The following is a 47863-nucleotide window of genomic DNA, read 5'->3' on the forward strand; positions in this document are numbered from 1 at the left end:
GGCGGCCACTTGCGACAAAAGCTGGTCGCCCATGTCGTGGCCCAGGGTGTCGTTCAGATCCTTGAAGTTGTCGAGGTCGATGAACAGCAGGGCGCCGAGGTTTCTGGTGCGCTGGCAGGCGGCGATGGAGCGTTGCAGGCGATCGAGCAGCAGGCGGCGGTTGGGCAGGCCCGTGAGGGCGTCGTAGAAGGCCAGGCGCTCGATTTCTTGTTCGGCACGTTTGCGGTCGGTGATGTCGCGGCACACGCCCAGCACGCCGGTCACGCGGCCGTGCAGGTCGCGGATGGGTGTCTTGATGGTCTCGAACTGGCCCTGGTAGCCGTCTTCGGCAAAGGTGAGCGTTTCTTCGTACACCAGTGGCTGCCAGGCCTGCATGGCGCGCTGGTCGTACTTGCGAAAGCGCTCGGCCTCGGCCGGGTTGGTCAGGTCGTAGTCGTTGCGGCCCACCACATCGCGCTCGGGCCGGCCCGAAAAACGCTCGAACACGGGGTTGACCGACAGGTACACGCCCTCGGCATCCTTGAGGAACACCATGTCCGGCATGGCGTTGACCACGCGCGCCAGGTGCGCCTTTTGGTGCGCCAGTTCCTGCTCGATGCGTTTGAGCGCCGTGAGGTCGTAGGCGAAAACCACCACGGCCGATGCACCTTGCTCGGTAACGGCCTCGGGCGCGAGGGTGGTGTGGCGGTACTGCATGCCGTCGGGGCCTTCGATGCGGTTTTCAAACACCACGGTCTCGCCCGCAAAAGCCTTGTCGAGGTGGGGCTGCATGCGCACAAACACCTCGGCCGGGATCACGTCCTGCAGCAGTCGGCCCTGCAGGTCCTGCGGGGTCTTGTAGAGCCAGCGCGCCTGCTGCTCGTTGACATACAGCACGCGCAGGTCGCGGTCGAGCCGGGCCACCCCGCCCGGAACCAGGCGCAGCATGTTGGCCATGAGCGCATCCTTGGCGCGCGCAGCCTCTTCGGCCAGGTGGTGCGCCGTGATGTCGGTCTGCACCCCGTCCCACAACACGCGGCCATCATCCAGCCGCCGAGGCGAGGAATTCAGGTGCATCCAGCGCACCTGCCCATCGGTGCGGCGCAAACGAAAAACCGCCTCCAGGCTGGTCATGGACAAAAAGGAATGCCGCTCTGCCTCGCGCAGGCGACCGATGTCCTCCTCCAGGATCTGGCGGTACAGCACGCCGGGGTCGGCCAGCACCTCTTGCACGCGCACCCCATTGAGCCGTTCGATGGCGTCTCCCATGTGCACAAAGTGCACGCGGCCGTCGAGTTCGCGCACCACCTGGAACAACACGCTGTGGGGCAGGTTGCGCCCCAGCAGCGACAGGCGGCTTTCGCTCTCGCGCAAGCGGCTCTCGGCCGTCTGGATGCGGGCAAAGGGCTGGCGGATGCCGGCGTCGAACACCGCCTGGTACAGCAGCGCGTAGGCCATCACCCGCAAGCCATGGGCCAGCGGCCCCCCGATGGGCGAGTGCCCGCCCAGGGCCCCCACCGTGAGTTCGCCGCACACAAATGCCATGGCCGCCCAGGCAAACAGGCGATCACGCGGCTGGCTGTCCGCATCGCGGCTGGCGCGGCGGTACAGCACCACGGCAATCACCACCAGCGCCAATGCCAGCACGGCCGCCAGCACCTGCCGCAGCACGCCACCCGCAGCCTGCGCAAACCAGCCCGGCAGGGGACCCATGGCCGATCCCACCACCACCAGCGTGACGCCGCCCGAAACCGCCAGCCAGACCCTGGGGGGCCCCGGCGCTGCCAGCCGCGTGGCCGTGAGCCCCAGGGTGGCCACCTCGGCAATGCGCGCCCAGCTGCTGAGCCACAGGGAGATGTAGGCACTGCCCACGGGCATGTGCACCGGGCCGGAATGGACCAGCACGCCATGCAGAAAGTTACAGGCTGCAGCCACCCCCACGCCCACCACCAGCACATTGGCCCGCGCCTGTTCGTGCGCTTCGAGCGCGTGCAGCGACACCGATACCACCAGCAGCCCCAGCAGCACAGCCGCCATCTCCAGCAGCGGCTCCAGCCCATGCTGAGCCCCCGCGCCGTCCCCCAGCAATTGCACCAGCGGCAATATCACCAGGGCCAGCACGACCACCACCAGCACCACCGTGACAGCGGGCGCGTCCGACAGGTACGCGCGCGTGGTCAAGGGGCGGTTGGGGGGGGGCATGGGCGTGAAGGATGGACGGGTGGCAGAGGGGCGGTACGTGTTTTCGGGGGGACGGCTCAAGTGTATCTATGCGTAAGGAAATAACCAGACCGCTCCACCGGTTGCGCCCCCTGCGAACCTTGGAGCGGCTCACAAAACTCAGCGAAGCGGTTCTGGGTTCTGGCTAGGCGCCGCGTCGCAGGCAGTACGAGCAGTACGAGCAGTACGAGCAGTACGACAAGATATGGCAACGACGCCAGAGGAGTTTTGTTAGCCGCTCTTAGGACGCCGCCCAATAAAAACGGGGCCGAGGCCCCGTAGTTGCAACGCCCCTGTCAGGTGCCCAGCAACTGCCGCAGCACAAAGGGCAGGATGCCCCCGGCGCGGTAGTAGTCCACCTCGATGGGGGTGTCGATGCGCAGCGTGACCACCACCTCCCGCAGGCTGCCATCGGCACGGCGGATGACCAGCCGGGCGTCGCTCTGGGGGGTGAGCGCGGCGTCGGGCACCACGTCGATGACTTCGTTGCCCACCAGGCCCAGCGTCTCCCACGAGTCGCCCGCCTTGAACTGCAGCGGCAGCACCCCCATGCCCACCAGGTTGGAACGGTGGATGCGCTCGAAGCTGCGCGCCACCACGGCCTTGATACCCAAGAGCTGCGTGCCCTTGGCCGCCCAGTCGCGGCTGGAGCCGGTGCCGTACTCCTCACCCGCAAAAATCACGGTGGGCGTGCCCTGGGCCATGTACTGCATAGCAGCGTCGAAGATGAACATCTTCTCGCCCTGCAACGCGCCCTCGTTCTGAAACACCGTGACCCCGCCCTCTTCGCGCGAGCCGTCGGCGGTGGGCGGAATCATCAGGTTCTTGATGCGCACGTTGGCAAAGGTGCCACGCACCATCACGTCGTGGTTGCCGCGCCGCGCGCCGTAGCTGTTGAAGTCGGCCTTTTGCACAGCGTGCTGCAGCAGCCACTGGCCTGCGGGCGAACTCTCCTTGATGGAGCCGGCGGGCGAGATGTGGTCGGTGGTGATGGAGTCGCCAAACAGCGCCATGATGCGGGCACCCAGTACTGACGGAAGTTGGGCATCTTTTTGGCCTTCTCCGCCCGTCCCGCCTTCCTTGTTAGCTCCTCTTTCGAGAGCAAATTGGGCAAAAAACGGTGGCTCGGCAATATAGGTGCTGGCGGGCCAGGTGTAGGCCGTGCCACTCACACCCTTGATCTTCTCCCACAGCTTGCCGGGGTCGGCGGCCACCTTGGCGTAGTTCTCGCGGAAGGCCTTGCCCTTCATGGCGAACTTCAGCAGCGCATGCACCTCGTCGCTGCTGGGCCAGATGTCGCCCAGGTAGATGTCTTTGCCCCCCTTGCCCTGGCCCACGGGTTCGGTCATCAGGTCCTTGAGCACCGTGCCCGCAATCGCGTAGGCCACCACCAGCGGCGGGCTGGCCAGAAAGTTGGCTTTGAGGTTGGGGTGGATGCGCGCCTCGAAGTTGCGGTTGCCCGACAGCACGGCCGCGCACACCAGGTCGTTGCCAGTGATGGCCTCATTCAGCTCAGGAGTGAGGTCGCCCGCATTGCCGATGCAGGTGGTGCAGCCATAGCCCGCAATCGAAAAGCCCAGCTTTTCCAGGTAGGGCAGCAGGCCGGTTTCGCTGAGGTACTCGGTCACGATGCGCGAGCCGGGGGCCAGCGAGGTCTTGATGTGCGGCTGCACCTTGAGCCCCGCCTCCACCGCCTTCTTGGCCAACAGGCCCGCCGCCAGCAGCACGCTGGGGTTGCTGGTGTTGGTGCAGCTGGTGATGGCGGCAATCAGCACGTCACCATTGCCCACGGTGGGGTCGGCGCCCTTGGCGGGCAAAGTGGCGCTGCGGGCCTCGGTATGGGCCGTGGCTAGGGCTGGTTTATTGGCCTCCATCTCCACCACCGAGCGCGGCGCACCGGCGGGCGTGGGCTTGCCGTCGGGTGCCACATCGGCGACCACTTCTTCAGCGCGGTGGATGTGGAACCGCGTGTGCAGCAGTTCGGCCGGACGGTTGAAGCCGTTTTGCGCATTGGGTAGGCTGAACAGGTCGGCAAACTGGCGGCTGACCTGGCCCAGCTCGATGCGGTCCTGCGGGCGCTTGGGGCCCGCCAGGCTGGGGGTGACGCTGCCCAGGTCGAGCGTCACGACCTGCGAGTAGTCCACCTCGCCCGCCAGCGGCACGCCAAACAGGCCCTGGGCCTTGAAGTAGGCCTCGAAGGCTTCGATCTCGGCCTTGGTGCGGCCCGTGCCCTGGAAGTAGTCAATGGTCTTTTCATCGACCGGGAAGAAGCCCATGGTCGCGCCGTATTCGGGCGCCATGTTGCCGATGGTGGCGCGGTCGGGCAGCGCCAGGGTGCGCGTGCCTTCGCCAAAAAATTCGACGAACTTGCCCACCACCTTGTGCTTGCGCAGCAGCTCGGTCACCGTGAGCACCAGGTCGGTGGCCGTGACGCCCTCGCGCAGCCGCCCGGTCATCTCGAAGCCCACCACATCGGGGGTGAGGAAGTACACCGGCTGGCCCAGCATGGCGGCCTCGGCCTCGATGCCGCCCACGCCCCAGCCCACCACGCCGATGCCATTGATCATGGTGGTGTGGCTGTCGGTGCCCACCAGGGTGTCGGGGTAGTAGACGTTGTCCTTGCGCTTGTGCACGCCGCGCGCCAGGTATTCGAGGTTGACTTGGTGCACGATGCCAAAGCCCGGGGGCACCACGCCAAAGGTGTCAAAGGCCTGCATGCCCCATTTCATGAACTCGTAGCGCTCGCGGTTGCGCTGGAATTCAAGCTTCATGTTCAGGTCGAGCGAATTCTTCTTGCCGTAGTGGTCGATCATGATGGAGTGGTCCACCACCAAATCCACGGGCACCAGGGGTTCGATCTTCTTGGGGTTCTTGCCCAGCTTGGCGGCCACGCTGCGCATGGCGGCCAGGTCGGCCAGCAGCGGCACGCCGGTAAAGTCCTGCAGCACCACGCGCGAGACTACGAAGGGGATCTCGTCCTTGCGCTCGGCATTCGGCGCCCAGCGGGCCAGTTGCTCCACATGCTCAGGCGTCACCTTGCGGCCATCGCAATTGCGCAGCACCGATTCGAGCACGATGCGGATCGACACGGGCAGGCGCTTGATGTCGGGAAACTTCCTGGCCAGCGCGGGCAGGGAGTAGAACTGTCCCTCCTTGCCAGACGCTGTCTTGAAGCTCTTGAGGGTGTTGGCAAACGCGTGGCGGGTGGGCTGGGGCGACGACTTGCGCGAGACGGCCATGGCGGACTCCTGTGAAAGGCAACACGACCTATTCTGGCAGTCCTGTATGGCGGTGCAATCGTGGGGCCTTACCGCCCCACGGGGCTGAGCGGCTGGCCCCCGCCCCTGGGCGGGCGGTATCTATCAAACAAAAATAGCCGCTTGCGCCTGATAGGAAAGCAAAGTTAGCTATGTTTTGTATAGCAAGAACAGCATCATGCGACGGCCCACACACGCAGGCGGCGCACGCCCCACCACTGCAGCTCGGCCAGCAACGCCACCGACACCACATGCACCAGCAGATACGCCTGGCCCAGCAGGGTGGGCGTGAGCGTGGAACCCAGCAGCAGCACCAGGCTGGCCGCCGCCCAGGCCAGGTTGCCCGCAATCAGCACCCACAACCAGCCCCGGGGCATGGGCTCGGACCGGGCAATCGCTATCGCTATCGCCAGTGCGGCGTACCCTAGCAGCATCACGCCGGTCACCTGCAACAGCCCCGCAGGCAGGCCGAGCCATTCGGCCAGCGGCGCCGTGAGCAGCAGGTGCAGGGCACCCAGCAAGACCCCCGTGGAGGCATCGAACCAGACCACGGCACGCAGGAATCGGGGGGAAGGCATCAGATTGAACATGAAAGGCTCCTAGGCGGGTTGAAGAAAACGAAGAACAGGCCAGCATCGTTCCCGGCATCGCGCACACCGTCGATGACATGGCAGGTAATGGCCAGTGGACTGTTTGAACCTAGGATGTGGCCCATGACCTCCGCATCCGCCCCCTCGCACCGCAATCCGCGCCCCGCCCTGCCCCACCGCCCGGCACCGGCCGGGCCCGCGTCGTTCGGAGACCACCTGCGCACCTGGCGCCAGCAGCGCCACCTGAGCCAGCTGGAGCTGGCGGACGAGGCCGACATCTCCACCCGCCATGTGAGCTTTATGGAAACCGGCCGCACCAACCCCAGCCGCGACATGGTCCTGCGCCTGTGCGAGCGCCTGGCCATCCCGCTGCGCGAACGCAACGCCTTGCTGGTGGCGGCGGGCTATGCGCCCATGTACCGCGAACGCGCGCTGGACGACCCGGCTTTGGCCGCCGCCCGCCAGGCGGTGGAGCTGGTGCTCAAGGGCCACGAGCCCTGCCCCGCCATTGCGCTGGACCGCTGCTGGAACGTGGTGGCCACCAACCGCGCCGCGCTGGCCCTGCTGTCTGCGCATGTCAGCCCCGAGCTGCTGGCACCGCCCATCAATGTGTTCCGCCTGAGCCTGCACCCCCAGGGCCTGGCGCCCCGCATTGCCAACCTGGCGCAATGGCGCGCGCATTTGTTCGAGCGCCTGCGCCAGCAAATCCAGGCCACGGCCGACCCCACCCTGATCGCCTTGCAGGCCGAGTTGCAGGAATACCCCGCCCCCGAAGAAACCACGCCGCTGGTTTTGGCCGGTGAAATGCTGGGCGTGGTCATGCCGTTTTGTTTCGAGAGTGTGCACGGCATGCTGTCGCTTATCAGCACCACCACGATATTCGGCACACCGGTGGATGTGACATTGCAGGAGTTGGCCGTGGAGTCGTTCTTTCCAGCCGATGAATTCACCGCCCAGGCATTGCGTGAACTGGCGCAGCAGCAAAATGCCCAAGGTTGAGCCCCACAAACCCACCGGGCTCACACTGGCCCACCACGGCAGATGGCAAAGGGGCCTACCGAAGCCCCGTTAGTCCTTTAATCCTTTACGCCCCATTCTTCGCGCAGCCAATAAAAAAGCCCGCTTCAGCGGGCTTTTCGGTTGTGGCGGCGGTCCACCATCAAATGGCGAACTTCTCGCGGTTCTCGTTTTGAATCCAGCGGGGTGCCTTGCCACGGCCGGTCCAGGTCTGGCCGGTAGCGGGGTCACGGTACTTGGGGGCCACCTTGGAGCCAGCTGTCGAACTGCGGCCGGTCTTGCCTGCGGCCTTGCCAGCAGGGAACACGTCCTGAGCGGTCAAACCATATTCAGCGACCAGTGCACGAACCTGGGACACAGCATCCGACAACTCGCGGCGCCGTGCTTCGCTGATTTGTTGCTCAAGGGCTTCACGCTGCTTCAAAAGTTCTTTGTAGCTGGTCATGGTGTCTGGATAAAAGGTGTGAGGTTGGTGACGACTCGATTATAGGAATAATCCCGGTTGCGGAAGCCCGGCCGGCAAATTTTCTCCGAGAAAACCACAAATAACACAGGCCTATATTCATTCAGGGCCAATACCAAGGCTCCGCATTGGGCCTATCTGCGCAATTTTCAAGGCCCAAGAGGTACTTCTGTCGCCATTCGTGAGTCAATATCTCCCCGCGCAAACCACTGGCCCGCGGCGGCCAGGCAAGGGTGGCTGGAGTGCAAGAATAGCTGGTTTAACTCTGCGTCGCCGCCCCGGTGTAATCCCCTGCGGCCTTGGCAGAAAATCCACGCTCCTTCCCTCCCACCACACACCATGGCCATTTATTGCATCGGCGATGTCCAGGGCTGCGACAGCGCCCTGGGCCGCCTGCTGGACACCATCGGCTTTTCTGCCAGCCGCGACACCGTTTACCTGCTGGGCGACCTGGTCAACCGGGGCCCTGAATCGGGCGCCGTGCTGCGCCGCTGCATGCGCCATGGCGACGCCATCCGCTGCCTGCTGGGCAACCACGACCTGCACCTGCTGGCCGCCGCCGCAGGAGCCCGCAAACCCTCGCGGCGCGACACGCTGAGCGCGGTGCTGAACGCACCCGACCGCGAGGCCCTGCTGGCCTGGGTGCGCCAGCAGCCCCTGGCCCGTGCGCACACGCACGCAGGGCAGACCCTGCTGATGGTGCATGCCGGTGTGTTGCCCACCTGGTCGGCAACCGACACGCTGGCCTATGCCGACGAGGTGCAGGCCGTCTTGCGCAGCCCCGAGCTGCCCGCTTTCTTGCAGGCCATGTATGGAAACACACCCGACCGCTGGAGCGACCACCTCACCGGCACAGAACGGCTGCGCGTGATCGTGAATGCCCTCACCCGGCTGCGCTTTTGCTCGGCCGACGGGGTGATGGATTTTGAAAGCACCGAAAGCGCCAGCGCCGCGCCGCCCGGGCTCATGCCCTGGTTCGATGTGCCAGGGCGCCGCACGGCGGGCACCGTGATGGCCTTTGGGCACTGGTCCACACTGGGCTGGCTGAACCGCAGCGATCTACTGGGGCTGGACACCGGCTGCGTATGGGGCGGCTGCCTGAGCGCCGTGCGTTTTGGCGCCACGCTGGCCGACCGCGAACTGCTGCAGGTGCACTGCGAACAGGCCCAGGCGCCAGGCTGAGCCCCCAAGCGTCAGGACGCCACCGGCTCCAGCAGCGCCGCCATGGCGGGAGACTGCCAGACACTGCCGTCCTGCCCTGCCACCAGCACCGCCAACCCTGGTGCACGCTGCACCAGCGCCCGGCCCGCCTGCGCGCCCTGCACCATCAGCGCCGCGCCCAGGCCGTTGACGGCGGCCACATCGCGCGCCACCAGGCTCACGCCATGGACCCCCGATGTGGGGCGGCCCGTGCGCGGGTTGAGCACATGGTGCTGGCGCTGGCCTGCATGGAAGAAGAAACGCTCATAGTCGCCCGATGACGCCACCACGCCGCTGCCCGCCACCGCCACCACACCCAGCAAACGCTCGGGGGAGCGCGGGTCACGCAGGCCCACACGCCAGGGCCTGCCTTGCCACAGCCCCTGGGTCAGCACATCACCACCGCCATTGACCATGGCGTTCTCGACCCCCTCCGAGCGCAGCACCTTCATGCCTGCTTCGAGGATCGGGAGCTTGGCAATCCCGCCCAGGTCCAGCGCCATGCCCTGGCGCACCAGAAAGGCGGTGCCCGCCTGGCTATCAAGCACCAGGCCCTGCGCACCCACCAGCGGCCGCTGCCGCGCCAGCTCGGCGGCCTCCGGCACCACCTTCGCGCCCGGACCGAAGTTCCACGATGTGAAGGCGCCCACGGTCACATCAAAAGCGCCCCCGCTCTGGGCCCACACGCGCTGCGCACTCTGCAGCACGGCCATGACTTCGGGCGGCACGGCCACGGGCGTGATGCCTGCCGCCAGCTGGATGCGGCGGACCACGCTCTGTGGCTGGTAGCGGCTCATCAAGGCCTCCAGCCGCTGCATCTCTGCATAGGCGCGGTCCATGGCGTGGCGCAGCAGCGGGCCGTCAGGGCCCTCGGCCACCATGTCCACCTGCGTGCCCATCAGGGCCCGCGTGGTGCGGCAGGACTCTGCCCGCCCGGCCACCGCTGCCGCCCCGGTGTGCCAAAGTGCGCTGCCCAGCAAGGGCAACGCCATGGCCACGCGGCGGCGTGACAGGCCACGGGGGCGCAAAGAAGCTTGCAGCATGGCGCCTCCGCTCAGAGCGACTTGTCGGCCATGTAGTCCACAGCCGCCTTCACGTCGGCATCGCTCAGGTTGGCGGCACCGCCCTTGGCGGGCATCATGCCCTTGGCACCGGTAAAGCCCTCGATGGCGTGCTTGTACAAGGTGTCCTTGCCCTGGGCAATGCGCGGGCCCCAGTCGGCCTTGTCACCCGGCTTGGGGGCGCCGGCCACACCAGCGGCATGGCACATGGCGCAGGTCTTGCCGAACACGCTCTTGCCCAGCTCGTTCTCTGCCGCTGCTGCGGGGGCCGGTGCAGGCGCAGGGGCTGGTGCACTGACAGCGGCAGGTGCCGCAGCCGCAGCGGGCTCCGGCTTCTTGTCGCCACAGCCCGCCAGCAGCGCGGCCACGATCGCCACGGCGACCATCACGGTGTTCTTTTGCATCGCATACATCCTGTTCTTGGGGGTTGAAACAGCCATCCAGTAGGGCCTGGCAGATGGTGCCGGGCCTCCTCTGGAGAGGTGCAAGAACTGTAGGCGCTGAGGGCGCTTTGGAGCACAAGGGCGCAGTGCCAAAGGATGATCCAGATCAATTAGATTCATATTACGTGAATCTATTATTCGGGCCATGCAAAGCCATCACACCCTGCGAACCCTGCGCCTGTGGGTATTGGCGTGGTTTGTGTTGGCACTGGGGGTGGCGATGGCCGCCCCGCTGGTGTCGCCCCCCCGCATGGAGCTGGTCTGCTCGGGTGCAGGCACCGGTGGCAAACGCCTGGTCGTTCAGGCCACCGATGGCCTGGCAGCGCCGCATGCATCCACCCTGGACTGCCCCCTGTGCCTGGCGGCCGACACACCGCCCTCATCCGCACACACAGCACAGCCCACGGCGCAAGCACCGGCATACGAGCCCCGCTTTCACACACCCCTTTTCGCACAGCGTGGCGCTGCGCGAAGCCCCCCTGCGCGTGCGCCCCCGCTTTTCAACTGAGCCCATCCCCTAGAGGAACCAACCATGAACGACAGAAAAGAAACCTCCCACCCCACCGCCGGCATGGGCCGACGCAGTTTCATCAACACCGCTGCACTGGTGGGATTGACCGCAGGCGTCGCCGCCTGCACCGAAAAGCCCGGCGCTGCTACGCCCGCAGCTCCAGCCCCCGCAGCCCCTGCGGGCGGCCATGCCAGCGCAGGCGCCAGCGTGCACCTCAAGCCCGGCGAGCTGGACACCTACTACGGCCTCTGGAGCGGCGGCCACACGGGCGACATGCGCGTGCTGGGCCTGCCCTCCGGCCGCGAAATCACCCGCATCCCTTGCTTCGTACCCGACGCCCTGGTGGGCTGGGGCATCACCAACGAATCCAAGGCCGTGATGGGCACCAAGCCCGACGGTCACCTCGAATACACGGTGGCCGATACCCACCACACCCACGCCTCGTACAAGGACGGCAACTACGACGGCCGCTACGCCTGGATCAACGACAAGATCAACAGCCGCGTCGCCCGCATCCGCCTCGACTATTTCATCTGCGACAAGATCACCAAGCTGCCCAACGTGCAAGGCTTTCACGGCATCTTCCCGGACAAGGCCGATCCGGTGGACCCGGCCATCAACTACACCACGCGCGTGTTCTGCGGCGGTGAGTTCGCCATCCCCATGCCCAACACGGGCACCGAAGACGCCAGCAAATACCGCTCCATGTTCAGCTGCGTCGATGCAGAAACCATGGAAGTGCGCTGGCAGGTGCTGATCGATGGCAACTGCGACCTGGTGGCCACGTCCTACGACGGCAAGCTGGCCGCCACCAACCAGTACAACACCGAGATGGGCGCGAAGTATGAGGACATGATGTCCGCCGAGCGCGACGCCTGCCTGTTCTTCAACGTGGCCCGCATCGAAGCCGCCGTGAAGGCTGGCAAGTTCAAGACCATCGGCACCAGCAAGGTGCCCGTGGTGGACGGCACGCACGAAGCCAACAAGGACCCCAAGACGGCCCTCACCGCGTATGTGTCGGTGCCCAAGAACCCCCACGGTGTGAACGCCAGCCCCGATGGCAAGTACTTCATCTGCGCCGGCAAGCTCTCGCCCACCGGCACGGTGATCGAACTGGCCAAGGTGCTCGACTACTTTGAAGGCAAACTCGAAAAACTGGACGCCGCCATCGTGGCCGAAGTGGAACTGGGCCTGGGCCCACTGCACACTGCGTTTGACGGCCGTGGCAACGCCTACACCACCCTGTTCCTGGACAGCCAGGTCGTGAAGTGGAACGTGGAGGCCGCCATCAAGTTCCACGCGGGCGACAAGACCGCCAAGTACGTGGTGGACCGCCTGGACGTGCAATACCAGCCTGGCCACTTGAACGCCTCGCAGTCCGAGACCAAGGCCGCCGACGGCAAGTTCCTGGCCGTGGGTTGCAAGTTCTCCAAGGACCGCTTCCTGCCCGTGGGCCCGCTGCACCCCGAGAACGAGCAGCTCATCGACATCTCGGGCGAGAAGATGGTGCTGCTGGCCGACCACCCCGTGCGCGGCGAGCCCCATGACTTCATCATCTTCAAGCGCGACCTGGTCAAGCCCAAGCAGGTCTACACGCTCGACGAATTCCCGCTGGCCGTGAAGGACCCGAAGGAATCCGGCGTGTTCCGAAACGGCAAGAAGGTCACGGTGAAGATGACCTCGCAAGCCCCAGCCTTCAGCCTGCGCGAGTTCAAGCTCAAGAAGGGCGACGAGGTCACGCTGATCCTGACCAATCTGGACAAGATCGAGGACCTGACGCACGGCTTCGCCATCCCGAACTACAACGTGAACTTCATCGTGAACCCGCTGGAGACCAAGTCGGTGAGCTTCGTGGCCGACAAGCCCGGTGTGTTCTGGTGCTACTGCACGCACTTCTGCCACGCACTCCACCTGGAAATGCGCACGCGGATGATTGTGGAAGGTTGATTCGGAGCATCCCCCTGAGGCGCTGCGCGCCTTCACCCCTTCTCTCGAATGGCTGCGCCATTCGGGAAGGGGGACGCAGCCCTCGCTGCGGGGCGGCCCTTGCTTGGCTGCCCTGGTCTTTTGGGGCGCGCCAGTTGCGCAGATTGCGCCCCTTCTTTGAATCAAATGAGCCCCTGCCGCGCATCCAGTATGCGATGGCAGCTATCAAAACAATAGTCCCATGATGTCCCTCGCTCCACGGATCGCTGCCTGCTGCATGGCCCTGCTGCTGGTGCTGCTCGCGCCCCGCGCCCAGGCGGGCGCGTACGAGGCCGAGCTGCCTGCCAACCTGGCCACGGCAAGCGACCTGTGCGCGCTGCTGCCGTGCGCCGATGCGTTCCCGGGCGCCGTGCGATTCTCCGAGCGCAAGGGTCAGCCGCCGTATGTCGAGGCCTATGGCGATGGCGGCAAGCTGCTGGGCTACGTGATGCTGTCCACGGACATCACCGACACGCCCGCGTACTCGGGCAAGCCGGTGGTCACGCTCATCGGCATGGATGCACAGGGCCGCTTCGTGGGCATCAAGGTGCTCAAGCATTCCGAGCCCATCCTGCTCTTGGGCATCCCGGAATCGGCGCTGACGAACTTCAACAACCAGTACCTGGGCAAGTCGGTCACCGACACCATCGAGGTCGGCCCCTCGCGCCCCGATGAGAACGTGATCGGCGTCGATGCCATCTCCGGCGCCACCGTCACCGTGGTCGCGCAGAACCAGGTGGTCATGGCCTCGGGCTCGGCCGTGGCACGGCAGACCGGCATCATCGCGCCCACGGTGCGCGAGGCCGCGCGTTTTGCCCACACCGGCCAGGCCTACAGCTGGGCACGGCTGGTGCAGATGGGCGCCGTGCAGCAGCTGCTGGTCAAGCCCGAGCAGGTGGGCCTGCCTCGGGGCCCGGAGCCCTTCATTGAGCTGTGGTTCGGCGACCTGAACCACCCCGATATGGGCCAGAGCCTGCTGGGCAAAAACGGCTTCGAGAACCTGCGCTCGCGCCTGAAGGACGGCGAGAACGCGCTGTTCGTCATCAAGACCGGCGGGCAGGAGTCGTTCAAGGGCTCGGGCTTCGTACGCGGCGGCATCTTCGACCGGGTGCAGGTCAAGCAGGGGTCGGACTCCTTCACCTTCCGCGACCTGGATGCGCTCAACCTCTACGGGCTGGAGGCTGCCGGCGCGCCCGGCTACAACGAATCGGCCATCTTCATCATCCGCTCGCAGGCCTTCTCGGCCGCGTACCCGTGGAAGTTCGCCTTCCTGGGCAACCGTGTGGACCGCGCCACCGGCCACCGCAGCTTTGCGGTGTTCGAGTCCAAGTACTGGCTGCCCGCCACGCTGCTCGACGGCGGCCGCCCGGAGGTCAAGGAACCTGACGCGCCCTGGGTGCGCATCTGGAAATCGCAGGCGCTGCCCATCGCGCTGTTCGCGCTGCTGCTGGTGGGCGTCACGGTGGTCTATGCGCTGCGTGAAAGGCTCACGCGCCGCTCCACCCACAAGAACAAATGGCCGGTGAACGCCTTCAAGTACAGCTTCTGGGCCATCAGCATCGGCTGGATCGGCTTCGGCCAGATGGCGCAGCCCTCCATCACGCAGGTGCTGACCTGGTTCCACGCGCTGCTGTTCCAGTGGACCTGGTCGCTGTTTCTGTCCGACCCGTTCATCTTCCTGTTCTGGATCTTCATCATCGCCACGGTGTTCCTGTTCGGCCGCGGGCTGTTCTGCGGCTGGATGTGCCCGTTCGGTTCGCTGCAGGAGGGCATCTACAAGGTCGCTCGCGTCCTGGGCCTCAAGCGCTTTCAGACCCAGCTGCCGCAGAAGTGGCACGACCGGCTCAAGTGGGCCAAGTACGCGGTGTTCTTCGGCTTGCTCGCGGTGTCGATGTTCTCCATGGGCCTGGCCGAGAAGCTGGCCGAGGTGGAGCCATTCAAGACCACCTTCCTGGTGGGCGTGCTCAACCGCGCCTGGCCCTACGGCCTGTTCGTGGCGGCCATTCTGGGCGTGTCGATCTTCATCGAGCGGCCCTATTGCAAGTACATCTGCCCGCTGGGCGCGTCGCTGGCCATGCCCAGCACGTTCCGCTGGTTCGGCCTCAAGCGCAAGCAGGACTGCAACAGCTGCAAGGCCTGCGCCGTGGGCTGCGGCGCCCAGGCCATCGACACCGACGGCCGCATCGACCACCGCGAGTGCCTGCACTGCCTCGATTGCATGGTGCTTTACACCGACACCAAGGGCTGCCCGCCGCTGGCCAAGGAGCGCAAGCGCCGCGAGAAGGACGGCCTCGCGATCACGCCCATCGGCGCCAACGGCTACTTCATCCCCATCCACCCCGCCACCGTGGCCGATCAGATTTCGGCCAAGGCCGCGCAGGGCCCGGACCCGCGCATGCCCACCGCACAGGCACAGCCTGCGCACAAGGCCGATGTCCATGGCCTGCGCTGGATCTGGGCAGAACTGGTGGACCACCTGTGGCCCTGGTGCCGCGAAGGCTGGGCATCGCGGCGCGCGCTGCACATCGCCGGGTTCTCGCTGGGTGTGGCCGCCAGCGTGGCCTGGGTGATGGCGGCCCTGGGCACGCTGTCCTCGGGCGCCATCATCGGCTGGTGGTTCGGCTGGAGCGTGTACGAGGTGCTGATCCGTCTGTCGGGCAAGCGCTACGTGAAGGACGGGCCCTGGTGGCAGGGCCGCTACCGCGTGGCGGGCGTGATGGACATGCTGAGCTACGTGGGCTTCAAGAACCTGTTGATTGGCGCGGCACTGTTCCTGGCCATCAAGGCGCTGGCGGGGCTGGCGTGATGAAGCTGCCCCAGGCCCTCTCTGCCCCGGCCCTGGCGCTGATGCTGGCTTTGCCCGCCTGCGCGGCCACGGTGCAGGTCGCCCCCGGGCAGGACCTGCAGGCCGCCGTCAACGCCGCTGCGCCGGGCGACACGGTGGAGGTGCAACGCGGCTTCTACCGCGTGAACACGCTGCGCATCGGCAAGGCGCTGACCCTGCGCGGCATCGGCCGCCCCACGGTGAGCGGCGGCCAGCAGGGCGACACCATCCGCGTGGCCGCGCCCGACGTGGTGATCGAGGGCCTGATCGTGCGCGACTCCGGCACCAGCCTCAAGGACCAGAACGCGGGCATCTACATCCAGCCCGGCGCGCACCGCGCGGTGGTGCGCCACAGCGACCTCACCTACAACCTGTTCGGCCTGTGGATCGAGAAGGCAGACGGCGTGCAGGTGCTGCACAACACCATCACCGGCCTGCGCGACGTGAACTCCTCGCAGCGCGGCAACGGCGTGCAGCTGTACAACACCCAGGGCGCCCGCATCGAGGGCAACCACATCAGCTTCGTGCGCGACGCGCTGTATGTGGACGTGTCGCACCACGCCATCTTTCGCGGCAACAAGCTGCACCACAGCCGCTACGGCACGCACTACATGAACTCCTACTACAACCTGTGGGAGGACAACGACACCTACAACAACCGGGGGGGCCTCGCGCTGATGGAAGTGCGCGACCAGGTGGTGCGCAACAACCGCGCGTGGAGCAACAGCGACCACGGCATCATGCTGCGCACGCTGCAGGATTCGGTCATCGAGAACAACCTGGTGGCAGACAACCAGCGCGGCTTCTTCATCTACGACGTGGAGTACGCCACGCTGCGCGGCAACCGGGTGGTGCGCAACACCGTGGGCGTGCACCTGTCGGCCGGCTCCACCCGCAACGTGGTGGACGGCAACGACTTCATCGGCAACCGCGAACAGGTGCGCTATGTGGGCGCCCGCGACGAGCGTTGGGGCGGCCCGCTGGGCAACTACTGGAGCAACTACCTGGGCTGGGACCGCGACGGCAACGGCGTGGGCGACGTGCCCTACGAGGCCAACGACATGGTGGACCGCCTCACCTGGCGCCACCCCACCATCAAGCTGCTGCTGGCCAGCCCCGCCGTGCAGGCCCTGCGCCTGGTGGGCCAGCAGTTCCCCGTGCTGCGCGTGCCCACCGTGGTCGACCCCAAGCCCCGCATGCACCCGCTTGCGCAATCGCCCGTGCAGCCGAACACACCCGAACGGAATCTTCAGCGTGACCCGCAACCCTCCCCCCATTGACCTGCGCGCCGGCCCCGCCATCGAGGTGCTGGACGCCCACAAGCACTACGGCGCGCACCACGCAGTGGACGGCATCGACCTGCGCATCGAGCGCGGCGAAATCCTGGGCCTCATCGGCCACAACGGCGCGGGCAAGAGCACGCTGTTCAAGATGATCCTGGGCCTCACGCCCGCCACCTCCGGCGAGATCCGCGTGGGCGGCACCAGCGTGTCGGGCCGCGACTTCCGCACCGCGCGGCGCCACCTGGGCTACCTGCCCGAGAACGTGGTGCTCTACGACAACCTGAGCGGGCTGGAGACGCTGCGCTTTTTTGCGCGCCTCAAGGCCGCGCCGCCGGCCCAATGCGCCACGCTGCTCGACCAGGTGGGCCTGACCCCGGCCGGCAACCGCCCGGTGCGCGAATACTCCAAAGGCATGCGCCAGCGCCTCGGTTTCGCGCAGGCGCTGCTGGGCAGCCCCCAGGTGCTGCTGCTGGACGAACCCACCAACGGCCTGGATCCGCAGGCCATCCGCGACTTCTACGCCACGCTGCGCGGCCTGCAGGCCCGGGGCGTGACCATCGTCATCACCTCCCACATCCTGGCCGAGCTGCAGGAGCGCGTGGACCGTCTGGCCATCCTGACCTCGGGCAAGCTGCAGGCCCTGGGCAGCGTGCAGGCGCTGCGCGAGCGGGCCCACATGCCGCTGGCCATTGACCTCGTGCTCGCCCCCGCCGACGTTCCGGCCGCGCAGCAGGCGGTGGCCTTGCTGCCCGGCATCACCGCGCTGCCGACGCCCGAGGGCCTGTGTCTGACCTGCCCCCGCGCGCTGAAGGTTGCCGCGCTCGCGGCCCTGGCGCCACTCGGCACGCGGCTCGTGGACGTGCAGATCCACGAGCCCTCCCTCGAAGACCTGTACTTCGACCTGCGCAAGGCCTGACCATGGAATTGACCCAGATCCTCACCATCGCCGCCAAGGAATTCCGCGACCGCATGCGCAACCGCTGGGTGCTGGCGGTGGCCCTGGTGTTCACCGTGTTCTCTCTGGCCATCACCTACTTCGGCGGTGCGCAGCAGGGCACGGTGGGCCTGCGCTCCATCGAGTTCACCATCGCGAGCCTGGTCAGCCTGGTGATCTACCTGATCCCGCTGATCGCGCTGTTGCTGGGGTTTGACGCCATCGTGGGCGAACGCGAGCGCGGCTCGCTCGACCTGCTGCTGTCGCTGCCGCTCACGCGGCTGGAGCTGCTGCTGGGCAAGTACCTGGGGCTGGCGGGGGCGCTCACGGTGTCCACGCTCGCGGGTTTCGCGCTGGTGGCCGTGTTGCTGTACCGCCAGTTCGGCTGGGGCGGGCTGTTTCACTACGGCGGTTTCATGGCCAGCGCCGTGCTGCTGGGCCTGGCGTTCCTGAGCCTGGCCCTGCTGCTGTCGGTGGTGGTGCGCGAGCGCACGCGTGCCTCGGGGCTGGCGATTGCCGCGTGGTTCTTCTTCGTGCTGGTGTTCGACCTGCTGCTGCTCGGCGCCCTGGTGGCCACGAGCGGCAGCCACGGCGGCGAGGCCATAGCCTACCTGCTGCTGCTCAACCCCGCGGACGTGTTCCGCATCCTCAACGTGTTCTCACTGGAAGACGTGCGCACCCTGTACGGCCTGACCAGCATCGTGCCCCCAGCCCTGGCCAAGCCATGGCTCATGGGCGCGGTGATGGGCGGCTGGATCGTGGTGCCGCTGGCGCTGGCGGGCTGGAGATTCAAACCATGACACACCAATACCAATGCACCTGCGCCACGCGGCGCCAACTGCTGGGCTGGGCGGCGCTCGCATCGCTGGGCGCGCTCACCGGCATCGCTGGCTGCAGCCAGGCAGACACCGGTGCGCAATCCCTCGCCCCGGTGGAAATCGACCGCACCACCAGCTGCGAGCTGGACGGCATGCTGCTGGCCGACTACCCCGGCCCCAAGGCCCAGGTGCACTTCACGGGGCAGAGCAAGCCCTCGTTCTTCTGCGACACCGTGGAGCTGTTCAGCACGCTGCTCGCGGGCGAGCAGGTGCGCGCTGCGCAGGCCGTGTATGTGCAGGACATGGGCAAGGCCGACTGGAACGCCCCGCAAGGCCACTGGATCGACGGCAAGACCGCCCTCTACGTGGTGGGTGGCAAGCGCCACGGCTCCATGGGCCCCACCATCGGCAGCTTTGCGCAAGAGGCCGATGCGCAGAAGTTCGCGGCCGAATACGGTGGCAAGGTGCTGCGGTTTGCCGAGATCCGGCCCGCCATGGTGGACCTGAGCGGCGGCGCGCTGCACGACACCCGCATGTGAGCCAGCCATGCGCCTGCTGCCCCACCCTGCTCCCGGCCACACCCGCCCGCCCACCCGGCGGGCTGCGCTGGCAGCCCTGCTGGTGCTGGGCACAGGCGCGATCGCGGCCGGTGGGACGGCGTGGCCATGGCGGCGGGGCAGCGGCAACGCATCGTCCACCGCTCCGTTCGGGCCGGGCGACGACGTGTGCATTGTTGCGCCGCCCACGCCACACAACCCGGCATCCGGCCAGCCGCTGGCGGCTGCGCGCGAAGTGCCCCAGGACGCCCGCTGCCCCGTGTGTGGCATGTACCCGGCGCGCGCACGCGCCTGGGCGGCCCAGGTGATCTTTGCGGATGGGGATGCGTATTTTTTCGACTCGCCGCTGAGCCTGATGCTGTACCTGGGCAATGTGGCGCACTACACGCGGGGCCGCGTGCCCGAGGCCATCGTGGCCCGCTATGTGAGCGATGCCGACACGGGCGCCTGGGTGGACGCGCAACAGGCGGTGTATGTGACAGGCTCTTCGGCCCTGGGGCCCATGCGGGCGGGCAATCTGCCAGCGTTTGCGGGGGCTGCGGCAGCGCAGCGGTTTGTGCAGGTGCAGGGCGGCAGCCTGCGCGCATTCAGCGCCATCGACGCGCCCCTGCTGCGCGGACTGGCGCCCCACCTGCGGGCCGACCACCACCCACACAGGGAGGCCCCATGAAGCGGGCCACATGGTGCAGACCCCATGGCAGGGGCCCGCTGCGCTCTAGCTATCAAAAATATAGCTATCAGTGCTTACTGGCCGCGCGGTAGAGGCCAAAAAACCTTCAAACCAGCGCTCACTGCGCCGAGGTTTCGGGCTGGACGGCTTTGAACAGTGCAGCCACCTTGCGCTTGGGCTTGATGTTGGCCGAGATGCTGCTGCGCGGCGCGGCCTTGGTCGCGGCCTCCCAGGCGGGGGCGGCGTCCGAGGCTGGGCTCGCCTCGTAGGGTTTCTCGAAGAACGGGTCACGCGAGACTGCTGCGGGGCGGAAGCCCCGGTGCTGGTCGCGTGGCTCGCGGGATTCGCGGGACTCACGTCCTCCCCGGTAGTCGCGATCCCGTTCACGGCGCGGGCCCGCGCTGCCCAGGGCATCGCGGCCGTCGCCGGTCTCGCCCGCTTCGCGCCAGGCACGGCGGCCGTCGTTGATGCGGCCCCGGGGCTGGTCTTCTTCGTATTCGACGGCTTCCAGCTCGATCTTCTTCTTGATCAGCTTCTCGATGTCGGCCACCAGGCGCGCATCGCTGCCCGACACCAGCGTGACCGCCAGGCCGGACGCGCCCGCACGGCCCGTGCGGCCAATGCGGTGCACATAGTCTTCGGCGTTGAAGGGCACGTCGAAGTTGAACACGGCGGGCACGTCCTTGATGTCCAGGCCGCGCGCGGCCACATCGGTACACACCAGCAGGTCCACTTCGCCCTTCTTGAAGGCTTCCAGCGCCTTGAGGCGCTCGTCCTGGCTCTTGTCGCCATGCAGGGCAGCCGTCTTGAGGCCCTCGCGCTCCAGGCTCCGTGCCAGGCGCGCGCAGCCGAGTTTGCTGTTCACGAAGATGAAGGCCTGCTTGATGCCGCGCGTCTTGAGCACCTGGTGGATGGCGCGGCGCTTGTCGTCGTCACCCGCGCTGTAGAAGCGCTGCTCCACGGTGGAGGCCGTCTCGTTCGGGCGGGCCACCTCGATGGTGATGGGGTTTTGCAGGTAGCTGCTGGCCAGGCGCTTGATCTCGGGCGAGAAGGTGGCACTGAACAGCAGCGTGGTGCGGGTCTTGGGCAGGTAGCTCAGGATGCGCTGCAGGTCGGGCAGGAAGCCGATATCCAGCATGCGGTCGGCCTCGTCGAGCACCACGTACTCGACCTGGTTGAGCACCGCGTTCTTGGCCTCGATGTGGTCCAGCAGGCGGCCCGGCGTGGCCACCAGCACCTCGACGCCTTTTTTCAGCTCGATGGTCTGGGGCTTCATGTCCATGCCGCCAAACACCACGGTGCTGCGCAGCTTGGTGTGCTTGGCGTACAGCGCGATCTGCTGCGCGACCTGGTCGGCCAGCTCGCGCGTGGGCAGCAGCACCAGGGCGCGCACAGGGTGGCGGGCGGGCGAGGTGGAGCTGTTTTCGTGCTTGAGCAGGCGCTGCAGCAGGGGCAGCGAGAAGGCGGCGGTCTTGCCGGTGCCGGTCTGGGCGGCACCCATCACGTCCTGGCCGGTGAGCACGACCGGAATGGCCTGCTCCTGGATGGGCGTCATGGACTCGTAGCCCATTTCGGCCACGGCACGTGCCAGCGGCTCGGCCAGCGATAGATTGGAAAAGGAACTAGTCATTAAAAGCGTGTTTGTAGGCGACGCTGAATTTATGTCTGAGCAATGTGGCACGCCCTTGGGAGGGGGCTGGCTGCAAGGCGCAAACCGCAGCCGGGCTGGTGGCCCGGCGAGGAGTGCAACGCCGCAGAGAGGGCCCCAGCGGGCAATGTGCCGTGCGCCGGGGACTGTTGGGGCGTTGCGCTAGAACCTGCTCACGATCTCCCGCGGCACCGGGGGCCGCGCGAGGTCATGAACAGGCTCGCAGCCCTCTATTGTCGCACCGGTGGCCCAAAAAGCGATTTTTTGCGCTACGGAGTAGCGCGCAGCACAGGCCAGCAGGCGGCGCGAGGCACCCATTTACTACTATTTTGATAGCTTAAAAAGCACACCCATTGCGCGCATAGGCCAATTTTTGCTTGTGAAAATCACTCGAGCACGGCCCGCAGCTGGCGCGTGGTGACCGCCAGCCGCCTCGCCCCGATCTGCGCGAGGTTATTCATCACCGTGAGCGCAGCCTCGGGGTATTGCCGGGCCCAGGCGTCGAAATGTGCGCGCGACAGCCGCACCAGGTGCGCAGGCCCGCGCTCGGCCCCGGCGCAGGCGCTGCGGGCCGCACCGTTGAGGAATGCCATCTCGCCAAACGCCATGCCCGGCCCCACGGTGGCCAGGCGCAGGCCCTTGTCGGGCGGCCACAGGGTCACCAAGGTGATGTGGCCCGACTTGACCACCAGCAGGTCGTGGTCGGTGTCGCCCGCGCGGAAGACCACGCCGTGGGCGGGCACGTCCAGCGGCTCCAGCAGGGCCATGAGCGCGTCGGCGGCGGCACGGGGCACGCCCTCGCCGATTTCGCCCAGCAGGTCACGCTCGGGGCGCGCAGGACGCTGCTCGATGGGGCGCTGCGACAGGATGCCGGCCTCGGCCCATTCCAGCGCGCGGTCCAGGTCGGCAAAGGCGCGCACATGTTCGCCCGCGTGGTCGGCGGCCAGGGGGTCGAGCGCCGCCACGGCGGCTGCAATGCCCTGCTGGCCCAGGTCGCGCACCAGCGCGCGCAGCTGGGCCAGCGCCGTGCTGTCCCAGGCGGGCACGCGGCCCGCATCCAGAATCACCCAGCGGTGGCGCGGCTGCAGCAGCATGCGCACCTGCTCGGCCAGGTGGGCCGCCACGCCAAACGACATCACGCCCTGCAGCTCGAACACGGCCACCTGGTTCATGCGGGGCGCGAGCCAGGTGTCCGAGCCCGCGCGGCGCAGGCGCCGCGAGCGCAGCTCGCCATCCAGCCGCACATGGCGCAGCACCGTGGCGGCCGAGTCGTGCAGCAGCACAAAGGTGGCCACCACCAGGCCCGCCACCAGCGCGCCCACGCCGCCCATCACGGCAAACACCAGGGCCACCAGCCAGCTCTGCGCCCAAGTCACGCGCGAGCGGCGTGCATAACCCAGCGACCACATCAGCCCCGGCACCTGCATCAGCCCGGCCAGCACCAACCCACCCGCCAGACAGGCCATGGGCACCCAGTGCAGCCACCACGGCCCCGTGAGGGCCACGCCCAGCATGATCGCAGCGTGCCAGCGCGGCGCATCACGCGATGCGCCCGCCTGCGCCAGCACGATGCGCGAGCGCGACGCGCTGGTGGACGCCGGAATCATGCCCGCCAGGCCACACAGCGCGCCCAGCAGGCTTTCGCGGCGCAGGGCCAGGTTGGCGTCACCGCGCAGGCCGTGGTCCAGTTCCAGTTCCTGGTTGAAGACCAGAATTTCGAGGCTGTTGACCAGCGCCATCAGGAGCGCCAGTACCACCAGGGCCGCGCCCTGCTGCTGCGCCAGGGCCATCCAGGGGATGCCACTCCAGTCCGGCAGCGGCGGCCAGGCAAACACACTCGGCTGCACGGCAGGCACCAGCACGGCCCCGGGCCCGCCGCTCCACCACCCTGCCGCCGCCACAATCAGCGCCACCACGGCCACTGCCGTCAGCAGGCCAGGCATGCGCGGCCAGCGGCCCCGCAGCCACCAGGCCAGCCCCACTACGGCCCCGGCCGCCAGCGCATGCCAGCCCAGCTGGGCATCCCAGGCTGCAGCCGCCCCGGCGCCAAAGCCGTTGCGCACCTGGCCCAGCACCATCGACAGGCCCACGCCCGCCGCAAACCCGTGGGTGACCGAAATCGGCAAGAACCGCGCCACCGACGCCAGCCGCAGCACACCCAGCAGCCACTGAAAGACAAACGCCAGCGCCACTGTGGCCCCGCTCACGGCCAGCACCTGCCGCGCATTCAGCCCCAGCGCGGGCGCGGCGCCGTGGGCCGTGGCCAGCACGGCCGCAAACAGCAGCGCCACCACCGTGGTGGGCGCATACACCACACCCGCACGGGGCGCCAGCAGCGTGAGCAGCAGGCCCGGCAGCGCGGCCGACCACAGGGCCAGCGCCGCCAATGAATAGTCGCCCGCCAGGGGCGCAAACGCCAGCAACCCCAGGCCCACGGCATGGGGCACGGTGACCGCCGCCGCAGACCAGGCCGCCGCCGCGCCCGAGGGCTGCGTTGCGGGGTCAGGCGCCCGGTGGGATGGCGCCGCCAGGGGCGCTGCGGAGGACATGGGCCGTGGTCTTCAAAACCCGTACGGGCTGCGGCGGCCTACAGGCTGCGCGCAGCAAAGGTGTCGCAGGCCTTCACGCTGCCGTTCTGCAGGCCGTTGTGGAACCAGCGCTGGCGCTGGGCACTGGTGCCGTGGGTGAAACTCTCGGGCACCACGGCGCCGCCCTGGGCGCGCTGCAGCGCGTCGTCACCGATCTTGGCGGCCGCGTTCATGGCCTCTTCCACATCGCCCTGCTCCAGGATCTGACGCGCGTTCTGCGCGTGGTGGGCCCACACGCCCGCAAAACAGTCGGCCTGCAGCTCCAGCCGCACCGACAGTGCGTTGTATTCGGCCTTGCTCACCCGGCCACGCATCTGGTCCACCTTGCCGCTGATGCCCAGCTGGTTCTGCACATGGTGGCCCACCTCGTGCGCGATCACATAGGCCTGGGCAAAGTCGCCCGGGGCGCCCAGGCGGTTCTTGAGGGTTTCATAAAAGCCCAGGTCGATGTAGACCTTCTGGTCGGCCGGGCAGTAGAACGGGCCCATGGCCGCCTGGCCGGTGCCGCAGGCCGTGGGCGTGGCGCCCCGGAACAGCACCAGGCGTGGCTCCTGGTAGCGGCCGCCCCCCTGGCTGAACACCTGGCCCCACACATCCTCGGTGTCGGCCAGCACCGTGCCCACAAAGCGGGCCATGGTGTCGTCCGCTGGCGGGCGGTGTGCAGGGCCCGGGTGCTGCTGCACCTGCGCGGGTGACCCGCCACCACTGAGCAGCCCCAGAATCGTCAACGGATTGATACCCAGCACCCAGCCCCCCAGCAGGGCGATCACGATGGTGCCGATGCCAATGCTGCGCCCGCCGAATACCGGCGATCCGCCCCCGCCGCCGCCATCATCGCCACGGCGGTCTTCCACGTTGTCGGATTCGCGATTGCCTTCCCATTTCATGCCAGATCTCCTGCGCCCTCCTGCGGTTGGAAGGCCAATGCTGGATATTACGCGCCGTGCAGGTGCAGCCAGGGCGAACTACGATGCATGCCTGCCACAGGCCCGCCGCACCGCTTCCATGATCAACGACACCCGCCACCTCACACCCCCGCCCGACAAGGTGATCCTGCTCACCGGCTTCGACCCCTTCGGCGGCGATCCACTCAACCCCAGCTGGCTGATTGCCCAGGCGCTGCACGGCCAGCACATAGGCGGCCACCGGGTGGTGGCGGCGCAGCTGCCCACGGTGTTTGGTCAGTCGCTGCAGCAGCTGGCAGCGCTGGTGCACACACACCAGCCCGCGCTGACGGTATGCCTGGGCCTGGCGGGCGGGCGCAGTGCGCTGTCGCTGGAGCGCATCGGCATCAACATCAACGACGCCCGCATCCCCGACAACACTGGCGCCCAGCCCATCGACACACCCGTGGCAACCGACGGGCCCGCCGCCTACTTCGCCAGCCTGCCCGTCAAGGCCATGCTGCGCGCCGTGCAGCGCGCGGGCTTGCCCTGCGAGGTATCGCAGACGGCGGGCACCTTTGTCTGCAACCATGTGCTGTATGGCCTGTTGCACCTGCTGGCGCAGGGCGCAGGCCCCGCCGGGGCGCGGGGCGGCTTTGTGCATGTGCCCTGGCTCACCGGGCAGGGGGCGCCCCACCTGCCGCTGCGCGACATGGTGCGCGGCATCCACACCGCGCTGTGGGCGGCCGTGCTGGCCCCGCAAGACATCACCCTGCAGGCCGGAGCCACACACTGAGACCGCCTGTGGGCAGCACACCGAAGATGCCCTGAAAAACAGGGGGTTGCCTCTGCCCGGCAGTCCCAAAACGCTGGCCGCTGTGTACAGTCAGGCCATGTCTTTTGCCCCCTCCACCCTGGCCACAGGCACGCTGGATGCAGCCGCCACCGCGCAGCGGCTGCCCTGGTCAGCCCTGGCCGACGAAATCGCCGAGTTGCTGCACGACAGCACCGTCTCAGTCCCGCCGCGCAGCGTGTTGCCCCTGGCCCAGGGCGGCAGCCTGTTCCTTATGCCCGCCACCGACCGCAGCGTGGCCATGACCAAGCTCATCACCTTCACTCCCGCCAACGCGGGCACAGGGCGCCCCTCGATCCAGGGCGACGTGGTGGTGTTCGACATCGCCACCGGCGCGCGCCAGCTGGTGCTGGACGGCCCCACAGTCACGGCCCGGCGCACGGCTGCTATCTCGCTGCTGGCAGCGCGGCACCTGGCACCGTCGCCGCAAGGCCCCTTGCTCATCGTGGGCGCGGGGGTGCAGGGCCTGGCCCATGCCGAAGCCTTTGTGCTCGGGCTGGGCGTGAAGGAGGTCTGGATCACCTCGCGCAGCGCCGCCAGCGCCGAAACCCTGGCTATGCAGGTGCGTGCACTGGGCGCCCAGGTGCGGGTGGTGGGCGATGCCAACGCGGCCCTGGCGCACTGCCCCCTGGTGGCCGCCTGCACCACAGCCAGCAGCCTGGTACTGCATGCCACGCCCCGGCCCGATGCATTCATCACCGCAGTGGGCGCCTTCACCCCCACCATGGCCGAGCTGGCGCCCGCGCTGTGCCTGCACGTGGCGCAGCATGGCAGCATCGTGGTGGACACGGCCGACGCCAGCCACGAGGCGGGCGATTTGCTGCAAGCCGGGCTGGACGTGGCCGCCCTACCCGTGCTGCGGGACGTGGTGTGCGGCCCGTGGGCGCCCCGCACGCCTGCAGGGCCTGTGCTGTTCAAGAGCTGCGGCTGGGCCGGCTGGGACCTGGCCGCCGCACGGCTGGCCCTGCGCCAGGGCGCTGCGCAGCGCCCTGCCACCTGACAGGTCTCCCATGGCACTGCTCGTGCGCTTTTCAGACCACAGCCTGCGCATGCAGATTGCGCTGGTGTTCGGCACGCTGGTCATCGCGCTGGCCGTGCTGCTGTCCCTGGGTTTTGGCGAGCTGCTCAAACACCGCATCCAGCGCGACGCGGGGGATTCGCTGCAGGCCGTGGCCGACAACGCAGGCAAGCTGCTGGCCACCGGCCTGATGCAGCGCAGCCTGGAGGCCGAGGTGCTGGCCAGTGCCGCCATGGTCTGGTCCGCAGGGCTGGATTCGCCCGAGGCCCAGCACATGCTGGCCCGCAGCCAGGCCATGCAGCCCAGCAACCTCTGGATTGGTGTGGCCGACGCGCAAGGGGTGGTGCGCAACGCCACGGGCGGCCTGCTGCTGGGCCACAGTGTGGCCCAGCGCCCCTGGTTCCAGCGGGGCCTGCAAGAGGTGCATGTGGGCGACGTGCACCCCGCCCAGCTGCTGGAGAGCCTGCTGCCCCCCACGGCCTCGGGCGAGCCGCACCGGTTTGTCGATTTCGCAGCCCCCATCCGCATCGGCCCGACCACCGTGGGCGTGCTGGGCATCCACGGCAGCTGGGAATGGTCGCGCGAGGTGCTGGAAGGCCTCACGCCGTCCACTTCGGCTGAAGACGCGGTGGAACTCTTCATCTTCGACCGCCAGGGCCAGATGATCCTGGCACCCCGCCGGCACGGCACCATGCTGCAAGCCGCCGGCCAGCGCCTGCCCGAGGGCATTCACATCAACAACAACCGCGATGGCGGAAGCCTGCAGACGGCGGTGGTGCCCTGGCTCGACGGCAATCGCTACCTTACGGCCGCCACGCAGCTGCAACCCCGCAATGCCGCCAGCGACCTGGGCTGGCGCATCGTGGCGCGCCAGCCAGTCGAGCTGGCATTTGCCGAGGCCGACCGCACCGTGCGCATGGCCCTCGCCATCGGCCTGACGGCCGCGCTCATGGCATCGGCCCTGGCCTGGATGGCCGCACGCCGCCTGAGCGATGCCCTGTACGCACTGGCCGATGCCGCCAGCGCCGTGGAGGCGGGCCACCCTGGCAGCAACATCCCGGCCATGGACAGCAACCGCGAGGTGCGCCAGCTCTCCCAGGCGCTGGGCCGCATGACCCACCGGCTGCTGGCCGCCCGCGAGGCCATGGAAGAAAAGGTACGCCTGCGCACCCTGGAGCTGGAGGCCGCCAATCGAGCCCTCGATCTGCAGGCCCGCACCGACGCCCTCACCGGGCTGCTGAACCGGCGCGGCTTTGAAACGCAGATGGCGTTTGCGCTGGCGCTCGCCCGGCGCAGCACCCGGCCCCTGAGCCTGATTGCGGTGGATGTGGACCATTTCAAGCGCGTGAACGACACCTATGGCCACGAGGCCGGGGACGAGGTCCTGCGTCGGCTGGCGCGCACGCTCGAAACACGGCTGCGTGGCTCGGACGTGATCGCGCGGCTCGGTGGCGAGGAGTTTGTGGCGCTGCTGCCCGACACCGACCTGGAAGGCGCTCGTGCGATTGCGCAGACCCTGGTCACCGCCATGGCACAGCAGCAGGACCCGGTGGTCGGCACCATCACCGTGAGTGCGGGCGTGGCCAGCATGCGGGGCGCCGATGACACCGGCGACGCCATCCTGCGGCGCGGCGACATCGCGCTCTACGAGGCCAAGGGCCAGGGCCGTAACCGGGTCTGTGTGGAGGACTGAGGCTTGCCTTCTGCCGGTGGGCAGCGGTGCGCAGCGTCTGCTTTCTGCTATCCCGGCTGGGGGGCGTCGAAGTAGGCCTGCAGCTGGGCTGCCAGGTGGTGAAGATCCCCGTCTGCCTCTGAGCGCGCCAGCGCCAGCTGCTCCAGCGCGTAGGGGCGGTGGCCCAGCATCATGGACATGTTCACGCAGTGGCCACTGGCAGCCATCTTCAGCGCAAACGCATTTAGCAACTCGCAAGGCCAGTAGGTGGCCAGCGAACCACTGGCAGAGCCCCCGGCAGCCAGCCCCGGGCCCAAGGCCTTGGCGGGTGCAGCGGGCACAGAAGGTGCAGCAAAGCTCAGCATGGCAAGACTCCATCAGGCCGCCAGACCACGCGGCGGCATGGGGTCATGCTAAAAAAACCGCTGCAGCCTGCCATTCGGCCAAAGAGCTGAGGCCACGTAGGACGAAACCCCAGAAAACCTGTTGCGCCCCCGCCTCCACCCGATTCGGGTCAGGCCTTGGGCAGCGTCACGCCCACCTGGCCCTGGTACTTGCCGCCCCGGTCGCGGTAGCTGACCTCGCAGACATCGTCCTTGTCGCTCTCGAAGAACAACACCTGGGCGCAGCCCTCGCCCGCGTAGATGCGTGCGGGCAGCGGCGTGGTGTTACTGAACTCCAGCGTCACATAGCCTTCCCACTCGGGCTCGAACGGGGTCACGTTGACGATGATGCCGCAGCGGGCATAGGTGCTTTTGCCCAGGCAGACGGTGAGCACGTTGCGCGGAATGCGGAAGTATTCGACCGTGCGGGCCAGCGCAAAGCTGTTGGGCGGGATGATGCAGCTGTCGCCCTCGAAATCGACAAAACTCTTTTCGTCGAAGTTCTTCGGGTCCACCACCGTGCTGTGGATGTTGGTGAATACCTTGAATTCGGGCGCGCAGCGGATGTCATAGCCGTAGCTGCTGGTGCCGTAGCTGATGATCCTGCGGCCCTCGGCCTCACGCACCTGGCCGGGCTCGAAAGGCTCGATCATGCCGTGCTCGGCCGCCATGCGGCGGATCCATTTGTCGCTCTTGATGCTCATAGCAGAACTCCCTGCGCAATCGCCTGGCTGCTTTTCATGAAAACTGCCGGGCGCTATTAAATGTGTAGCTGACAGCGCTTGATGATCAGGCGCGGGAGCCGTATTTTGCTTGAGAAATCACGGTTTGCTCCACCACACGGTCGTCGCCGAGCACGATCAGAGCAAAGAGCAGCTCTTCCAGGTTGCGTGCCTGCTGTGTCTTGCGCGCCAGCAGCGGCGTGGCTGCCGGGTTGAGCACCAGAAAGTCCGCCTCGCAGCCGGGCTGCAGATTACCCACCACGCCCTCCAGGCCCAGCGCCCGGGCAGCGCCCGCCGTGTGCTGCCACCACAGCTGCTGGGGCGACAGACTCAGGCCCTGCTTGGTCTGGCCCTCACGGCCCACGTAATAGGCGGCCATCATGGTTTTGAAGGGGCTGAAGCTGGTGCCGCCACCCACGTCACTCGCCAGGCCATAGCCAAAGCCCACGCGGTCGGCTCCAGCGTAGTCAAAAAAGCCGCTGCCCAAAAACAGGTTGCTGGTGGGGCTGACCGCCGCCGTGGCGCCCGTGTCACGCATCAGTGCGCGGTCGTCGTCGTTAAAGTGGATGCAGTGGGCGTACACCGCGCGCTCGCGCATCAGGCCAAAGTCGTCGTACACGGCCAGGTAGCTGCGCGAGGCCGGGAACAGCTCGCGCGCCCAGCGGATTTCATCCAGATTTTCGGCCACATGCGACTGGATCCACACGTCCGGGTAACGCGCGGCCAGTTCGCCGGCGCCGCGCAGCTGCTCGGGCGTGCTGGTGGGCGCAAAACGCGGGGTGATGGCATAACCCAGGCGGTCCACGCCATGCCAGCGCCGGATCAGTGCCTCGGTGTCGATCAGGCTTTGTACGGTGTCGTCGCGCACGCCATCGGGCGAGTGGCGGTCCTGCAGCACCTTGCCAGTGATCAGTCGCATCTGCTGGCGCTGCGCCTCGGCAAACAAGGCATCCACGGATGCCGGGTGCGAGGTGGCAAACGCAAGCGCCGTCGTCACGCCGTTGCGCAGCAGCTCGGCCACAAAAAATTCAGCCACCTGCGCGCTGTAGCCCGGGTCCACAAACCGCGACTCGTGGGGAAAGGTGTAGTTCTCCAGCCAGGGCAGTAGCCCGTCGGCGGGGGAACCGATCACGTCGGTCTGTGGAAAGTGGATGTGCAGGTCCACAAACCCCGGCGCCAAGATGCGCCCCGGCAGGTGCACCACGGGCTCGCCCGCAAACTGCGGCGCCAGCGACTGCCACGCCCCTGCCGCCAGCACCCGCTGGCGGCCTTCGGCGTCGGGTCCCACGGCCAGCAGGCCATCTTGGTCATACAGGGCTGTGCCGTCGTCGGCAAAGCGCAAAAGGGCAGATCGGTATACAGGCATGGAGCAAGCTTAGCGGCAGGGGACGCCGCTTGTATACGGCACGCCCCATAGTGGCTATGGAACAGGGGGAAGGCTCGACGGGGGCGGAAGGCAGGGCCACCGCCCACTGGCGTTCAGCGGGCCAGCTTGCCCACCACGCCTTCGACCAGCCAGTTCATCTGCAGGATCTGCGCATCCGTCAACGCCTGGCCGGGGGCAATGCGCTCCTGCCCTTCGTTGTCGCGCACTGGCGCCTTGACTGCACGGAAGGGCTGGAGCTTGCCCGCCCCAATGGCCTTCTGGGCGCTCAGCACCTCCTGCTGCACTGCGGCGGGCACCTTGGTGCCAAAGTCGCCGACGCGGATCATGCCCTCGCGCACGCCGCCCCAGACGTTGGCGCTTTTCCAGCGACCGTTCTGCACGGCCCGCACGCGCTCGGTGTAGTAAGCGCCCCACTGGTGCGTCACAGCCACGATCTGGGCGTCGGGCCCGGTCTTGCGCATGTCGGAGTGGTAGGCCACGGCCATCTTGCCGCGCTCCTGTGCGGCCGCCATGACGGCGGTGGAGCCGGTGTGGAACGCGATCACGTCCACGTCCTGGTTGAACAATGCCATGGCCGCATCACGCTCCTTGGGCGGGTCGAACCACACGTTGAGCCACACCACCTTGACCATGGCCTGGGGGTTGACCGAGCGCATGCCCAGCGTGAAGGCATTGATGCCCTGCAGCACCTCGGGGATGGGGAAACCCGCCACAAAACCGGCCACGCCGGTCTTGCTCATGCGGCCCGCCGCAATGCCTGCCAGGTAGCGGCCCTCGTAGTAGCGCGCGTTGGCCGTGGCCACATTGGCGGCCTGCTTGTAGCCCGTGATGGACTCGAACTTCACATTGGGGAAGTCCTGCGCCACCTTGAGCGTGGGCTCCATGTAGCCAAAGCTGGGCGTGAAGATGATTTGGTGGCCCGTGGCCGCCAGGTCGCGGATCACGCGCTCGGCATCTGCGCCTTCGGCCACGTTCTCGACAAAGGTGGTTTTGACCTGCGGGCCCAGCGCCGCCTCGACGGCCTTGCGGCCCTCTTCGTGCTGGCGTGTCCAGCCCGCTTCGGTGATGGGCGAAACATAGACAAAACCAGCCTTGACGGGCTCGGCAGCGCTGCCCTTGGCGGGTGCGGTCTGGGAAAAAGCGGGGGAGAAAAAACAAGCGGCCACGAGCATGGCTGCGAGGTTTTTGTACATGGTGTTCCTCTACATGGTCCTGATGAAAAGACACGTGCAAGCCGCAGGACAACGGCTCGCAGTGAAGTGAATATACGCAGGGTATTTTCTGGCTTGAAAAATCTCTCTGTCAGAGGGTGTGATGCATCCGCATGAACTGCGCTCAGCCAAGACGCAGCGGCTGCCCTGGCTGCGCAGCGTTGCCAAGGCGAAACGCCCCCACCACGCCGGACAGGCGCGAGGCCTGGTCCTTCAGGCTTTCGGCAGCGGCAGTGGACTCTTCCACCAGTGCGGCATTCTGCTGCGTCATCTGGTCCAACTGGCTCACCGCAACGTTCACCTGGCCAATGCCCTGGCTCTGTTCGGACGCTGCAGCACTGATCTCGCCGATGATGTCGGTGACGCGGCGCACAGAGCTCACGATCTCGGTCATGGTGCTGCCAGCGTTCTGCACCAGTGCAGAACCGGATTCGACCTTCTCCACCGACACACCGATCAGCGTCTTGATTTCCTTGGCCGCGTTGGCCGAGCGCTGGGCCAGCGAACGCACTTCGCTGGCCACCACGGCAAAACCACGGCCCTGCTCGCCTGCGCGGGCAGCTTCCACTGCGGCATTGAGTGCCAAGATGTTGGTCTGAAAAGCGATGCCGTCGATGGTGCCAATGATGTCGGCAATCTTCTTGCTGCTGGCGTTGATCTCGTCCATGGTGTTCACCACCTGGGCGACCACCTCACCGCCCCGCTGAGCCACCTCAGCAGCCGACGCAGCCAGCTGGTTGGCCTGCACGGCAGAATCCGCGCTCTGGCGCACGGTGCTGGTCAGCTCTTCCATCGAACTGGCTGTCTCCTGCAGGCTGCTGGCCGTCTGCTCGGTACGAGCGCTCAGGTCCTGGTTGCCGATGGCGATCTGGGTACTGGCGGTGGAGATACTGTCCACCACGCCGCGCACCTGCTGCAGCGACCCGTGCAACGCCGCACGCATCACATCCAGCGCGCGCAGCAAGCGGCCGGTTTCGTCATTGGCATATGCGGATTGCGGCGCGCCCGTCAAGTCCATGTCCGCGATGGCCTCGGCAATGGCCTCGGCATGGCGCAGCGGGCGCGTGATGCTGTTGGCCAGCAGCCAGGCCAGCAAAGCACCGAGCAGCAGCGAGATGCCGGTGCAGACCTGCAGCAGCAGCGTGGTCTGCGCACGCAGCGCCTCGCTGCGCTTGCCCGCAGCGTCCAGTTGGGCGCGCTGAAGGTCCACCATCTGCTTGACGCCTGCAACATAGTCGCGAGAGGTGGGCTCGAACCGCTCGGTGAAGACCCTGCCAGCCGCATCGGCATCGCCCGCTTGCTTGAGCTTGCTGACCTCCTCGCGCGCGCTCAGATAGGCCTTGCGCAGATCACCCACCTTGGCGAAAAGCTGCTTTTCCTCGGGTGCGTCCATCTTCGATTCGATGAACTTCTGCAGTTCGTTGGTCTCGCTGATAGCGGCCGCTGTGGCCGGAGCGAAGTAAGGGATCAGCGAAGCATCGCTGCTTTTGGCGATGGCCGCAGCACGCTGCACCCCCGCAGTGGTGTTGAGCAACCAGTCTGCACCCGCGCGCTCGGTCTTGATGTTGTCATCGACCATGGTGTTGATCTCTGCGCCCAGCTGGTTGAGTTTGAAGACCGCGACGACGCTGCTGACAAAAAACAGCGCCAGGATCACGCCAAGCACCAGGGTCAGGCGCTTGCCGATGGAAAGTTGATTGAGAAACATGAAGGGGAAATCCTGCTGCGAACAACGCACGGCGCGTCCGCAAAACAAAGGCCCCGCGACGCGGGGCACACAAACGCCCACCCGCACACAGAGCATGGGCGGGTGTACAAATATTCACATTTTAGGGTTTACCCGTATTTTTGACTACACAGAGCCCAAAAGGCACGCCGCGCGAGCCGGGCATGGCTGCCGCTAGGATGGCGCAATCACCTGCTCCGGAGTCCTTTCACATGCCCATGTTTGTTGACACCTCACCCCCCGGCCAGTGCATCTTCTGCCGCCTGGTGGCGGGCGAAATCCCTGCAGCCAAGGTGTACGAAGACACCCTGACCATCGCCTTCATGGACATTGGCCAGGTCAACCCCGGTCATGTGCTGGTGGCCACCCGGCGCCACGCGGCCACGCTGCTGGACATCACCCCCGAAGAGGCAGCCGCCGTCATGCAGACCGCGCAGCGCATGGCGCAGGCCGTGCGCCGGGCATTCGACCCACCGGGCATCACCCTGCTGCAGGCCAACGGGCGCGAGGGCGACCAGACGGTGTTCCATTTCCACATGCATGTGGTGCCACGCCACGCGCAGGATGGCATTGCCCTGACCTGGCCCCGCAAGGAGCCGGGGCCCGCCGTGCTGCAAGCCTATGCAGACCGGCTGCGCACGGCGCTACGGGGCGATGATTCAGTCACCTCGGGCGGTGGCTGATGTTCTGTGACCGGCAAAGACGTTCAACCGTCCGCCTTTCTTTAGTAGTCATGCTCCACACAGCGCTCAAAGGTTTCCTTGAGCTTGTGTTCCCACACCCGCTTGTCGGCGTTGCCCGCAAAGCTCGCTTCGAAGCTGTTGAACGCCAGCTGGTAGGCATGTTTGGCTGTAAGGCCCGTGGCCGCAAACACCTGGGTGAAGTTCTCGTTGATGTAGCCGCCAAAGTAGGCAGGGTCATCGGAGTTGACTGTGGCGGCCAGCCCGGCATCAAGCAGCTTGCCCAGGTTGTGGTCGGCCAGATTGGGGAACACGCACAGCTTCTGGTTGGACAGCGGGCACACCGTGAGCGCAATGCGGTCTTGCGCCAGGCGCTGCATTAATGCGGCGTCGTGCACGGCCTGCACGCCGTGGTCGATGCGCTCGACCTTGAGCACATCGAGCGCACTCCAGATGTAAGCAGGGGGCCCCTCCTCGCCCGCATGTGCCACTAGGTGCAGGCCCAGTTCGCGGCAGCGGGCAAACACGCGGGCGAACTTCTCGGGCGGGTGGCCCAGTTCGCTGGAATCGAGCCCCACGCCCACGATCTTGTCGATCAGCGGCATGGCCTGCTCCAGCGTTTCAAACGCCGACTCCTCGCTCAGGTGGCGCAGGAAACAAAGGATCAATGTGGCGCTGATGCCCAGCTCAGTGCGCGCATCTTCGCAGGCGCGATGCAGGCCGTTGATCACGGTCTCCATGGCCACGCCGCGTGCGGTGTGGGTCTGCGGGTCGAAGAAAATTTCGGCATGCAGCACGTTGTCGCGCGCCGCGCGGCCCAGGTAGGCCCGTGCCATGTCGTAAAAATCCTGCTCGTGCAGCAACACGCTGGCACCCGCGTAGTAGATGTCGAGAAAGCTCTGCAGGTTGGTGAACGCATAGGCGCTGCGCAGGGCCTCCACGCTGGCATAAGGCAGCGTTATTTCATTGCGCTGCGCCAGGGCAAAGATCAGCTCGGGCTCCAGCGAACCTTCGATGTGGATGTGCAGCTCGGCCTTGGGCATGGCACGCAGCAGCCCGGGCAGGCGCTCGGCGGAGATGGGGGGGATCTTGAACATCAGCAGACTCCAAAGGTGATGCCGCTCTGGCGCAAAAAACGGCGGTAGGCAGATGATGCCTTGTCGGCGGCGGTATGCAACTCCGCGCGCAGGTCGAGTGGCAGGCACTGTGGCATCTGCGACTCCAGCACGGGCTGGTCCTGCGTGAAGATGGTGTGCTGAAAGGCCTGCAGCTTCTCATCGGGCGAATCGAAATCGGCCACTGCCAAGCGAAACCACACGCGGCTGCGCACCGGCGTGATCGGGCAGATGAACAGCGCAATGGACTCACGCCAGCCATCCACCGCCGTGGTGCCCGCCTCGGGCACCTTGGTCAGCACGGCTGCATAGGGCGCCGTGACTTCGTAGGTGTATTCGACCTGGGCAGCTGCCGTGGAGTGCAGGTTGGACTGCGGTTGCCAGGCTTTGCAGCCCGTGGCCAACAGGCCGGTGGGGGTGGGCTCCACGCGGTAGTCGTCGATGGCTGTGGCATCACGGCTGCCCAGCCAGCCTTCGTGCACAAAGCCGAAGTGGGACATGTCGAGAAAGTTCTCGATGATGCGCGGCGCGCTGGCGACCACATCGTAGGGCCCGCAATTGAGCTTGCGCAGGCGGGCATCACCCTCCGCAGCGAACACTGGCAGATCCTGCTCGCTCTGGGCAATGCGCACCCACACCAGGCCATAGGCCTCCCGCGCCTCGAAATGCCGGGCGCAGTGCGTGGCCGGGGGTACAAAGGTGGGCAGTGCGGGCACGTGGGTACATTGCCCACCGGCCGCAAACTGCCAGCCATGGTAGGGGCACTCCAGCTGGCCCTGGGGCGTTACGCGGCCCAGCGACAAACGGGCGCCCCGGTGCGGGCACTGGTCGGCCAGCGCGTGCACAGCGCCTTCGCTGTCACGCCACAACACCACGGGTTGTTCCAGCACCTGCACGGCCAGCGGGGCTTGTGCGGCCAAGGCCGCTGACAGCGCCACGGGGTGCCACAACGTTGATTCCACCATCGCCCTTGCTCCTCAAAAAGCCACGGACCGCAAAAGGCCCCTGCAAAACAAAAGGGCCACCCCAGGGCGGCCCTTTGTCACAGCAGCTCCCAAGAACTGCTGATGCACGCGGCTCGAATTACTTCTTGTCGCCGCCAGGGATCTTGCCTTCCACGCCCTTGACATAGAAGTTCACGCCGCCGAGGAACTTGTCATCGGCCACGGCGTCCTTGGCCAGCACTTCCTTGCCATCCTGGCCCACGATCGGACCCTTCCAGATCACGAAGCTGCCATCGGCCAGGCCCTTCTTCACGGCTTCGACCTTTGCCTTGGTGTCGGCAGGCACGTCTTCGGCGATAGAGACGATGTCGATCGCGCCTTCCTTCACGCCCCACCAGCTCTGGCCCGACGCCCACTGGCCTTCCAGCGCGTCCTTGGTGGCCTTGATGTAGTACGGGCCCCAGTTGATGACAGCCGATGCCAGGTGGGCCTTGGGGCCGTAGGCGGTCATGTCCGAGTCCCAGCCGAAGGCGCGCTTGCCCTTCTCTTGTGCCGTCTTCAGCACGGCGGGCGAGTCGGTGTTCTGGAACAGCACGTCAGCGCCGCCGTTGATCAGGCTGGTAGCGGCTTCGGTTTCCTTGGGTGGGCTGAACCATTCGTTCACCCAGACCACCTTGGTCTTGATCTTGGGGTTGACCGACTGCGCGCCCAGCGTGAAGCTGTTGATGTTGCGGATCACTTCAGGGATCGGCACCGAGCCCACCACGCCCAGCGTGTTGGACTTGGTCATGGCACCGGCAATCACACCCGCCATGTAGGCACCTTCGTAGGTGCGGCTGTCATAGGTGCGCATGTTCTCGGCGGTCTTGTAGCCGGTGGCATGTTCGAACTTGATGCCCTTGTTGTCTTCGGCGACCTTGAGCATGGACTCCATGTAGCCAAAGGTGGTGCCGAAGATCAGCTTGTTGCCCTGGCCGGCCAGGTCACGCAGCACGCGCTCGGCGTCGGCGGACTCGGGCACGCTTTCCACGAAGCTCGTCACGACCTTGTCGCCGAATTCCTTCTCGATGGCCTTGCGGCCGTTGTCGTGTGCGAACGACCAGCCGCCGTCGCCCACCGGGCCGACATAGGCAAACGCGATCTTCAGTGGCTCGGGCTTGGGGGCCGGTGCTTCTGCGGCAGGAGCCGGTGCAGGCGCGGGGGCCGGTGCCGGTTCTTCCTTCTTGCCACAACCCACGAGGGCGGCAGCAGCCACGGCGGAGAGCGCAGCCACCTTGAGCATGGAGCGTTTCTGCAGATCAGTCATGTCGGTTTCCTTATCGAAGAAGTAAAACTTGCAAAGGTTGAGGGACGAAAACGGTGATTATGGTGCGATCTACCGCAGGGTAACCAGATTTTCACGCGGGCAACCCCTTTCAGGAGCCCGGATAAAACGGCTTGCCCAGCGATGCCGGCATGTTGATGCGGATCCAGGTCGGATTGCGCGAGATCAGCGCCAGCACCACGATGGTGGCCACATAGGGCAGCATGCTCAGCAACTGGCTGGCCACCTGCACACCCGTGGCCTGCAAATGGAACTGCAGCATGGTCACGCCACCAAACAGATAAGCCCCAAGCAACACCCGTGCCGGGCGCCAGGTGGCAAAGGTGGTGAGCGCCAGCGCAATCCAGCCGCGCCCGGCCACCATGCCCTCGACCCACAGGGGGGTGTAGACGGTGGAGATGTAGGCACCGGCCAGGCCACACAGGGCGCCGCCCACCACCACGGCCAGCAGCCGGATGCGGCGCACCGGGTAACCCAATGCGTGCGCCGATTCTGGCGACTCGCCCACCGACCGCAGCACCAGGCCAGCGCGCGAGCGGTACAGGAACCAGATCAACCCCGCCACCAGCAGCATGGTGAGGTACACCAGCGGATGCTGCTGGAACAGCGCGGGGCCGAGCAGCGGCACATCGCCCAGCACAGGGATCGCGTACTTGGGCAATTCGGGCAGCTTGGCCTGCACATAGCTGATGCCCGCAAACGCCGAGAAGCCCACGCCGAACAGACTGAGCGCCAGCCCCGTGGCGTACTGATTGGTGTTGAGCCAGATCACCAGCACACCAAAGATGGCGGCCAGCAGCGCGCCTGCGGCCATGCCTGCGGCAAAACCCAGCCAGGTGTTGCCCGTGTGCACCACGGTGGCAAAGCCTGCAATGGCGGCGCAGAGCATCATGCCCTCGGCCCCCAGGTTGACGATGCCCGCCTTCTCGTTGATGAGCAGGCCCAGGGCCGCGATGGCCAGCACGGTGCCCGCGCTCAGCGTGGCGCCGATAAGCAATGCGTAGGATTCCATCATTTGCCTCCCTTCGAGGCCACCCAGCGGATGCGGTAGGCGATCAATGTGTCACAGGCCAGCAACGTGAACAGCAGCAGCCCCTGAAAAACGCCGGTCAGCGACTTGGGCAGGCCCAGGCGCGACTGCGCCAGCTCGCCACCGATGTAGAACATGCTCATGAGGATGGCCGAGAGGATCATGCCCACGGGGTGGAGCCGCCCCACGAAGGCCACGATGATGGCCGCAAAGCCGTAGCCTGCAGGCACATAGGGCGTGAGCTGGCCGATGGGCCCGGCCACTTCCAGCGCGCCCGCCAGGCCCGCCGCCCCGCCCGAGATCAGCAGTGCCGTCCACAGCGCCCGGCGCGACGAGAAGCCCGCATAACGCGCCGCCGCTGGTGCCAGGCCGCCCACCTGCTGGGCAAAGCCTGCCCGGGTGCGGAACAAAAACACCCACAGCGCCGCCGCACCGGCCAGGGCCAGCAGCAGGCCGATGGACATGCGCGAACCCTGCATCAGGCGCGGGATCTGTGTGACCTTCTCAAACGTCTTGGTCTGCGGGAAGTTGTAGCCCATGGGGTCCTTCCAGGGGCCATAGACTAGGTAGCCCAGCACCAGCGTGGCCACATAGACCAGCATCAGGCTCACCAGGATTTCGTTGGCGTTGAACTTGTCCCGCAGCAGCGCCGTGAGCCCCGCCCAGACCATGCCGCCCAGCACCCCGGCAAGCAGGATGGCAGGCACGATCCAGGGGCCCGTGGTCTTATCGGCCAGCAGCGCCACGCCGCCCGCCACCACGGCACCGATGACAAACTGGCCTTCGGCGCCAATGTTCCACACGTTGGAGCGGAAGCACACGGCCAGCCCCAGCGCAATCAGCAGCAGCGGCGTGGCCTTGACCATGAGTTCGCCAATGGCGTACTGGGTCTTGATGGGCTCCCAGAAGAACACCTGCAGCCCGCGCACCGGGTCCTTGCCCAGGGCGATGAACAGGGCCACACCAATCAGCACCGTGAAGGCCAGCGCCAGCAGGGGCGAGCCATAGGTCCAGAGCTTCGACGCCTGGGGGCGCGGTTCCAGCTTAAGCATGCTGCACCTCCCCGGCTTGTTGTTGCTGTTGCTGCAGCTGGTGTTGCTGCGCCAGGTGGGCCTGCACATCGGCATGCCACAGGCCGCTCATCCATTCGCCGATGCGCTCCACCGTGGCCTCGGCGCGTGGCACGGAAGGCGACAGGTGCCCCTTGGCCACCACATGCAGCCGGTCGCAGATTTCAAACAATTCGTCCAGCTCCTCACTCACCACCAGCACGGCGCAGCCCGCATCGCGCAGCGCCAGGATGGAGCCCCGGATCTGCGCCGCCGCACCCACGTCCACACCCCAGGTGGGTTGCGAAACGATGAGCAGCTTCGGGTTGGCATCGATCTCGCGGCCCACGATGAACTTCTGCAGATTGCCGCCCGACAGCGACTTAGCCGCCGAATGCGGGCCACCAGCCTTCACATTGAAGCGCTGGATGATGTCCCGGGCATGCGCTTCGAGCGCACCCACCTTGATCCAACCGCTGCCCGACACCGCGTTCTTGCGCGTGAGCAGCAGGTTGTGCGCCAGGCCCATGGTGGGCACGGCACCCCGGCCCAAGCGCTCCTCGGGTACAAAGTGCAGGCCCAAAGCGCGGCGCTGGCCCGGGCCCATGCGGCCCGCGTTCTGGCCTGTCACCTGGATGCTGGCAGGCTCGGCGCGCTGGTCTTCGCCCGACAGCGCGTAGAGCAGTTCTTTTTGCCCATTGCCCGACACACCGGCAATGCCCACCACCTCGCCCGCCTTCACCTCGAACTGCAGGTCGATCAGGTCTACGCCAAACTGGTCAGCGCGCGGCAGCGACAGGCCCTGCACGCGCAGCACGGTGGCACCCGTCTGCACCGCGCGGTGTTCCAGCGCGGGCGGTTCGGCGCCAATCATCAGGCGCGACAGGGACGCATTGGTTTCTTCAGCCGGGTTGCACACGCCCGTGACCTTGCCGCCGCGCAGCACGGTGCAGGCGGTGCACAGCGCACGAATTTCATGCAGCTTATGGCTGATGTACAGGATGCTGCAGCCCTCGCTGGCGAGCTTGCGCAGCACCACAAAGAGCTTTTCGACCGCCTGGGGCGTGAGCACCGAGGTGGGCTCGTCCAGGATCAGCACCTTGGGGTTGGTGAGCAGCGCGCGGATGATTTCCACGCGCTGCATCTCGCCCACGCTCAGCGTGTGCACGGGGCGCAGGGGGTCGATATCGAGGCCGTATTCGGCGGCCTTGGCGCTGATGCGCTGCGTGACCTCGGCCAGCGCGAGGCTTTTGTCCAGGCCCAGCCACACGTTCTCGGCCACCGTGAGGGTGTCGAACAGGCTGAAATGCTGGAACACCATGGCAATGCCCAGGGCCCGCGCTTCTTGCGGGTTGCGCACCTGCACGGCCTGGCCGTTGAAGAACACGCTGCCTTCGTCGGGCTTGACCGAGCCGTAGATGATCTTCATCAGCGTGGACTTGCCCGCGCCGTTTTCGCCCAGCACCGCATGAATTTCACCCGGCAGCACGGTGAGCGAGACACCGCTGTTGGCCACCACGGCCGGGTAGCGCTTGGTGATGCCCACAAGCTGCAGCCGGGGCGGCGGCGACGCCCCCGGGGCGGGAGGATTAGGAGGTGAACTCATGCGGGGATTGTCTCTCAGTTTTACAACTTGTTATAGGAACGAAAACACCTTCTTGCGCTTGTTCAGCATGCCCAAGCAGCTATTCTTTTCGTAGCGAAGACGCTACACCCTTCACACACTCGCGCAGCCACGCGGCCGCCGCCGAGTGGTGGGTGCGCGCGTGCCAGAGCTGGTAATACATGAGCCGGGGAAACGGCACCGGACAGGGCAGGATGGCCAGGGGCAGCTGCTCCACATACCGTTCGCAGTACTGGCGGCCCGTGGTCAGCACAAGCAAGCTCGATGCCACGATGCTGGGGATGAGGCTGAAATGCGCGCAGCGCGCCGTGATGTGGCGCTGCATGCCCAGGCTGTCCAGGTGCACGTCGATCACGCCGCGTGCGCCGGGGTGTGTGGGCGTGGGGGCAATGTGTTCGGCGGCCAGCCAGCCTTCCACATCCCAGCCGCGCCGCACGGCGGGGTGGTCCTTGCCCACCAGGCACACCACCTCGTCGCCAAACAGGCGGCCCATGTGCAGGTCGTCGGGCGGCTGGGGCCAGTTGCCGATCACCACATCGACCTCGCCCTGTGCCAGGTGCGCGTGGTAGTGCGCGTCGGCCGACAAGGGAAGGATCTCGATGGGGCACAGGGGCGCTTCAACCTTGATGCGGGACACGAGCTGCGGCAGGAACAGCGGGTCGAGGTAGTCGCTGGCGGCCACGCGGAAGGTGCGGGTGGCGGTGCGCGGGTCAAACCCGCGCGCATCCGAAAACAGCGCCTCGGCCGCGCGCAGGATGGCCCCTGCGGGCTCCACCATGCGCAGCGCGGCGTCGGTGGGCATCATGCTGGCGCCAGAGCGCACCAGCAGCGGGTCGCCCGACAGGTCGCGCAGCCGCTTGAGCGCAGCCGACACCGCCGGCTGGTGCATGCCCAGGCGGACGGCGGCCCTCGATACGCTGCGTTCTGTGAGCACGGTGTGCAAGACCCTTATGAGATGGAGGTCTATCTTGTCGAAAAGGGCGTGGTCTCTCATAGCAGTGCGTGCATTGATGTCATAAGCTTGTACTTATGCTGAAGGCCTCGGGGCGCCCTACCCTCTGATGAATTGAAGAATTGATAGCAATCGAAGAAGCGGCATCCGTCATGACCACCCAACCCTTGCAATTCCTGCGCCGAGGCCAGCCCGTGGCGCTGGGCAATGTACCACCCGACCGCACCCTGCTGGAGGTGCTGCGCGAAGACCTGGGCTGCACCGGCACCAAGGAGGGCTGTGGCGAAGGCGACTGCGGCGCCTGCACCGTGGTGCTGGGCGAAGAGCGCGGCGGACAGCTGCACTACAGCGCCGTGAACAGCTGCATCCGACTGGCCCATTCGGTGAACGGCATGGCGCTGTGGACGGTGGAAGACCTGGCGGAAGACCCGCTGATCCAGCCCGTGGGCGATGCCCCCGCTGCCCGACAAACGATCACGCTCCATCCCGCACAGGAGGCCATGGTCCAGTGCCACGGCTCTCAATGCGGGTTCTGTACTCCCGGCTTCGTGATGAGCCTCTTCGGCATGTACCAGAACCATGTCTGCCACGGTGAACCCATCACCCGCGAACTGGCCCAGGAAGAACTCTCGGGCAACCTGTGCCGCTGTACCGGCTACCGCCCCATCCTCGATGCCGCCCAGCAAATGGCATCGCTGCCCGGCATGGTGGTCAATGAATCCGAAGTGCTACAAAAATTGAAGCTGATGGCGCAGGACCAGCGCGCGCAGACAGCCGATTTTTCTTATATCGCCCCCACCAGCCAGGCCGCCCTGCTGGCCGCACGCGCGGCCCACCCCGCTGCGCAGATCGTGGCCGGTTGTACCGACGTGGGGCTGTGGGTGACCAAGCAGCACAAGCAGTACACCCAGGTGCTGGACGTGACCCGTGCGGCCGAGCTGCGCGAAGTCACACCGCACACCGACGCCATCCACATCGGCGCCGCCGTCACGCTGACCGACGCGTTTGCAGCCCTCACTGCGCAGTGGCCGCAGCTGCACCGCTTTGCCACGCGGTTTGCGGGGTTGCCCGTGCGCAACTCGGGCACGCTGGGCGGCAACGTGGCCAACGGATCGCCCATTGGCGACTCCATGCCCCTCTTGATCGCGCTGCGCGCCCAGGTGGTACTGGCCAGCCAGGCCCGGGGCGAGCGCCAGCTGCCGCTGGAAGACCTGTACACCGGCTACCGGCAGAACGTGATGGCGCCGGATGAGCTGCTGGTGCGCATCGTGGTGCCCCGCCCATCGACCCAAGAACAGCTGCGGGCGTACAAGATCTCCAAGCGCTTTGACGACGACATCTCCGCCGTCTGCCTGGTGCTCAACCTCGACATCGCGGACGGCACCGTGCAGCGCGCCAGCATCGGCGCAGGCGGCGTGGCCGCCACACCGGCCCGCGCGCGGCAGACAGAGGCCGCGTTGGTCGGCCAACCGTGGACCGAGGCCACCGCGCAACGCGCCGCTGCGGTGCTGCAGGCTGAGTTCAGCCCCATCTCGGACATGCGCGCCAGCGGCACCTATCGCCGCCAGGTGCTGGGCAGCCTGCTGCAGCGCTACTGGCTGGAGAGCCAGGGCCAGCCCTCGGTCAGCCTGGACACTTTGACGCTGGAGGCCACGGTATGAACGCCCCCGAACAGATCCCGACCCAGGCCCTGCCCTCGCCCACCCGGGCCGCCATGGGCCACTCGCACATCCATGAAAGCGCCCGCGCCCAGGTGGCAGGCGCCGCGCACTACATCGACGACCTGCCCGAGGTGAAGGGCACGCTGTATGCCGCGCCCATCCTCTCGACCGTGGCGCACGGCACCCTGAACGGGGTGGACGCCACCGCTGCACTGGCGCTGCCTGGTGTGCGTGGCGTGGTGCTGGCCAGCGACGTGCCGGGCGACAAGATCCTGGCCGCGTTCGGGCACGACGAGCCCGTTTTTGCGCTGGACAGCGTGCAGTTTGTGGGCCAGGTGATTGGCCTCGTTGTGGCCGACTCGGTCATGCAAGCACGCCGCGCCGTGCGCGCCGTGAAGCTCGACATCACCCCCCAGCCCGCCGTGCTTACGGTGCAGGACGCGCTGAAGGCGCAAAGCTATGTGCTGCCCCCCGTGTTTGTGCGCCGGGGCGATGCGGCCACCGGCCTCGCGCAATCCGCCCACCGCCTGAGCGGCGCGTTTGAGGTCGGCGGGCAGGAGCATTTTTACCTCGAAGGCCAGATCGCCTACGCCATGCCGCTGGAGCAAAAACAGTGGTGGGTCTACTCCAGCACCCAGCACCCGGGCGAGGTGCAGCACTGGGTATCGCACGCTTTGGGCATCGACAACCATGCGGTGCGCGTGGAGTGCCGCCGCATGGGTGGTGGCTTTGGCGGCAAGGAGACCCAAGCCGGCCACCTGGCCGTGTGGGCCGCTGTGGCCGCGAACAAGCTGGGCCGCCCCATCAAGCTGCGACTGGACCGGGACGAAGACTTCATGGTCACCGGCAAGCGCCACCCGTTCGCGTACGAGTACGACGTGGGCTTTGACGACACCGGCCGCATCACGGGCCTGAAACTGCACATGGCCGCCAACTGCGGCTTCAGCGCCGACCTGTCCGGCCCCGTGGCCGACCGCGCGGTGTTCCACGCCGACAACGCCTACTACCTGAGCGATGTCGAGATCGCGTCCTACCGCTGCAAGACCAACACCCAAAGCCACACCGCCTTCCGCGGCTTTGGTGGCCCGCAGGGCGTGATCGTGATCGAAGCCATCCTGGGCGACATTGCGCGTGCACTCGGCCTGGACGCGCAGGACGTGCGCCTGGCCAACCTGTATGGCAAGGACGCGAGCAGTGGCCGCCATGTGACCCACTACCAGATGGCGGTGGAAGACAACATCCTGCACGAGCTGCTGCCCACGCTGGAGCAGACCTCGCACTACCGCCAGCGCCAGGCCGAGATTGCGGCCTGGAATGCGCGCAACCCGGTCATCAAGCGCGGCATGGCCATCACGCCCGTCAAGTTCGGCATCAGCTTCACCGCCACGCTGTTCAACCAGGCGGGTGCGCTGGTGCATGTGTACACCGACGGCAGCGTGCAGGTGAACCACGGCGGCACCGAAATGGGCCAGGGCCTGCACACCAAGGTGGCGCAGATCGTGGCCGATGAGCTGGGTGTGCCCCTGCACCGTGTGCTGGTGACGGCCAGCGACACCAGCAAGGTGCCCAACGCCAGCGCCACCGCCGCCAGCAGCGGCACCGACCTGAACGGCCGCGCCGCCCAGTACGCCGCGCGCAACGTGCGCGACAACCTGGCCTCGTTCGTGTGCGGGCTGGACGGCTGCGGCGCAGGCGCCATCCGGTTCGCGGGCGGCCAGGTGATCTCGCCCAAGGCCGTGCGCAGCTTCGACGCCGTGGTCAAGGAGGCGTACGCCAACCGCATCCAGCTGTGGAGCGACGGTTTTTACCGCACGCCCAAGATCCACTACGACAAGGCCACGCTCACCGGGCGCCCGTTTTACTACTTCAGCTATGGCGCCGCCTGCACCGAGGTGGCCATCGACACCCTGACGGGCGAGAGCCGCGTGCTGAAGGTGGACATCCTGCATGACGTGGGCCACAGCATCAACCCGGCCATCGACATCGGCCAGATCGAGGGCGGGTTTGTGCAGGGCATGGGCTGGCTGACGACCGAGCAGCTGGTGTGGAACGACAAGGGGTACCTTGCCACCCACGCACCGAGCACGTACAAGATCCCGGCGACGGGCGACATTCCGGCGCACTTCAACGTCCACCTGTGGCCCGAGGCGAACCGGGAGGACAACGTGGGTGGCAGCAAGGCGGTGGGGGAGCCGCCGTTCATGCTGGCGATCAGTGTGTATGAGGCGCTGCGCAATGCGGTGGCAGCGGGGCGTAGCGGCGTGGATGCTGCGGCGCCGGTGGTGTTGACGGCACCGGCGACTGCGGAGAATGTGCTGAGGGCTTTGGGGCGGGTGGGGGATTGAGGTTTTTTTGGCCTCTGCCGCCTGCTGGCTATGCATTTTTAGCTACTATTTTTGTAGCAGTTTGATTTCTTGATCGCCGTTGGGGCTGAGCTTGTCGGAGCCTGTGTGTAGATTGGGCTGCATGCTTGGGTTGAGGGCGGAGGCCGGGGTGTGCCCCCGGCGGCGCAGTGGCTTTCTTTTGCTTCGCCAAAAGAAAGTCACCAAAGAAAAGGCGACCCTACAGGCTGTGTCCCTTCGCTTCGCTACGGGCAACCTGCGGTGCTCGCGTCCAGCGGGGTCTCGCTCCAACTCGCTTCGTTTCACTGCGCTCAAACAATCGCGAGCCCTGATCCGCTGGCCGCTGCGCTCCTCGGCACATCCTGAAGGGAACCCGGGGAGTGGACATCCACACGGGCCATTGCTTCGCTGCGCTGCGCTCGGCCCCACCTGCTCAGCGCGTGGCGCTTGCGCCCGCGAGGTGGGGCCAAGCGAAGCGATGGCCCGTAGGGCTGTTCGGCTGTTGGATGTTCGGATGTCCAACCCCCTGCTGGCTGCGCCTGCGGCGGGGCGGTTGTGGGGTGAGCATGGGCGTCGAAGCGCCCATGCTTCGTGCTCTGACTCGCCGTGGCTGTCCGAGCGGCGCTGCGCAGCAGCAAAGCGAGTTCCACGGCGCACCCCACAACCGCCCCGACGCAGGTTTGCCCCGGAGCGAAGCGCAGGGGTCGCAGACTGGGGGTCGCCCTTTCTTTGGTGACTTTCTTTCGGAGGGTGTAGAAGAAATAAATTATGATCCCGTCGCACTGACTAAGCGGGAGCAACGCAATGGCAAAGACAGGCCGACCGCCCGTGATATCTCCTGGAGAGTACGCGGCCTTGCGCGAAGTGGTGCGCGACAACCCCCAGGCCACACTGCCCGAATTGGCCCTGGCCTGGGCTGAGCGCATGGGCCGCAACGCGCCCAGCACGGTCACGCTGCGCGCAGCGCTCAAAGCGGCCGGCTTGCAGCGCACACGGCCCACAAAGCAACTGGCGCGCGCTAACCCCCAGCAGCCTGGCACGCGCTACGGCTACACCACCCTGCATCGCCCCCGCAGCGACTCAGGCATGGCCCTCTGCCTCACAGACGCTGAATGGGCATTGGCCCAGGACCTGTTCGAGCCAGAGCCCGGCGCGCGAGGTCGGCCTGCCACGTACTCCCGGCGCAGCGTGGTCGAAGCGTGCTGCTATATGCTGCGCACCGGCTCGTCCTGGCGCAACCTGCCCGAGCAGATCTATC

Annotated in this window: 38 protein-coding genes; 17 read left to right on the forward strand and 21 right to left on the reverse strand. The window is 66.7% G+C overall.

All coding sequences use genetic code 11. From position 1 onward, the window contains the following. From AvAM_RS08110 to AvAM_RS08120, 3 genes are all read right to left on the reverse strand, one after another. Positions 1–2181: PAS domain-containing protein (locus AvAM_RS08110; protein ID WP_137746588.1), on the reverse strand; the 2181-nt coding region annotated here is incomplete at its 3' end. 314 nt (positions 2182–2495) lie between these two features. Beyond that, positions 2496–5438: an aconitate hydratase gene (locus tag AvAM_RS08115; RefSeq protein ID WP_137746589.1), complete on the reverse strand. Its 2943-nt coding sequence runs from the start codon at positions 5436–5438 to the stop codon at positions 2496–2498. A 194-nt stretch (positions 5439–5632) separates the two neighbouring features. Next, positions 5633–6046: a hypothetical protein gene (locus AvAM_RS08120; RefSeq protein WP_137746590.1), complete on the reverse strand. Its 414-nt coding sequence runs from the start codon at positions 6044–6046 to the stop codon at positions 5633–5635. Positions 6047–6169: 123 nt separating this feature from the next. Here AvAM_RS08120 and AvAM_RS08125 point away from each other — a divergent pair, with 123 nt between their 5' ends. Next, a complete protein-coding gene (locus tag AvAM_RS08125) occupies positions 6170–7045 on the forward strand; it encodes a helix-turn-helix domain-containing protein (protein WP_137746591.1) in 876 nt (291 codons plus the stop codon). A gap of 160 nt (positions 7046–7205) precedes the next feature. Here the strand turns inward: AvAM_RS08125 and AvAM_RS08130 are convergent, their stop codons facing one another. Continuing rightward, on the reverse strand, positions 7206–7508 hold the full coding sequence (locus AvAM_RS08130; protein WP_137746592.1) for an H-NS histone family protein: 303 nt from the start codon (positions 7506–7508) through the stop codon (positions 7206–7208). A 357-nt stretch (positions 7509–7865) separates the two neighbouring features. Between AvAM_RS08130 and AvAM_RS08135 the strand changes: the two genes are divergently transcribed. Further along, a complete protein-coding gene (locus tag AvAM_RS08135; protein WP_137746593.1) occupies positions 7866–8708 on the forward strand; it encodes a symmetrical bis(5'-nucleosyl)-tetraphosphatase in 843 nt (280 codons plus the stop codon). Positions 8709–8719: 11 nt separating this feature from the next. Here the strand turns inward: AvAM_RS08135 and AvAM_RS08140 are convergent, their stop codons facing one another. Both AvAM_RS08140 and AvAM_RS08145 read right to left on the reverse strand, forming a co-directional pair. Next, entirely contained in the window at positions 8720–9769 is a 1050-nt protein-coding gene (locus AvAM_RS08140) for an FAD:protein FMN transferase (RefSeq protein ID WP_137746594.1), read from the reverse strand. 11 nt (positions 9770–9780) lie between these two features. Continuing rightward, entirely contained in the window at positions 9781–10191 is a 411-nt protein-coding gene (locus AvAM_RS08145) for a cytochrome c5 family protein (protein ID WP_137746595.1), read from the reverse strand. Between the two features lie 184 nt (positions 10192–10375). Between AvAM_RS08145 and AvAM_RS08150 the strand changes: the two genes are divergently transcribed. The 8 genes from AvAM_RS08150 (at position 10376) to AvAM_RS08185 (ending at position 19792) form a co-directional block, all read left to right on the forward strand. Then, on the forward strand, positions 10376–10738 hold the full coding sequence (locus AvAM_RS08150; RefSeq protein ID WP_137746596.1) for a DUF2946 family protein: 363 nt from the start codon (positions 10376–10378) through the stop codon (positions 10736–10738). Positions 10739–10762: 24 nt separating this feature from the next. Then, positions 10763–12688, forward strand: coding sequence for a TAT-dependent nitrous-oxide reductase (gene nosZ / locus AvAM_RS08155; protein WP_137746597.1), 1926 nt, complete (start codon positions 10763–10765; stop codon positions 12686–12688). A 220-nt stretch (positions 12689–12908) separates the two neighbouring features. Continuing rightward, entirely contained in the window at positions 12909–15512 is a 2604-nt protein-coding gene (locus AvAM_RS08160; protein WP_137746598.1) for a NosR/NirI family protein, read from the forward strand. Further along, on the forward strand, positions 15512–16810 hold the full coding sequence (locus tag AvAM_RS08165; protein ID WP_137746599.1) for a nitrous oxide reductase family maturation protein NosD: 1299 nt from the start codon (positions 15512–15514) through the stop codon (positions 16808–16810). Before AvAM_RS08160 ends, AvAM_RS08165 begins: the two co-directional genes overlap by 1 nt. Then, positions 16806–17729 (forward strand): ABC transporter ATP-binding protein, encoded by a 924-nt coding sequence (locus AvAM_RS08170; protein WP_137746621.1) that lies wholly within the window; start codon positions 16806–16808, stop codon positions 17727–17729. The genes AvAM_RS08165 and AvAM_RS08170 overlap by 5 nt, the downstream gene beginning before the upstream one ends. 2 nt (positions 17730–17731) lie before the next feature. Next, a complete protein-coding gene (locus AvAM_RS08175) occupies positions 17732–18547 on the forward strand; it encodes an ABC transporter permease (protein WP_137746600.1) in 816 nt (271 codons plus the stop codon). After that, positions 18544–19104 carry a nitrous oxide reductase accessory protein NosL gene (locus AvAM_RS08180; RefSeq protein WP_137746601.1) on the forward strand — a complete coding sequence of 187 codons (561 nt, stop codon included), beginning with the start codon at positions 18544–18546 and terminating at the stop codon, positions 19102–19104. The genes AvAM_RS08175 and AvAM_RS08180 overlap by 4 nt, the downstream gene beginning before the upstream one ends. Positions 19105–19111: 7 nt before the next feature. After that, positions 19112–19792, forward strand: coding sequence for a nitrous oxide reductase accessory protein NosL (locus AvAM_RS08185; protein ID WP_171012169.1), 681 nt, complete (start codon positions 19112–19114; stop codon positions 19790–19792). Positions 19793–19910: 118 nt separating this feature from the next. Here the strand turns inward: AvAM_RS08185 and AvAM_RS08190 are convergent, their stop codons facing one another. The 3 genes from AvAM_RS08190 to AvAM_RS08200 form a co-directional block, all read right to left on the reverse strand. Further along, positions 19911–21422 carry a DEAD/DEAH box helicase gene (locus tag AvAM_RS08190; RefSeq protein ID WP_137746602.1) on the reverse strand — a complete coding sequence of 504 codons (1512 nt, stop codon included), beginning with the start codon at positions 21420–21422 and terminating at the stop codon, positions 19911–19913. Positions 21423–21826: 404 nt separating this feature from the next. Further along, positions 21827–23989: a SulP family inorganic anion transporter gene (locus AvAM_RS08195; protein ID WP_249368011.1), complete on the reverse strand. Its 2163-nt coding sequence runs from the start codon at positions 23987–23989 to the stop codon at positions 21827–21829. Between the two features lie 38 nt (positions 23990–24027). After that, positions 24028–24915 carry a neutral zinc metallopeptidase gene (locus AvAM_RS08200; RefSeq protein ID WP_137746603.1) on the reverse strand — a complete coding sequence of 296 codons (888 nt, stop codon included), beginning with the start codon at positions 24913–24915 and terminating at the stop codon, positions 24028–24030. 118 nt (positions 24916–25033) lie between these two features. Here AvAM_RS08200 and pcp point away from each other — a divergent pair, with 118 nt between their 5' ends. The 3 genes from pcp (at position 25034) to AvAM_RS08215 (ending at position 28476) form a co-directional block, all read left to right on the forward strand. Next, positions 25034–25708, forward strand: coding sequence for a pyroglutamyl-peptidase I (gene pcp / locus AvAM_RS08205; protein WP_137746604.1), 675 nt, complete (start codon positions 25034–25036; stop codon positions 25706–25708). 97 nt (positions 25709–25805) lie between these two features. Beyond that, positions 25806–26765 carry a delta(1)-pyrroline-2-carboxylate reductase family protein gene (locus tag AvAM_RS08210; protein WP_137746605.1) on the forward strand — a complete coding sequence of 320 codons (960 nt, stop codon included), beginning with the start codon at positions 25806–25808 and terminating at the stop codon, positions 26763–26765. 10 nt (positions 26766–26775) lie between these two features. Continuing rightward, positions 26776–28476 carry a diguanylate cyclase gene (locus AvAM_RS08215; protein WP_137746606.1) on the forward strand — a complete coding sequence of 567 codons (1701 nt, stop codon included), beginning with the start codon at positions 26776–26778 and terminating at the stop codon, positions 28474–28476. 47 nt (positions 28477–28523) lie between these two features. Here AvAM_RS08215 and AvAM_RS08220 read toward each other — a convergent pair whose 3' ends face one another. The 5 genes from AvAM_RS08220 to AvAM_RS08240 form a co-directional block, all read right to left on the reverse strand. Beyond that, the gene (locus AvAM_RS08220; RefSeq protein ID WP_137746607.1) at positions 28524–28820 is read right to left on the reverse strand and encodes a hypothetical protein; all 297 of its coding nucleotides are present in this window, start codon (positions 28818–28820) and stop codon (positions 28524–28526) included. Between the two features lie 149 nt (positions 28821–28969). Further along, the gene (gene dcd, locus AvAM_RS08225) at positions 28970–29542 is read right to left on the reverse strand and encodes a dCTP deaminase (protein WP_124515740.1); all 573 of its coding nucleotides are present in this window, start codon (positions 29540–29542) and stop codon (positions 28970–28972) included. Between the two features lie 85 nt (positions 29543–29627). Continuing rightward, the gene (gene guaD / locus AvAM_RS08230; RefSeq protein WP_137746608.1) at positions 29628–30926 is read right to left on the reverse strand and encodes a guanine deaminase; all 1299 of its coding nucleotides are present in this window, start codon (positions 30924–30926) and stop codon (positions 29628–29630) included. A 113-nt stretch (positions 30927–31039) separates the two neighbouring features. Next, positions 31040–32140, reverse strand: a complete 1101-nt coding sequence (locus AvAM_RS08235) for a BMP family ABC transporter substrate-binding protein (protein ID WP_137746609.1) — start codon at positions 32138–32140, stop codon at positions 31040–31042. Positions 32141–32282: 142 nt separating this feature from the next. Then, the gene (locus tag AvAM_RS08240) at positions 32283–33866 is read right to left on the reverse strand and encodes a methyl-accepting chemotaxis protein (RefSeq protein ID WP_137746610.1); all 1584 of its coding nucleotides are present in this window, start codon (positions 33864–33866) and stop codon (positions 32283–32285) included. Between the two features lie 230 nt (positions 33867–34096). Between AvAM_RS08240 and AvAM_RS08245 the strand changes: the two genes are divergently transcribed. Then, positions 34097–34567, forward strand: coding sequence for an HIT family protein (locus AvAM_RS08245; RefSeq protein ID WP_137746611.1), 471 nt, complete (start codon positions 34097–34099; stop codon positions 34565–34567). A 41-nt stretch (positions 34568–34608) separates the two neighbouring features. On the opposite strand, the gene AvAM_RS08250 is transcribed toward AvAM_RS08245, so the two are convergent. The 7 genes from AvAM_RS08250 to AvAM_RS08280 form a co-directional block, all read right to left on the reverse strand. Beyond that, the gene (locus AvAM_RS08250) at positions 34609–35661 is read right to left on the reverse strand and encodes an adenosine deaminase (protein WP_137746612.1); all 1053 of its coding nucleotides are present in this window, start codon (positions 35659–35661) and stop codon (positions 34609–34611) included. Next, complete coding sequence (locus tag AvAM_RS08255) at positions 35661–36644, reverse strand: aromatic ring-hydroxylating dioxygenase subunit alpha (protein WP_137746613.1); 984 nt, start codon at positions 36642–36644, stop codon at positions 35661–35663. The genes AvAM_RS08250 and AvAM_RS08255 overlap by 1 nt, the downstream gene beginning before the upstream one ends. Positions 36645–36762: 118 nt before the next feature. Continuing rightward, positions 36763–37929, reverse strand: a complete 1167-nt coding sequence (locus AvAM_RS08260) for a BMP family ABC transporter substrate-binding protein (protein ID WP_137746614.1) — start codon at positions 37927–37929, stop codon at positions 36763–36765. 109 nt (positions 37930–38038) lie between these two features. Beyond that, a complete protein-coding gene (locus AvAM_RS08265) occupies positions 38039–38959 on the reverse strand; it encodes an ABC transporter permease (RefSeq protein ID WP_137746615.1) in 921 nt (306 codons plus the stop codon). Next, positions 38959–40029 carry an ABC transporter permease gene (locus AvAM_RS08270; protein ID WP_137746616.1) on the reverse strand — a complete coding sequence of 357 codons (1071 nt, stop codon included), beginning with the start codon at positions 40027–40029 and terminating at the stop codon, positions 38959–38961. Before AvAM_RS08270 ends, AvAM_RS08265 begins: the two co-directional genes overlap by 1 nt. Further along, complete coding sequence (locus AvAM_RS08275; protein WP_137746617.1) at positions 40022–41632, reverse strand: ABC transporter ATP-binding protein; 1611 nt, start codon at positions 41630–41632, stop codon at positions 40022–40024. The genes AvAM_RS08270 and AvAM_RS08275 overlap by 8 nt, the downstream gene beginning before the upstream one ends. Positions 41633–41711: 79 nt before the next feature. Next, positions 41712–42644 carry a LysR family transcriptional regulator gene (locus AvAM_RS08280; RefSeq protein WP_137746618.1) on the reverse strand — a complete coding sequence of 311 codons (933 nt, stop codon included), beginning with the start codon at positions 42642–42644 and terminating at the stop codon, positions 41712–41714. A 110-nt stretch (positions 42645–42754) separates the two neighbouring features. Here AvAM_RS08280 and xdhA point away from each other — a divergent pair, with 110 nt between their 5' ends. From xdhA to AvAM_RS08295, 3 genes are all read left to right on the forward strand, one after another. Further along, positions 42755–44263: a xanthine dehydrogenase small subunit gene (gene xdhA / locus AvAM_RS08285; RefSeq protein WP_137746619.1), complete on the forward strand. Its 1509-nt coding sequence runs from the start codon at positions 42755–42757 to the stop codon at positions 44261–44263. Further along, positions 44260–46608 (forward strand): xanthine dehydrogenase molybdopterin binding subunit, encoded by a 2349-nt coding sequence (xdhB, locus tag AvAM_RS08290; protein WP_249368013.1) that lies wholly within the window; start codon positions 44260–44262, stop codon positions 46606–46608. The genes xdhA and xdhB overlap by 4 nt, the downstream gene beginning before the upstream one ends. A gap of 825 nt (positions 46609–47433) precedes the next feature. Beyond that, positions 47434–47863: transposase (locus AvAM_RS08295; RefSeq protein WP_171012170.1), on the forward strand; the 430-nt coding region annotated here is incomplete at its 3' end.

Source organism: Acidovorax sp. NB1, assembly GCF_005405905.1.
Lineage (GTDB): Bacteria > Pseudomonadota > Gammaproteobacteria > Burkholderiales > Burkholderiaceae_C > Acidovorax.

What these genes read in the sequence shown, in the direction of transcription:
- AvAM_RS08115 (WP_137746589.1), bottom strand. Translation starts at nt 5,438, where the DNA reads ATGGCCGTCTCGCGCAAGTCGTCGCCCCAGCCCACCCGCCACGCGTTT.
- AvAM_RS08120 (WP_137746590.1), bottom strand. Translation starts at nt 6,046, where the DNA reads ATGTTCAATCTGATGCCTTCCCCCCGATTCCTGCGTGCCGTGGTCTGG.
- AvAM_RS08125 (WP_137746591.1), top strand. Translation starts at nt 6,170, where the DNA reads ATGACCTCCGCATCCGCCCCCTCGCACCGCAATCCGCGCCCCGCCCTG.
- AvAM_RS08130 (WP_137746592.1), bottom strand. Translation starts at nt 7,508, where the DNA reads ATGACCAGCTACAAAGAACTTTTGAAGCAGCGTGAAGCCCTTGAGCAA.
- AvAM_RS08135 (WP_137746593.1), top strand. Translation starts at nt 7,866, where the DNA reads ATGGCCATTTATTGCATCGGCGATGTCCAGGGCTGCGACAGCGCCCTG.
- AvAM_RS08140 (WP_137746594.1), bottom strand. Translation starts at nt 9,769, where the DNA reads ATGCTGCAAGCTTCTTTGCGCCCCCGTGGCCTGTCACGCCGCCGCGTG.
- AvAM_RS08145 (WP_137746595.1), bottom strand. Translation starts at nt 10,191, where the DNA reads ATGCAAAAGAACACCGTGATGGTCGCCGTGGCGATCGTGGCCGCGCTG.
- AvAM_RS08150 (WP_137746596.1), top strand. Translation starts at nt 10,376, where the DNA reads ATGCAAAGCCATCACACCCTGCGAACCCTGCGCCTGTGGGTATTGGCG.
- nosZ (WP_137746597.1), top strand. Translation starts at nt 10,763, where the DNA reads ATGAACGACAGAAAAGAAACCTCCCACCCCACCGCCGGCATGGGCCGA.
- AvAM_RS08160 (WP_137746598.1), top strand. Translation starts at nt 12,909, where the DNA reads ATGATGTCCCTCGCTCCACGGATCGCTGCCTGCTGCATGGCCCTGCTG.
- AvAM_RS08165 (WP_137746599.1), top strand. Translation starts at nt 15,512, where the DNA reads ATGAAGCTGCCCCAGGCCCTCTCTGCCCCGGCCCTGGCGCTGATGCTG.
- AvAM_RS08175 (WP_137746600.1), top strand. Translation starts at nt 17,732, where the DNA reads ATGGAATTGACCCAGATCCTCACCATCGCCGCCAAGGAATTCCGCGAC.
- AvAM_RS08180 (WP_137746601.1), top strand. Translation starts at nt 18,544, where the DNA reads ATGACACACCAATACCAATGCACCTGCGCCACGCGGCGCCAACTGCTG.
- AvAM_RS08185 (WP_171012169.1), top strand. Translation starts at nt 19,112, where the DNA reads ATGCGCCTGCTGCCCCACCCTGCTCCCGGCCACACCCGCCCGCCCACC.
- AvAM_RS08190 (WP_137746602.1), bottom strand. Translation starts at nt 21,422, where the DNA reads ATGACTAGTTCCTTTTCCAATCTATCGCTGGCCGAGCCGCTGGCACGT.
- AvAM_RS08195 (WP_249368011.1), bottom strand. Translation starts at nt 23,989, where the DNA reads ATGTCCTCCGCAGCGCCCCTGGCGGCGCCATCCCACCGGGCGCCTGAC.
- AvAM_RS08200 (WP_137746603.1), bottom strand. Translation starts at nt 24,915, where the DNA reads ATGAAATGGGAAGGCAATCGCGAATCCGACAACGTGGAAGACCGCCGT.
- pcp (WP_137746604.1), top strand. Translation starts at nt 25,034, where the DNA reads ATGATCAACGACACCCGCCACCTCACACCCCCGCCCGACAAGGTGATC.
- AvAM_RS08210 (WP_137746605.1), top strand. Translation starts at nt 25,806, where the DNA reads ATGTCTTTTGCCCCCTCCACCCTGGCCACAGGCACGCTGGATGCAGCC.
- AvAM_RS08215 (WP_137746606.1), top strand. Translation starts at nt 26,776, where the DNA reads ATGGCACTGCTCGTGCGCTTTTCAGACCACAGCCTGCGCATGCAGATT.
- AvAM_RS08220 (WP_137746607.1), bottom strand. Translation starts at nt 28,820, where the DNA reads ATGCTGAGCTTTGCTGCACCTTCTGTGCCCGCTGCACCCGCCAAGGCC.
- dcd (WP_124515740.1), bottom strand. Translation starts at nt 29,542, where the DNA reads ATGAGCATCAAGAGCGACAAATGGATCCGCCGCATGGCGGCCGAGCAC.
- guaD (WP_137746608.1), bottom strand. Translation starts at nt 30,926, where the DNA reads ATGCCTGTATACCGATCTGCCCTTTTGCGCTTTGCCGACGACGGCACA.
- AvAM_RS08235 (WP_137746609.1), bottom strand. Translation starts at nt 32,140, where the DNA reads ATGTACAAAAACCTCGCAGCCATGCTCGTGGCCGCTTGTTTTTTCTCC.
- AvAM_RS08240 (WP_137746610.1), bottom strand. Translation starts at nt 33,866, where the DNA reads ATGTTTCTCAATCAACTTTCCATCGGCAAGCGCCTGACCCTGGTGCTT.
- AvAM_RS08245 (WP_137746611.1), top strand. Translation starts at nt 34,097, where the DNA reads ATGCCCATGTTTGTTGACACCTCACCCCCCGGCCAGTGCATCTTCTGC.
- AvAM_RS08250 (WP_137746612.1), bottom strand. Translation starts at nt 35,661, where the DNA reads ATGTTCAAGATCCCCCCCATCTCCGCCGAGCGCCTGCCCGGGCTGCTG.
- AvAM_RS08255 (WP_137746613.1), bottom strand. Translation starts at nt 36,644, where the DNA reads ATGGTGGAATCAACGTTGTGGCACCCCGTGGCGCTGTCAGCGGCCTTG.
- AvAM_RS08260 (WP_137746614.1), bottom strand. Translation starts at nt 37,929, where the DNA reads ATGACTGATCTGCAGAAACGCTCCATGCTCAAGGTGGCTGCGCTCTCC.
- AvAM_RS08265 (WP_137746615.1), bottom strand. Translation starts at nt 38,959, where the DNA reads ATGGAATCCTACGCATTGCTTATCGGCGCCACGCTGAGCGCGGGCACC.
- AvAM_RS08270 (WP_137746616.1), bottom strand. Translation starts at nt 40,029, where the DNA reads ATGCTTAAGCTGGAACCGCGCCCCCAGGCGTCGAAGCTCTGGACCTAT.
- AvAM_RS08275 (WP_137746617.1), bottom strand. Translation starts at nt 41,632, where the DNA reads ATGAGTTCACCTCCTAATCCTCCCGCCCCGGGGGCGTCGCCGCCGCCC.
- AvAM_RS08280 (WP_137746618.1), bottom strand. Translation starts at nt 42,644, where the DNA reads ATGAGAGACCACGCCCTTTTCGACAAGATAGACCTCCATCTCATAAGG.
- xdhA (WP_137746619.1), top strand. Translation starts at nt 42,755, where the DNA reads ATGACCACCCAACCCTTGCAATTCCTGCGCCGAGGCCAGCCCGTGGCG.
- xdhB (WP_249368013.1), top strand. Translation starts at nt 44,260, where the DNA reads ATGAACGCCCCCGAACAGATCCCGACCCAGGCCCTGCCCTCGCCCACC.